This window comes from Microbacterium sp. NPDC086615 (genome assembly GCF_040686055.1).
Classification (GTDB): Bacteria; Actinomycetota; Actinomycetes; order Actinomycetales; family Microbacteriaceae; genus Microbacterium.
Window position 1 is genome coordinate 95679 of record NZ_JBFBJJ010000006.1, and the last position, 56674, is coordinate 152352.

Annotated in this window: 50 protein-coding genes (1 of these 50 running past the window's edge); 19 read left to right on the forward strand and 31 right to left on the reverse strand. The window is 70.6% G+C overall.

The window, feature by feature from the left end; translation table 11 throughout:
* Window positions 1-88 precede the first annotated feature (88 nt).
* On the reverse strand, window positions 89-1135 hold the full coding sequence (locus AB0O24_RS08200) for an NAD(P)-dependent alcohol dehydrogenase (protein ID WP_363374074.1): 1047 nt from the start codon (window positions 1133-1135) through the stop codon (window positions 89-91).
* Between the two features lie 314 nt (window positions 1136-1449).
* Here AB0O24_RS08200 and AB0O24_RS08205 point away from each other — a divergent pair, with 314 nt between their 5' ends.
* Window positions 1450-2031, forward strand: a complete 582-nt coding sequence (locus AB0O24_RS08205) for a hypothetical protein (protein ID WP_363373947.1) — start codon at window positions 1450-1452, stop codon at window positions 2029-2031.
* 423 nt (window positions 2032-2454) lie between these two features.
* On the opposite strand, the gene AB0O24_RS08210 is transcribed toward AB0O24_RS08205, so the two are convergent.
* Complete coding sequence (locus AB0O24_RS08210) at window positions 2455-3438, reverse strand: LacI family DNA-binding transcriptional regulator (RefSeq protein ID WP_363374077.1); 984 nt, start codon at window positions 3436-3438, stop codon at window positions 2455-2457.
* A 172-nt stretch (window positions 3439-3610) separates the two neighbouring features.
* On the opposite strand from AB0O24_RS08210, the gene AB0O24_RS08215 reads away from it, so the two are divergent.
* From AB0O24_RS08215 to AB0O24_RS08240, 6 genes are all read left to right on the forward strand, one after another.
* Window positions 3611-4534: a sugar ABC transporter permease gene (locus AB0O24_RS08215; RefSeq protein ID WP_058595362.1), complete on the forward strand. Its 924-nt coding sequence runs from the start codon at window positions 3611-3613 to the stop codon at window positions 4532-4534.
* A 113-nt stretch (window positions 4535-4647) separates the two neighbouring features.
* The gene (locus AB0O24_RS08220; RefSeq protein WP_058595373.1) at window positions 4648-5457 is read left to right on the forward strand and encodes a carbohydrate ABC transporter permease; all 810 of its coding nucleotides are present in this window, start codon (window positions 4648-4650) and stop codon (window positions 5455-5457) included.
* 82 nt (window positions 5458-5539) lie between these two features.
* Complete coding sequence (locus AB0O24_RS08225) at window positions 5540-6892, forward strand: sugar ABC transporter substrate-binding protein (protein ID WP_363373950.1); 1353 nt, start codon at window positions 5540-5542, stop codon at window positions 6890-6892.
* 78 nt (window positions 6893-6970) lie between these two features.
* Window positions 6971-8488, forward strand: a complete 1518-nt coding sequence (locus AB0O24_RS08230) for an alpha-L-arabinofuranosidase C-terminal domain-containing protein (protein WP_363373953.1) — start codon at window positions 6971-6973, stop codon at window positions 8486-8488.
* 14 nt (window positions 8489-8502) lie between these two features.
* Window positions 8503-10221 (forward strand): beta-galactosidase, encoded by a 1719-nt coding sequence (locus AB0O24_RS08235; protein ID WP_363373956.1) that lies wholly within the window; start codon window positions 8503-8505, stop codon window positions 10219-10221.
* A 304-nt stretch (window positions 10222-10525) separates the two neighbouring features.
* Window positions 10526-12154, forward strand: a complete 1629-nt coding sequence (locus AB0O24_RS08240) for a PAS domain-containing sensor histidine kinase (RefSeq protein WP_307384785.1) — start codon at window positions 10526-10528, stop codon at window positions 12152-12154.
* A 136-nt stretch (window positions 12155-12290) separates the two neighbouring features.
* On the opposite strand, the gene AB0O24_RS08245 is transcribed toward AB0O24_RS08240, so the two are convergent.
* From AB0O24_RS08245 to AB0O24_RS08255, 3 genes are all read right to left on the reverse strand, one after another.
* Entirely contained in the window at window positions 12291-12671 is a 381-nt protein-coding gene (locus tag AB0O24_RS08245; RefSeq protein ID WP_275797396.1) for a PIN domain-containing protein, read from the reverse strand.
* Window positions 12668-12931 carry a hypothetical protein gene (locus AB0O24_RS08250; RefSeq protein WP_275797398.1) on the reverse strand — a complete coding sequence of 88 codons (264 nt, stop codon included), beginning with the start codon at window positions 12929-12931 and terminating at the stop codon, window positions 12668-12670. The genes AB0O24_RS08245 and AB0O24_RS08250 overlap by 4 nt, the downstream gene beginning before the upstream one ends.
* Window positions 12932-13000: 69 nt before the next feature.
* Window positions 13001-13966, reverse strand: a complete 966-nt coding sequence (locus AB0O24_RS08255; protein ID WP_363373960.1) for a LacI family DNA-binding transcriptional regulator — start codon at window positions 13964-13966, stop codon at window positions 13001-13003.
* A 50-nt stretch (window positions 13967-14016) separates the two neighbouring features.
* Here AB0O24_RS08255 and galT point away from each other — a divergent pair, with 50 nt between their 5' ends.
* The 4 genes from galT to AB0O24_RS08275 all read left to right on the forward strand — a co-directional run bounded on the left by galT (window position 14017) and on the right by AB0O24_RS08275 (window position 19416).
* The gene (gene galT / locus AB0O24_RS08260) at window positions 14017-15192 is read left to right on the forward strand and encodes a galactose-1-phosphate uridylyltransferase (protein ID WP_363373963.1); all 1176 of its coding nucleotides are present in this window, start codon (window positions 14017-14019) and stop codon (window positions 15190-15192) included.
* Window positions 15189-16340: a galactokinase gene (galK, locus tag AB0O24_RS08265; RefSeq protein WP_363373965.1), complete on the forward strand. Its 1152-nt coding sequence runs from the start codon at window positions 15189-15191 to the stop codon at window positions 16338-16340. Before galT ends, galK begins: the two co-directional genes overlap by 4 nt.
* Window positions 16341-16987: 647 nt before the next feature.
* Window positions 16988-17941, forward strand: coding sequence for a squalene cyclase (locus AB0O24_RS08270; RefSeq protein WP_363373968.1), 954 nt, complete (start codon window positions 16988-16990; stop codon window positions 17939-17941).
* 23 nt (window positions 17942-17964) lie between these two features.
* A complete protein-coding gene (locus AB0O24_RS08275) occupies window positions 17965-19416 on the forward strand; it encodes a carboxylesterase family protein (RefSeq protein WP_363373971.1) in 1452 nt (483 codons plus the stop codon).
* A 251-nt stretch (window positions 19417-19667) separates the two neighbouring features.
* Here the strand turns inward: AB0O24_RS08275 and AB0O24_RS08280 are convergent, their stop codons facing one another.
* The 10 genes from AB0O24_RS08280 to AB0O24_RS08325 all read right to left on the reverse strand — a co-directional run bounded on the left by AB0O24_RS08280 (window position 19668) and on the right by AB0O24_RS08325 (window position 30585).
* A complete protein-coding gene (locus tag AB0O24_RS08280) occupies window positions 19668-20651 on the reverse strand; it encodes an LLM class F420-dependent oxidoreductase (RefSeq protein ID WP_363373973.1) in 984 nt (327 codons plus the stop codon).
* 103 nt (window positions 20652-20754) lie between these two features.
* Window positions 20755-22242 (reverse strand): aldehyde dehydrogenase family protein, encoded by a 1488-nt coding sequence (locus AB0O24_RS08285; RefSeq protein WP_275801729.1) that lies wholly within the window; start codon window positions 22240-22242, stop codon window positions 20755-20757.
* A 43-nt stretch (window positions 22243-22285) separates the two neighbouring features.
* Entirely contained in the window at window positions 22286-23215 is a 930-nt protein-coding gene (locus AB0O24_RS08290) for a sugar phosphate isomerase/epimerase family protein (protein WP_275801730.1), read from the reverse strand.
* A gap of 1 nt (window position 23216) precedes the next feature.
* Window positions 23217-24002, reverse strand: a complete 786-nt coding sequence (locus AB0O24_RS08295; RefSeq protein ID WP_275801731.1) for an SDR family oxidoreductase — start codon at window positions 24000-24002, stop codon at window positions 23217-23219.
* A gap of 69 nt (window positions 24003-24071) precedes the next feature.
* Window positions 24072-25049 (reverse strand): sugar ABC transporter substrate-binding protein, encoded by a 978-nt coding sequence (locus AB0O24_RS08300; protein ID WP_275801732.1) that lies wholly within the window; start codon window positions 25047-25049, stop codon window positions 24072-24074.
* A gap of 104 nt (window positions 25050-25153) precedes the next feature.
* Window positions 25154-26137 carry an ABC transporter permease gene (locus tag AB0O24_RS08305; RefSeq protein ID WP_275801733.1) on the reverse strand — a complete coding sequence of 328 codons (984 nt, stop codon included), beginning with the start codon at window positions 26135-26137 and terminating at the stop codon, window positions 25154-25156.
* Between the two features lies 1 nt (window position 26138).
* Window positions 26139-27650 carry a sugar ABC transporter ATP-binding protein gene (locus AB0O24_RS08310; RefSeq protein WP_275801734.1) on the reverse strand — a complete coding sequence of 504 codons (1512 nt, stop codon included), beginning with the start codon at window positions 27648-27650 and terminating at the stop codon, window positions 26139-26141.
* Entirely contained in the window at window positions 27647-28714 is a 1068-nt protein-coding gene (locus AB0O24_RS08315) for an alcohol dehydrogenase catalytic domain-containing protein (RefSeq protein ID WP_275801736.1), read from the reverse strand. The genes AB0O24_RS08310 and AB0O24_RS08315 overlap by 4 nt, the downstream gene beginning before the upstream one ends.
* Window positions 28715-28738: 24 nt before the next feature.
* Entirely contained in the window at window positions 28739-29698 is a 960-nt protein-coding gene (locus AB0O24_RS08320; RefSeq protein ID WP_363373979.1) for a transketolase C-terminal domain-containing protein, read from the reverse strand.
* On the reverse strand, window positions 29698-30585 hold the full coding sequence (locus AB0O24_RS08325) for a transketolase (RefSeq protein WP_275801738.1): 888 nt from the start codon (window positions 30583-30585) through the stop codon (window positions 29698-29700). The genes AB0O24_RS08320 and AB0O24_RS08325 overlap by 1 nt, the downstream gene beginning before the upstream one ends.
* 225 nt (window positions 30586-30810) lie before the next feature.
* Here AB0O24_RS08325 and AB0O24_RS08330 point away from each other — a divergent pair, with 225 nt between their 5' ends.
* On the forward strand, window positions 30811-31332 hold the full coding sequence (locus AB0O24_RS08330) for a MarR family winged helix-turn-helix transcriptional regulator (RefSeq protein WP_275801739.1): 522 nt from the start codon (window positions 30811-30813) through the stop codon (window positions 31330-31332).
* Between the two features lie 69 nt (window positions 31333-31401).
* Here the strand turns inward: AB0O24_RS08330 and hxlA are convergent, their stop codons facing one another.
* Window positions 31402-32025 carry a 3-hexulose-6-phosphate synthase gene (gene hxlA, locus AB0O24_RS08335; protein WP_275800031.1) on the reverse strand — a complete coding sequence of 208 codons (624 nt, stop codon included), beginning with the start codon at window positions 32023-32025 and terminating at the stop codon, window positions 31402-31404.
* A 69-nt stretch (window positions 32026-32094) separates the two neighbouring features.
* The gene (gene hxlB / locus AB0O24_RS08340) at window positions 32095-32619 is read right to left on the reverse strand and encodes a 6-phospho-3-hexuloisomerase (RefSeq protein ID WP_363374080.1); all 525 of its coding nucleotides are present in this window, start codon (window positions 32617-32619) and stop codon (window positions 32095-32097) included.
* Between the two features lie 165 nt (window positions 32620-32784).
* On the opposite strand from hxlB, the gene AB0O24_RS08345 reads away from it, so the two are divergent.
* Window positions 32785-33717: a LuxR C-terminal-related transcriptional regulator gene (locus AB0O24_RS08345; RefSeq protein WP_363373983.1), complete on the forward strand. Its 933-nt coding sequence runs from the start codon at window positions 32785-32787 to the stop codon at window positions 33715-33717.
* A gap of 367 nt (window positions 33718-34084) precedes the next feature.
* Here AB0O24_RS08345 and AB0O24_RS08350 read toward each other — a convergent pair whose 3' ends face one another.
* Genes AB0O24_RS08350 through AB0O24_RS08370 form a run of 5 tightly spaced genes read right to left on the reverse strand, consistent with a single transcriptional unit; the run spans window position 34085 to window position 39603 of the window.
* The gene (locus tag AB0O24_RS08350; protein ID WP_307384769.1) at window positions 34085-35302 is read right to left on the reverse strand and encodes a hypothetical protein; all 1218 of its coding nucleotides are present in this window, start codon (window positions 35300-35302) and stop codon (window positions 34085-34087) included.
* Window positions 35299-36597: a hypothetical protein gene (locus AB0O24_RS08355; protein WP_363373987.1), complete on the reverse strand. Its 1299-nt coding sequence runs from the start codon at window positions 36595-36597 to the stop codon at window positions 35299-35301. Before AB0O24_RS08355 ends, AB0O24_RS08350 begins: the two co-directional genes overlap by 4 nt.
* Window positions 36594-37397 (reverse strand): heme ABC transporter ATP-binding protein, encoded by an 804-nt coding sequence (locus tag AB0O24_RS08360; protein ID WP_363373988.1) that lies wholly within the window; start codon window positions 37395-37397, stop codon window positions 36594-36596. The genes AB0O24_RS08355 and AB0O24_RS08360 overlap by 4 nt, the downstream gene beginning before the upstream one ends.
* Window positions 37394-38509, reverse strand: coding sequence for an iron ABC transporter permease (locus tag AB0O24_RS08365; RefSeq protein ID WP_363373992.1), 1116 nt, complete (start codon window positions 38507-38509; stop codon window positions 37394-37396). The genes AB0O24_RS08360 and AB0O24_RS08365 overlap by 4 nt, the downstream gene beginning before the upstream one ends.
* Window positions 38506-39603: an ABC transporter substrate-binding protein gene (locus AB0O24_RS08370; RefSeq protein WP_275800020.1), complete on the reverse strand. Its 1098-nt coding sequence runs from the start codon at window positions 39601-39603 to the stop codon at window positions 38506-38508. Before AB0O24_RS08370 ends, AB0O24_RS08365 begins: the two co-directional genes overlap by 4 nt.
* Window positions 39604-39789: 186 nt before the next feature.
* On the opposite strand from AB0O24_RS08370, the gene AB0O24_RS08375 reads away from it, so the two are divergent.
* Both AB0O24_RS08375 and AB0O24_RS08380 read left to right on the forward strand, forming a co-directional pair.
* Window positions 39790-41571, forward strand: a complete 1782-nt coding sequence (locus AB0O24_RS08375) for a hypothetical protein (protein WP_363373995.1) — start codon at window positions 39790-39792, stop codon at window positions 41569-41571.
* Window positions 41572-41636: 65 nt separating this feature from the next.
* Window positions 41637-42650 (forward strand): DUF916 domain-containing protein, encoded by a 1014-nt coding sequence (locus tag AB0O24_RS08380; protein WP_363373998.1) that lies wholly within the window; start codon window positions 41637-41639, stop codon window positions 42648-42650.
* Between the two features lie 111 nt (window positions 42651-42761).
* On the opposite strand, the gene AB0O24_RS08385 is transcribed toward AB0O24_RS08380, so the two are convergent.
* The 5 genes from AB0O24_RS08385 to AB0O24_RS08405 form a co-directional block, all read right to left on the reverse strand.
* A complete protein-coding gene (locus AB0O24_RS08385; protein ID WP_307384758.1) occupies window positions 42762-43415 on the reverse strand; it encodes a biliverdin-producing heme oxygenase in 654 nt (217 codons plus the stop codon).
* A gap of 44 nt (window positions 43416-43459) precedes the next feature.
* Window positions 43460-43768 (reverse strand): DUF2470 domain-containing protein, encoded by a 309-nt coding sequence (locus AB0O24_RS08390; protein WP_307384757.1) that lies wholly within the window; start codon window positions 43766-43768, stop codon window positions 43460-43462.
* A gap of 385 nt (window positions 43769-44153) precedes the next feature.
* The gene (locus tag AB0O24_RS08395) at window positions 44154-45101 is read right to left on the reverse strand and encodes a site-specific DNA-methyltransferase (RefSeq protein WP_275800072.1); all 948 of its coding nucleotides are present in this window, start codon (window positions 45099-45101) and stop codon (window positions 44154-44156) included.
* Window positions 45098-46147 (reverse strand): biotin/lipoate A/B protein ligase family protein, encoded by a 1050-nt coding sequence (locus AB0O24_RS08400; RefSeq protein WP_275800073.1) that lies wholly within the window; start codon window positions 46145-46147, stop codon window positions 45098-45100. Before AB0O24_RS08400 ends, AB0O24_RS08395 begins: the two co-directional genes overlap by 4 nt.
* 119 nt (window positions 46148-46266) lie before the next feature.
* On the reverse strand, window positions 46267-47202 hold the full coding sequence (locus AB0O24_RS08405; RefSeq protein WP_363374003.1) for a DMT family transporter: 936 nt from the start codon (window positions 47200-47202) through the stop codon (window positions 46267-46269).
* A 71-nt stretch (window positions 47203-47273) separates the two neighbouring features.
* On the opposite strand from AB0O24_RS08405, the gene AB0O24_RS08410 reads away from it, so the two are divergent.
* A complete protein-coding gene (locus tag AB0O24_RS08410) occupies window positions 47274-48182 on the forward strand; it encodes a LysR family transcriptional regulator (RefSeq protein WP_363374006.1) in 909 nt (302 codons plus the stop codon).
* A gap of 290 nt (window positions 48183-48472) precedes the next feature.
* Here the strand turns inward: AB0O24_RS08410 and AB0O24_RS08415 are convergent, their stop codons facing one another.
* From AB0O24_RS08415 to AB0O24_RS08425, 3 genes are all read right to left on the reverse strand, one after another.
* Window positions 48473-49654 (reverse strand): ROK family transcriptional regulator, encoded by a 1182-nt coding sequence (locus AB0O24_RS08415; protein ID WP_307384747.1) that lies wholly within the window; start codon window positions 49652-49654, stop codon window positions 48473-48475.
* Between the two features lie 133 nt (window positions 49655-49787).
* Window positions 49788-50786 carry an ABC transporter permease gene (locus AB0O24_RS08420; RefSeq protein ID WP_363374083.1) on the reverse strand — a complete coding sequence of 333 codons (999 nt, stop codon included), beginning with the start codon at window positions 50784-50786 and terminating at the stop codon, window positions 49788-49790.
* Between the two features lie 50 nt (window positions 50787-50836).
* Window positions 50837-52312 carry a sugar ABC transporter ATP-binding protein gene (locus AB0O24_RS08425; RefSeq protein WP_307387091.1) on the reverse strand — a complete coding sequence of 492 codons (1476 nt, stop codon included), beginning with the start codon at window positions 52310-52312 and terminating at the stop codon, window positions 50837-50839.
* Between the two features lie 310 nt (window positions 52313-52622).
* On the opposite strand from AB0O24_RS08425, the gene AB0O24_RS08430 reads away from it, so the two are divergent.
* The 3 genes from AB0O24_RS08430 to AB0O24_RS08440 all read left to right on the forward strand — a co-directional run bounded on the left by AB0O24_RS08430 (window position 52623) and on the right by AB0O24_RS08440 (window position 55940).
* Entirely contained in the window at window positions 52623-53672 is a 1050-nt protein-coding gene (locus tag AB0O24_RS08430; RefSeq protein WP_275800077.1) for a substrate-binding domain-containing protein, read from the forward strand.
* A gap of 85 nt (window positions 53673-53757) precedes the next feature.
* On the forward strand, window positions 53758-54939 hold the full coding sequence (locus AB0O24_RS08435; RefSeq protein WP_363374087.1) for a Gfo/Idh/MocA family oxidoreductase: 1182 nt from the start codon (window positions 53758-53760) through the stop codon (window positions 54937-54939).
* Window positions 54936-55940: a sugar phosphate isomerase/epimerase gene (locus AB0O24_RS08440; protein WP_307384746.1), complete on the forward strand. Its 1005-nt coding sequence runs from the start codon at window positions 54936-54938 to the stop codon at window positions 55938-55940. The genes AB0O24_RS08435 and AB0O24_RS08440 overlap by 4 nt, the downstream gene beginning before the upstream one ends.
* 296 nt (window positions 55941-56236) lie before the next feature.
* Here AB0O24_RS08440 and AB0O24_RS08445 read toward each other — a convergent pair whose 3' ends face one another.
* Window positions 56237-56674, reverse strand: the 3' portion of a protein-coding gene (locus tag AB0O24_RS08445) for an alpha/beta fold hydrolase (RefSeq protein WP_307384744.1). It continues 411 nt past the right edge of the window; 438 of the gene's 849 nt are visible here — the last part of the coding sequence; its start codon lies beyond the right edge, outside the window; it ends in the stop codon at window positions 56237-56239.

A 56674-nucleotide genomic window follows, 5' to 3' on the forward strand; every position in this document is an offset into this window, starting at 1 on the left:
CACGAACTCCGCACGACGGCACGGGGCCAGGGATGCCGCGGCCCCGGCGCTCGGGAGAACGTCGGGGCCGTGGCATCCGGAGCCGGGATCAGGCGGGGGTGAAGGTCTTCGCGTCGATGACGAAGCGGAAGCGCACGTCGCTCTTCAGCACGCGCTCGTAGGCCTCGTTGATCTGGTCGGCCGAGATGAGCTCGGTCTCGGGCGCGATGCCGTGCTCGGCGCAGAAGTCGAGCATCTCCTGGGTCTCGCGGATGCCGCCGATCGACGAACCGGCGAACGAACGGCGGTTGGTGAACAGCGTGAAGACCTGGATGGGCAGGGGCTCGGGCGGGGCGCCGACGTTCACCATCGTTCCGTTGAGCGCGAGCAGACCCAGGTACTGCTTGAGCTCGAGCGGGGCGCTGACGGTGTTGATGATGAGGTCGAAGCTCTTCTTGAGCTTCTCGAACGTGTCGTCGTCCTTCGTCGCGTAGTAGTGGTCGGCGCCCATCTTGAGGCCGTCGTCCTTCTTGCTGAGCGTCTGCGACAGCACGGTGACCTCGGCGCCCATGGCGTGGGCGATCTTGACGGCCATGTGGCCGAGTCCGCCGAGGCCGACGACCGCGACCTTCTTGCCGGGGCCGGCGTTCCAGTGGTTCAGCGGCGAGTACGTCGTGATTCCGGCGCAGAGCAGCGGAGCGGCCTTCTCGTAGGGGATCGACTCGGGCACACGCAGCACGAAGTGCTCGTCGACCACGATCTTCTCGCTGTAACCGCCCTGCGTGATCGTGCCGTCGACGTCCTTGGCGGCGTAGGTGCCGATGTTGCCCTTCTCGCAGTATTGCTCTTCGCCCGCGAGACAGTTGTCGCACTCGCGACACGAGTTCACCATGCAGCCGACACCGACGCGGTCGCCAACCTTGTGCGAGGTCACCTCGGAGCCGACCTCGGCAACCGTGCCGACGATCTCGTGGCCGACGGTCAGCGGGTAGGGGACGTCGCCCCACTCGCCGCGGATGGTGTGGATGTCGGAGTGGCAGATGCCGGCGTAGGCGATGTCAATGAGGACGTCCTTCGGGCCGACGTCACGACGCTCGATGGTCGTGGGCTCGAGGGGCGAGGTCGCGGACGACGCCGCGTAGGCGTTGACGTGCATGGGTCTCCTCAGGAGGGTCGATGCGGATGCATCCATCCTCCTCCTCACCGCGATTGCCGGCGCGGGCTTGCACGGATGTGCGCGAACTGTCACGCGCATGGCAGCGGCGCGCTCGCGCAGTGTGCCGTCAGGCGGAGTCGGTGGGCGGCGCGCGGGCGGGGACGGGGCCTGGGCGGCGTGTCGGGGACGGAGTCCGCGGGACGGCCCGGGGCCTCGCGACTCGTCCCGGCCCCTTCGACGAGCTCAGGGACCTCGCGAGCGGGCAGGGGTACGGTCTACGGCGCTCTCGGCGCACGGCGCGCTACGGTGAACCCGTGCCCGCCCTCTCGCCGCGTACCCGTCGAGCACCCGTGATCCTCGCGCTCGCCGGGGTGACGTTGTCGATTCTCACGGCGTGCGTTCCGGATGCCACGCCCTCGGGCGATGCGGCTCGGACCACCCCGCCGACCGTGGCGTCCGCCACCCCCACCCCGAGCGTCAGCGCGACCGCCGATGCGCGTCTCACGGCTCCGGCCTCCGCGCGCGTGGCCCCGACGTGCGACAACATCATGGATCCGGCATCCGGGAAGACAGTGCGCGACGTCGTTCTCCCCGAGGGGGCCGTCACACTCCCGGACTACCCCGCGGTCGCACAGGGTCCAAGATGCTCCACCGATGGGTCACCCGCCGGCGACTACTACACGTGGTCGCCGGCGTCGCGGACGGACTGGGACGCTCTCGTCGCTGAGCTCACCACCGACAGCGCCTGGTTCACCGAGGAAGGCCCGCGCGGCACCTACCTGACGTACAAGATCGACGGCCGTTACAACCAGACGTTCCTCTTCACGGGCGACGCCGTCATCCTCGCCCCGTGGAAAGCCGCGACCGACTTCGTCATCGGCCCGCCGCTCGCCTGACGCGACGCCGTCTCGCGGACCACGCGGCTCTGGCGCCGGGGCGAAGCGGCGGTCGAGCTCCTCGCGCGCGCCGGCGAATGGCGGAGATCCCGGGACGGGAGGACACGCGCCGCGGCATCCGTCCTCCCGTCGCCAGAACTCCTCCGCTCGCCACGAGCCACTATGCGATGCTCGGGCCGAGCACCCCACCACCGCGCCGGCGCCGCGCCGCGTGATGGGCGGAGGGTCAGGGACAGAGGGAGGACGAATCCGGCCCACAGGTCCTCCGCCCGCCCCTGGCGCTCCGCCCGTCACACGCCCGCGCCCAGCTCCCAGCGAGCGGAGGAGACTCCGGGACGGGAGGACACGCGCCGCGGCATCCGTCCTCCCGTCGCCAGATCTCCTCCCCTCGCCACGCGACGCCGGCGCGCGGACCGGCGCACCTCAGCGCCGCGGGCCGGAGCTCGCCCGCACCACGAGCGAGGTCGGCACGAGGGTGCGGGCGTGCTCGCCGCCGGTGCCCTCGATGTCGGCGATCAGGGCGCTCATCGCCTCTTCACCGACGCGCTCGAAGCGCTGGCGGACGGTCGTGAGCGGGGGCCAGAAGTTCCCCGACTCGGGCGTGTCGTCGAAGCCGACGACGCTGACGTCCCCGGGCACCGCTCGCCCGGCTTCGTGCAGCGCCCGGATCACCCCGAGCGCCATCTGGTCGTTGGCCGCGAACACCGCCGTGACCGTCGGATCCTGCGCGAGCGTCTCGCCGATCGCGTGTCCCGACTCGGCCGTCCAGTCGCCGATCTGCACCGCGGGCACGTGGCATCCGCGGTCTTCCAGGGCGGTCCGCCACGCCGCGCGGCGGCGCTCGGCGGCGAACGACTCGAGCGGGCCGGACACGTGCCACACCGTCTCGTGGCCGAGGTCGAGCAGGTGCTCGGTGGCCAGGCGCGCGCCCTGGGCCTGGTCGTTGTCGACGACGGCGTAGGGATAGTCGGCGCTCGAGTCGACGACCACGACCGGCAGCCCCGAGGGGATCGAGAGCTCGTTCTCGCCGAGGCGGTGGGTCTCGATGAGGATCACGATCCCGTCGACCGCGTGCTCGCGCAGGCGCAGGAACGCCCCCGACACGTCGGACTGCGACGCGGACTGCACCGTGATGAGGGTGATGGAGTATCCGGATGCCGCGGCCATCGACGCCAGCGCGTCGAGCGTGCGCGTGTTGCCGTACGAGCTCAGCGAGAACATGATCACGCCGATGCTGCGGAAGCGTCCCGAGCGCAGAGCGCGCGCGGCGCTGTTCGGTCGATAGCCGAGCGAGGTCATGGCATCCAGAACCCGTTGCCGGGTCTCGGGATCGACGTTGGTGCGGCCGTTCGCGACGCGCGAGACGGTCTGTCCCGACACGCCGGCGGCCGCCGCGACGTCGGCCATCGACACCTCGCGCCGTCGTGCGCGCGGCGCAACCACGCTCGACGTCGTCGTCGTCTCGGCCACGGTGACCTCCTGGGATGTTGACGTTGACACACTAGCGCGGCGGAGTTATGTTTACGTCAACATCTCGACGACCCGGCCGGGATGCGCACCAACGAAGAGGCTCTGGACGATGACGACCACCGCGGCACCCCCGCCTGCTCTGCGCCCCCCGCGTCGCAAACGCCGTGCACGTATCGACGATCGCGGCTGGCTCTTCGTCGCTCCGTTCGCGCTCGTCTTCGCGCTGGTCTTCCTCGCGCCGCTGGCGTACTCGGTGTACCTCAGCCTCTTCCGCGACCAGCTGATCGGCGGCAACGCGTTCGTCGGCTTCGCCAACTACATCACCGCGTTCGGCGACGAGAAGTTCTGGGACGGCTTCGGGCGCGTCGGCATCTTCCTCGTCGTGCAGGTGCCGATCATGCTGATCCTCGCGCTCGCGGCAGCCCTCGCGATCGACAGCGCTCGCCTGCACGCCGCCGGCTTCTACCGGATCGTGATCTTCCTCCCCTACGCGGTGCCAGCAGTCGTGGCCGTGCTCATGTGGGGCTACATCTACGGCGACCAGTTCGGCCTGACCCGCAACCTCAACGACCTGCTCGGCGGGCAGTTCGTGCAGCCCTTCCTCCCCGAATGGATGCTGCTGTCGATCGGCAACATCGTCACCTGGCAGTTCGTCGGCTACAACATGCTCATCTTCTACTCGTCGCTGAAGACGATCCCGACCGAGCTGTACGAAGCGGCATCCATCGACGGGGCCGGCGCGTGGCGCACGATCTTCTCGATCAAGATCCCCGCCGTCCGCGGAGCCGTCGTGATCGCGACGATCTTCTCGATCATCGGCAGCTTCCAGCTCTTCAACGAGCCGAACATCCTCAAGCCGCTGGCCCCGAACGTGATCTCGACGTTCTTCACGCCGAACATGTACGCGTACAACCTCTCGTTCGCCGGTCAGCAGTACAACTACGCGGCCACGATCGCCATCATCATGGGCGTCATCACCGCCGTCATCGCCTACGTCGTGCAGCTGCGCGGCTCTCGTCAGGAGGCGCGATGACCACCGCGACCGCACCCCGTACCGACACCGTCGCCGTGACCACCTCGCGCGGTCCGCGTCTTGCCCGCCGCTCCCCCACGAGCAGCAAGAAGTCGCTCGTGCTGAGCATCGTCATGGGCCTGTACCTGCTGTACACGCTCGTGCCGTTGTTCTGGCTGCTCATCAACGCGACCAAGACCCAGGCCGATCTGTTCACGACGTTCGGCCTCGGCCCCGGCAACAGCTTCGCCCTCTTCGACAACATCGTCGAGACGCTGACCTACCGCGACGGCATCTTCGTCCGGTGGCTCGGCAACACGCTGCTCTACGTCGTCGTCGGCGCGGGAGGGGCGACGCTGCTCGCGACCCTCGCGGGCTACGGGCTGGCGAAGTACAACTTCCGCGGACGTAAGGCCGTGTTCGCGGTCGTCCTCGGCGCGATCGCGGTGCCGGGCACGGCTCTCGCGGTGCCGACGTTCCTGCTGTTCAGCCAGCTCGGGCTCACGAACACCCCGTGGGCGATCATCATCCCCTCGCTCATCAGCCCCTTCGGCCTGTACCTCATCTGGGTGTACGCGACGGATGCCATTCCCACCGAACTCCTCGAGGCCGCCCGCATGGACGGCGCCGGCGAGTTCCGCACCTTCTTCACCATCTCGATCCGGCTGCTGACCCCCGGCATCGTCACGGTGCTGCTGTTCGCCGTCGTCGCGACGTGGAACAACTACTTCCTGCCGTTGATCATGCTGAGCGACCCGCAGTGGTACCCGCTGACCGTCGGCCTCAACCAGTGGAACGCCCAGGCCACCGGTGTTGCGGCGCAGCCCATCTACAACCTCGTCATCACGGGCTCGGTGCTCTCGATCATCCCGATCGTCGCCGCCTTCCTCGTGCTGCAGCGCTTCTGGCAGTCCGGTCTGAGCGCCGGCAGCGTCAAGCAGTGACCCTCGATCTCCTCCCGAACCCGGAGCGTCCTGCCCCGGAAACACGCAACACCATCCACAACAACGAAGTGAAGGAATCCCGATGACATTCATGGGCAAGGGCACCGCCGTGCGGCGGGCCGTGTTCGCCGTCGCAACGACCGCGCTGACGGTGGGCGCGCTGACTGCCTGCTCCGGCGGCAGCACGGGCGGCGGAAGCAACGGCGGAAGCGCCGACGACATCGAGAAGGCCCTCGAGGCCGGTGGCGAGATCACGTACTGGTCGTGGACGCCCTCGGCCGAGGCGCAGGTCAAGGCGTTCGAGGCGAAGTACCCGAACGTCAAGGTCAACTACGTCAACGCCGGCACCAACAAGGACGAGTACGCGAAGCTCCAGAACGCGATCAAGGCCGGCTCGGGCGCTCCCGACGTCGTGCAGATCGAGTACTACGCCTTCCCGCAGTTCGCCCTGTCGGACTCGCTCGTCGACCTGTCGTCGTACGGCTTCGCCGACCTCAAGGGCGACTACAGCCCCGGCACCTGGGGCTCGGTCGACTTCGACGGAAAGATCTACGGCCTCCCGCAGGACTCGGGCCCCATGGCCCTCTTCTACAACAAGTCGGTGTTCGACCAGTACGGCATCTCGGTGCCGACCACGTGGGACGAGTACCTCGCGGCAGCGCAGAAGCTGCACGCGGCCGACCCGACGAAGTACATCACCGCCGACACCGGCGACGCGGGCTTCACCACCAGCATGATCTGGCAGGCCGGCGGCACGCCCTTCACGACCTCCGGCACCGACGTGACCGTCGACCTGCAGGACGAGGGCTCGAAGAAGTTCGCCGACAACTGGAACCGCCTCATCGAGGGCGGCCTCATCTCCGACACCCCGAGCTGGAGCGACGAGTGGTTCAAGGGCCTCGGTGACGGCTCGATCGCCTCGCTCGTGATCGGCGCGTGGATGCCGGGCGTGCTCGAGTCGTCGGTTCCCGACGGCGCCGGCAAGTGGGCCGTCGCACCCATCCCGACCTACGACGGCAAGGCCGTCACGGCCGAGAACGGCGGCGGTGGCCAGGCGGTCACGAAGCAGAGCAAGAACCCGGCTCTGGCCGCGGGCTTCCTCAAGTGGCTGAACAACGACGAGGAGAGCCTGAAGATCTTCGCCGAGTCCGGCGGCTTCCCGTCCACGACCGCTCAGCTGAGCGACCCCTCCTTCGTCGACAAGGCGTCGGACTACTTCGGTGGCCAGAAGATCAACGAGGTCCTCACGCAGGCCTCGAGCGAGGTGCGCGAGGGCTGGAGCTACCTGCCCTACCAGGTGTACGCGAACAGCATCTTCAACGACACCGTGGGCCAGGCGTACGCCACCAAGGGCGACCTGAACAAGGGCCTCAGCGCCTGGCAGGACCAGCTCGTGCAGTACGGCAACGAGCAGGGCTTCTCGGTCAACAAGTAAGCACGATCATCAGGGGGCGGGTCGCAACGCGCGAGCGAGCGACCCGCCCCTTCCCTTCCTTTCCTCCAGGAGACCCGCATGACCTCCCCCACCCGCATCGCCGTCGACCGGGACGCCCTCGGCGCCGCCGTGCCGCGCCGCCTGTTCGGCACGTTCGTCGAACATATGGGCCGCTGCGTGTACGACGGAATCCACAGCCCCGGACACGAGACGGCGGATGCCGCGGGCTTCCGCGCCGATGTTCTCGAGCTCGTGCGCGAGCTCGGTGCCACCGTCGTGCGCTACCCCGGCGGCAACTTCGTGTCGGGGTACCGCTGGGAGGACGGTGTCGGCCCGCGCGATGAGCGATCGGTGCGCCTGGACGCCGCGTGGCACAGCACCGAGACCAACCAGGTGGGCCTGCACGAGTTCGCCGAGTGGGCGGATGCCGCGGGCCTCGAGGTCATGGAAGCCGTGAACCTCGGCACCCGCGGCGTCGCCGAGGCCGCCGACCTCCTCGAGTACACGAACCACCCCTCCGGCACGGCGCTGAGCGAGCGCCGCCGCGCGAACGGCCGCGACGAGCCGTTCGGCATCCGTCTCTGGTGTCTCGGCAACGAGATGGACGGGCCGTGGCAGATCGGCCACAAGACCGCCGACGAGTACGGGCGCCTCGCCGCCGAGACCGCGCGCATGATGCGCTTCATCGACCCGACCGTCGAGCTCGTCGCCGCGGGCAGCTCGAACCACGAGATGCCGACGTTCGGCGAGTGGGAGCGCACGGTCCTCCGCCACACCGCGGGTCTCATCGACCACATCTCGGTGCACGCGTACTACGAAGAGGATCCCGCCGACCCGGCCAGTTTCCTCGCGAGCGGCGCGGCCCTCGACCGCTACATCGGCGAGGTCGCCGACATCATCGACGAGGTCGGTGCGACGACCCCCGACGGACACCCGATCGGCATCAGCGTCGACGAGTGGAACGTCTGGAACCAGACGCGGTGGAACGAGGTCGACAAGCCCCGCGTGTTCACGGGCGACTGGCCCATCGCCCCGCGCCTGATCGAGGACGACTACACCGTCACCGATGCCGTCGTCGTCGGCTCCCTGCTCATCACGCTCCTGCGCCGCTCCGACCGGGTCTCGATGGCCAACCTCGCGCAGTTGGTGAACGTCATCGCCCCGATCCGCACCGAGCCCGGCGGCGGGGCGGCGTGGCGCCAGAGCACGTTCCACCCCTTCAAGCTCACCGCCGAGGCGGCATCCGGCCGGGTCGCGCCCGTCTCGGTCGACGGCGCCCGGATCGTCACGGCCCGCCACGGCGAGGTCGAGGCGGTCGACGCGATCGCCACCGTCGACGGGGACGTCGCCCACGTCTTCGTCGCCCACCGTTCGCTCGACGCGGCGACCGAGGTGGAGCTGGATCTCGGTGCCGTGGCGTCCGCCGACGCCGTCGTGATCACCGTCCCCGAGGGCGGCGACCGGAACACGACCAACTGCGCCGACGCCGAGCCCGTGGCCCCCACAGCCCTCGCGGTCGAGGTGGTCGACGGCATCCTGCGCTTCACCCTGCCCCCGCTCGCCTGGGCGCGCATCCGCGTGCGGCTGGCCCTCTGATACCGAAAGACATCGTGACCACCTTCACCATCGGCGAGACCGACTTCCTGCTCGACGGGCGACCGCACCAGGTCATCTCGGGCACGCTGCACTACTTCCGCATCCACCCCGAGCACTGGGCCGACCGCATCCGCACGGCCAAGGCGATGGGACTCAACACCATCGAGACCTACGTCGCGTGGAACGTCCACGAGCCGGTGAAGGGCGAATGGGATGCCACCGGGTGGAACGACCTCGGCCGCTTCCTCGACCTGATCGCCGCCGAGGGGCTGCACGCGATCGTGCGTCCGGGACCGTACATCTGCGCCGAGTGGCACAACGGCGGCCTCCCGGTGTGGCTGACCTCGACGCCGGGGATCGGCATCCGTCGCTCGGAGCCGCAGTACCTCGACGCCGTGACCGCGTACCTCGAGCGCGTGTACGAGATCGTCGCGCCGCGGCAGATCGATCGCGGCGGCAACGTCGTGCTCGTGCAGATCGAGAACGAGTACGGCGCCTACGGCTCCGACAAGGACTACCTCCGCGAGCTCGTCCGGGTCACCCGCGACGCCGGGATCACCGTGCCGCTGACCACCGTCGATCAGCCGATGCCGTGGATGCTCGAGAACGGCAGCCTCCCCGAGCTGCATCTCACGGGCTCGTTCGGCTCGCGGTCGGAGGAGCGCCTCGCGACCCTCCGCGAGCACCAGCCCACCGGGCCGCTGATGTGCAGCGAGTTCTGGGACGGGTGGTTCGACTGGTGGGGCAGCATCCACCACACGACCGACCCCGCGGCATCCGCCCACGATCTCGACGTGCTGCTCGCGGCCGGGGCCTCGGTGAACATCTACATGGTGCACGGCGGCACGAACTTCGGCACGACCAACGGCGCGAACGACAAGGGCCGCTTCGACCCGATCGTGACCTCGTACGACTACGACGCACCGATCGACGAGTCGGGCCACCCGACCGCGAAGTTCCACGCGTTCCGCGACGTGATCGCGAAGTACGCCCCGGTGCCCGATCTCGCGCCCGCCGCACGGCCGGAGGCCCCGGCCTTCGAGGTCGCCCTCTCGGGCGAGGGCGACTGGATGCCGGCATCCACGGGTTCCGTCTCGGACGACCCCGCGACGTTCGAGGCGCTCGGACACCTCGGCCCACTGGTCCGGTACGACGTCGACCTGCCGTCGTTCTCGGGTGCCGCAGCCCTCGTGTTCGGCGAGGTGCGCGACCTCGCGTGGGTGCACGTGGACGGGGTGTTCGTCGGACACCTGTCGCGGACGCTGCACGAGCGGGCCCTCGCTATCCCCGCCGGCGCGCAGCTCACGGTCCTCGTCGAGGACCAGGGCCGCGTCAACTACGCCGACCGGCTGGGCGAGGCCAAGGGACTCATCGGCACGGTGACCCTGAACGGTTCACCGCTGACCGGCTGGACCGCGACGCCGGTCGATGTGGCATCCGCCGTCGGCACCGGCGAGGGCGCCGTCGGTCGGGCACTGCTGCGCAGCGCGTTCGACCTGGACGCTCCCGCCGACCTGTTCCTCGACACCACCGGCTGGGGCAAGGGCTTCGCGTTCGTGAACGGCTTCTTCCTGGGCCGGTACTGGAACAACGTGCCGCAGAACACCCTGTACGTCCCCGGCCCCGCCACCCGCTCCGGCGCGAACGAGATCGTGGTGCTCGAGCTCGAACACGCGGTCGAGCCGGTCGCCCGCTTCGTCGCGGCGCCGTCGCTGGGTCAGCTCGAGGAGTGAGCCCTCTGGCGTGAGTTGCCCGAATCTGTCGCTTCGACGCCCGCCCCGGCGACACTTCGCGGCAACTCACGCGGAGAACGGGCGAGGGGTCACGGCGTGAGTTGCCTGAATCTGTCGCCTCAAGGCAGGGCCGGCGACACTTCGCGGCAACTCACGCGCGGGCGGGGCGAGGATGCCCTGGGCGGGGCTCTCGGGGATCCCCTGCGCCCGCGGCACCCCCTGTTCGAACAGCGCAAACCCGTCCGCCGAACGCAAGGGTGAAGTACGGTCGAAAGGCGCGAGTGAGGGGAGGAGGACAGCGACGATGCCGTTGTTCGAGATGGAAGCCAACCCCCGCGGTCGCGTGAGCGTCTTCGCCCGGGCGCAACTCCCGTTCATGCTCGCGATGGTCTTCCTCGTCGGCATCGCCGGTCTCGCCCAGCCCTCGACCCTCACCGTGGGCGTCGTCATCCTCGGGTTCACCCTCAGCGTCCTCGCGACCGTCCTGTCGCTCGCCGTGCCGTGGGAGCGCCTCCCCCGAGCCTGGATGATGCTGATCGCCGCGCTCGACCTGCTCGCCGTCGCCCTGGTGCGCGCCGAACTGCTCCCCACGTTCCCCTCCGTTTCCGTGCTCGCGATCTTTCCCGTGCTGTGGCTCGCCTATGGCTTCCCCTGGTACGGCATCCTCGCCGGGGTGTTCGGGACGGGATTCATCACCTCCTTCCGCTTCATCTACGTCGGAGCCTGGCCCGCGTCTCCCGTCGAGTGGGCGAACGTCGTGATCATGCCGACACTCGTCGTGGGCGTCGCGGTCATCGTGTTCGTCGCCGCGCGTCACCTGCGGCGACGAACCCGGCAATTGGCGCAGGCCTCTCGTGCTCAGGCCGAGGCTCTGCGCGAAGCCCGGGATGCCGAAGCCGTCGCGCTCGGGATCGTCGACACCGTGACGGCAGGAGTGGTGTTCTACGACGCCGACGGGCGACTGGATGTCGCCAACGCCCAGGCGCACCGCTTCGCCGAGCTCGGCGGGTTCCGACTCGATGAGCCGCCGATGGCCGGAGACGCTGTCTTCGACGCCGACCGGACGACCCCCATCCCCCTCGGCGAACAGGTCATCCCCCGAGCATTCGCCGGCGAGGCGGTCAACGACGAGTTCGAGTGGTGGGGACCGGCGGACGCCCCGGTCGCCGTGCTCGCGTCCTCGAGCCGCGTCCGTCGCGCCGACGGCCACGTGTTGGGGACCGTCGTCGTGATCTACGACGTGACTGCGCTCGCCGAGGCGATCGAGGTGCGCGAGCAGTTCCTGCGGACCGTGTCGCACGAGCTGCGTACCCCGCTGACGAGCATCACCGGGTTCCTCGACCTCATCGACGACGAGGTCGACCAGGAGAACACCCGCCTGCGGCGCTACGTCGAGGTGGTCACCCGCCGCACCGCGGATCTTTCACACCGGGTGCGCGATCTCCTCGCCGCGAGCGAGAGCGAGAAGACCCTGCGAATCGAGCGCGCCGACCTCGGCGAGATCGTCGCCACGGCGGTCGCGGAGGTCGACGCGTTCGCCGAGGCCCGCGCATTCGTCATCGAGAGGGCCGCCACCGGGCCGACGTCCGCTCGCGTCGACCCCGGACAGGTCATCGTCGCGATCGTCGAGCTGCTCACGAACGCGGTGAAGTTCGGCATCCCGTCCGCCGCGATCACCGTCTCGTACGGCGTTCGCGACGGCCGCGCGCTGCTGACGGTGACCAACGACGGGCCGGGGCTCGGGCGGACCGAGCAGCGGCGAGCTTTCGACCGCTTCTACCGCGGGGCGCTCGCGCAGTCGAGCGAGATCCAGGGCTTCGGACTCGGGCTCACGACGGTCCGCGCGATCGCCGTCGCGCACGGAGGCACCGTGGGCCTCGACAGCGTCCCCGGGGGACGCACGACGGTGACGTTGGACCTGCCCGCCGGGTAGAGCGGGCGCACGGCCTCACGGACACGGGTTTCCCAGCCGACGTCGCGCGCGATCGACGCCGCGGCTCTGACCCGTGCATGAACGCGATCGACGCACATAAACGCGAGCTGCTCGTGTTTCTGCGCGTGGATGCCGTTTATGTGTGATGGCGAAGCGACAGCTGGTCGGCGACCGCGCCGAGCCGGTCGTCGAACGTCGCGAGCGGAGCGTCGAGGTGCGTTGCGGCGGCGAGAACGCACGTGTCGGGCATCTTCAGCGAGTGGCGAGCGCGCAAGGTCGCCACGAGCGCCGGCTCGTCGGGGCCCATGTCCACAGCCTCGACCCGCAGAGCGCGCAGGGCTCGCCACATCTCCGCCTCTCGGCCGACGCGTGCCGCCCCGACCAGCGTCTCGGCGACCGTGAGCGGGTGCATCAGAAACGGACCAGGGTCGTCGGCCAGCAGCTTCTTGGCGCGATCGTGATGGGCGTCACCGGGAGTGAACAGAGCGATGATGACGCCGGCGTCGAGAACGATCACTCCGGCCAATCCTCGCGGAGTTCCCGCAGGTAACCCTTGGGGTAGATCCCCGCGAACTGGTCGATGACGAGGTCGATGCGGCGACGCTGCGCGGCGGAACGTCGAGACTCCTCGCCGCGGAGGGCGTGCCCACCCGCGACGACGAGATGCGTGATCAGCGCGCTCGGCGACTCATCGGGCCAGCGGGAGCGCGCGATCTGCAGCGCCTCCTCGATCTCGACGGTATGCGTCACCTGGGTGCGGGGGCGGGTGGTCGGCATGGCCCGAGTGTACCACCTGTACATTCGGTGCACCACCGCTCAGCTGAGGGTCACACGAAGAGCGACACCTCAACGCGCAGCGGTACTCTGGCGCACCATCAGTGACGCCGGCACCGTCTCCGCGACCGGATCGCCGCCCTCGATCGCCGCGACCAGGGCGGCGACGGCGCGGCGGCCCAGCGCGTCGAAGTCCTGGCGGACGGTGGTCAGCGGCGGGCGGAACTCCGCGGCATCCGCGATGTCGTCGAAACCCACCACCGAGACATCCTCGGGAACACGGCGGCCCTCGTCGGCGAGAGCGCGCAGAGCACCGAGGGCCATCTGGTCGTTGGCGACGAAGATCGCCGTGGCACCGGCAAGACCCGCGACGGCGGCGTACCCGGATGCCGAGGTCCAATCGCCGCGGACCGGCTCGGGCGCCTTGATTCCGGCGTCAGCGAGAGCCTCGCGCCATCCCCGCTCGCGCTCAGCCGCGGCGAACGAGCCGCGCGGCCCACCGAGGTGGTGCACCGCGTCATGGCCGAGGGCCAACAGGTGCGCGGTCGCAGCCCGCGCGCCGGCGGCGTGGTCGGTCTGCACGATCGAGAAGCGCGCGTCGGCCGGGGAATCGACGACCACGAGGTGCAGGTCGGCGGGTGGCTCGGCGTCGCGGGCGAGCTCGGTCGCCTCGTTCAGCACGACGGCGCCGTCGACGCCCTGCGAGCGCAAGCGGGCGAAAGCCTCGCGGATGCCGCGCTCCCCGACCGTCACCACGGCCAGGGCGTAGTCGCGCTCGGCGGCGGCCTCGGAGATCGCCTGCAGCATGCGCGAGTTGCCGACGGACGCGAGGGTCGACACGACGAGGCCGATGGTCGATGTCTGCCCGGTACGCAGCGCCCGCGCCGCGCGGTGCATGCGGTACCCGAGGTCGGCCATGGCCTTCTCGACACGCGCCCGGGTGGCGGGGTCGACACGGGGACTGCCGTTGGCCACGCGCGACACGGTCTGCGCCGAGACTCCGGCCCGCTCGGCCACGTCGGCCATGGATACGCGCATCACGCCCCCTCCATGTTGACGATAGCACGCCCCAGATGTAGCGTGTTATCGTGAACACGGACAGCCTCACCGCGGTATCTTTGGGCGCCGGCGTCGTCAAGCGGCCCACGCACCTGGCCGACGGACGCGAGCTCATCTACTTCGACGACCCCGACACGACGCTCGGCGCCGAGCGCGCAATCGACGCCCGCACGCTCGACCCCCGTCCGACGACGGCGACCATGCGGCAAGACGTGCTGACGGGCGACTGGATCACCGTGGCATCCAATCGCCAGAACCGCGCGTTCCTTCCCCCCGCGCACCTCGACCCGCTGTCGCCGCAGACGCCGACCAACCCGTCTGAGATCCCCTCGCTGTACGACGTAGCGGTCTTCGAGAACAAGTCGCCGTCGTTCGGCCCCGCGCTCGACAGCGCGGTCGGCGACGCTCCGGCCGCGGTCGACCCCCCGCGCGGAGACGACGACCTCGAGCACCTCGGCCTGGGCCGCACGCGCACCTCGGTCGGACGCTGCGAGGTCGTGTGCTTCAGCCCCGCGCACGAGGGGTCGTTCGGATCGCTCTCGCGCACCCGCGCCCGCACCGTCATCGAGGCGTGGGCCGATCGGACCGCGGCGCTCTCGGCTCTGCCCGGCATCCGTCAGGTCTTCCCGTTCGAGAACCGCGGGGAGCAGATCGGGGTCACCCTGCCCCACCCGCACGGGCAGATCTACGCCTACCCGTACGTGACCCCGCGCACGCACCGCCTGCTCGACACGATCTCGCGCACCTCGAGCGACCTGTTCGCGCGCATCCTCGACTTCGAGTCCGCCGGCGAGCGCGTCGTGCTGCGCGGCGAGCACTGGACCGCGTTCGTGCCGTTCGCGGCCCGCTGGCCCATCGAGGTGCACGTGCTCCCGCACCGCCACGTCGCCGATCTCGCCGAGACGACCGACGCCGAACGCGACGAGCTCGCGCCCTTCTACCTCCGACTGCTGCGCGGCATCGACGCTCTCTACGACACCCCCACCCCCTACATCGCCGCGTGGCACCAGGCGCCGGTCGGACGGGCGAGGGATGCCGTGCGCCTCAACCTGCAGATCACCTCGCCGCGCCGTGCGGCCGACAAGCTGAAGTACCTCGCCGGATCCGAGGCCGCCATGGGCGCCTGGATCGGCGACGTGACCCCCGAGTCGCAGGCCGAGCGCCTGCGCGCCGCCCTCGACACCGTTCCGGAGGTGACGGCATGAGCGCCGTCGACGACGCCCTCGCCCTGCTCGCCGCTCCCGCCGTGGGCGTCTGGTCGGCCCCCGGCCGCGCCAACCTGATCGGCGAGCACACCGACTACAACGAAGGTTTCGTCTTCCCCTTCGCGATCGCCCAGCGCACGGCCGCCGCGGTCGCGCTGCGCGACGACGACGTGATCCGCGTTCGGTCGACGTTCGCCGACGACGCGGTCGAGGTCCCGCTCGCCGAGCTCGACGCCCGCATCGCCGCCGGCGGCCTCGACTGGGCGGGGTACCCGCTGGGCGTGGCGTGGGCGTTGCTTCGGGAGGCCCCGGATGCCGCGCCTCGCGGCGTCGACATCGCCCTGGCGTCGGAGGTGCCGGTGGGGGCGGGCCTGTCGTCGTCCGCCGCGATCGAGGGGGCCGTGGCATCCGCCCTCAACGACGTGTGGAACGCCGGTCTCGACAAGGTCGCCCTCGCCCGCGTGGGACGCATCGCCGAGAACGACGCGGTCGGCGCCCCGACCGGGATCATGGACCAAATGGCGTCGATGCTGGGCGTCGCCGACGCGGCGACGTTCCTCGACTGCCGCACGCTCGAGACCCGCGCGGTGCCCCTCGGGTTCGCCGACGCCGGGCTGTCGATCCTCGTCACCGACACGCTCGTGGAGCACGCGCACTCCTCGGGCGGCTACCGCGAGCGCCGCGCTTCGTGCGAGAAGGGCGCCGAGGCCTTCGGTGTGCCGGCCCTGCGCGACCTCACGGTCGACGACCTCGCGCGCGCCGAAGAGATCCTCGACGATGTGACCTTCCGCCGCGTGCGCCACATCGTCACCGAGAACCAACGCGTGCTCGACACCGTCGCCGCCCTCGACGCCGAGGGTCCGACGGCGATCGGCGACCTGCTCACCGCCTCGCACGCGTCGATGCGCGACGACTTCGAGATCTCGGTGCCCGAGCTCGACCTCGCCGTCGAGACCACGCTGGCCGCGGGCGCCCTCGGTGCCCGCATGACCGGCGGCGGCTTCGGCGGCGCGGCGATCGCGCTGATCCCCACCGGGCTCATCGCGGCGGCGACCGAGGAGGTTCTCGCCGCGTTCGCGGCATCCGGGTTCCGCGCCCCGAACGTGTTCACCGTCACGCCGTCGGAGGGCGCGCGCCGCGACGCGTGACGGGCCGGGGCGCGGCCCGCGCCGGCTCCCCCGTCGGCGGCGGCGCCGTCGCTTCGCTCCGCCTAGCCGGGTCGGCGCGGCGGTGAGCGCCGCGGCGTGGTGCGGGGCGGGGGCGGGGCGCATAAACGCGATCCACTCGCATAAACGCGCTCTCCACGTGTTTCCGTGCGCGAATCGCGTTTATGCGAGACGCGCCGGCTGCTGCTCACGGCAACCGCGCCGCCGCGCGTGACGCCCACCCGGCCGCGCGCCACCGCACAACCAGCCCAGCGCGCCGCCCAACCAGCCCGGCGCGCAGCCCGAACGGCCCGGCGCGCAGCCACGCCGACCGAACCCCGCGCATAAACGCTCTCCACTCGCATAAACGCGCTTTCCACGTGTTTCCGTGCGCGAATCGCGTTTATGCCCACCCCGACAGACGCGCCGGACGCTGCACTCCCAGACAGCGCCGTCGGGCGCGCATCGCGGCCGCGCGCACCCGGAGCCGGACGCCCGGGGGCACGCACCTCGCCCGGTCCCAGCGCCCCACCTCGCCCGATCCCTGCCCCGCACCTCGCCCGATCCCGGCTCCGCACCTCGCCCGACCCCGGGGCACGCATCCCACGCGGGACCTGTACGCACCGCGGCTACGGGCGTAACCTGCCCGGATGACCGACGACGACGTCCTCGCCTGGCTGGCCGACAGCGACCCGGCTTTGCGATGGAAGGTCGAGCGCGACCTGCTCGACGCCCCCGAGGAGCAGTGGCGAGCCACGCGCGCCCGGGTGGCGCACGAGGGGTTCGGGGCGCAGCTCCTCGCCGCGCAGGGCGAGGACGGGCTCTGGGCCGGCGGTGCGCACTTCCCGGCCGGCTTCCAGTGGGGTGATCCCCAGCCGTGGACCGCGACGTCGTGGTCGCTGATGAGCCTCCGCGAATGGGGAGTGGATGCCGAGGCCCTCCGCCCCGACACCGTCGAGCTCATCGACCGCAACATCCGCTGGGAGTACGACGACCTGCCCTTCTGGGGCGGAGAGGTCGACGCGTGCATCAACGCCTTCACCCTCGCGAGCGGAGCGTGGTTGGGGGCGGATGTCAGTGGCATCCGGAACTGGTTCGTCGAGCATCAGCTCGGTGACGGCGGCTGGAACTGCGAGTGGGTGGACGGGGCGACGAAGTCGTCGTTCCACTCCACGCTGAACTCCGTGATCGCGATCCTCGACGACGAGTGGCGCACCGGCGGCACCCCCGAGCTGCACGCGGCCCGGAAAGGCGGGGAGGAGTACCTGCTCGAGCGGAGGCTGCTGTACCGGCTGTCGACCGGAGAGCGGCACGCGTGGGCGCATCACCTGGGCTATCCGTTCCGTTTTCGCTACAGCGCGCTCCGCGCCCTCGACCACTTCCGCGCCGCGTCCGAACGCGACGGCACCGAGCCCGACCCGCGCTTGGCCGAAGCGATCGACCGGGTGCGCGCCTCGCGCGACACCGACGGCACGTGGCATCAGGCCTCCCCGCTCGAGGGGGCGGAATGGTTCGCCGTCGACGTCCCGGCCGGAGAACCGTCGCGCTGGCTGACGTTCTTCGCGCTGCGCGTCCTGCGCTGGTGGCACACCGCTCGCGCGTGAGCCCGACCGGGCAGGATGGGGGAATGGATGCCACCGTGCTCGCCGTCACCTCGAAGGGAACCGTGCGCGGGTTCCGGCGCGGCAGCACGGCGGTGTTCCTCGGCATCCCGTTCGCCCAGGCGCCCGTGGGGCCCCTTCGCTTCGGCGCCCCGGCGCCCGTCGTCCCCTGGGACGGCGAGCGCGACGCGACCGCGTACGGGCCGACGGCACAGCGGGGTGACGCCGGCATCACCCTCATCCCCGAGCCGAGTGTGCCCGGCGATGCCACGCTGAACGTCAACGTCTTCACCCCCGCGGATCGGGATCCAGATGCCACCCTCCCCGTGCTCGTGTGGATACACGGCGGCGGCTACACCTCGGGGTCGCCCGCGAGCCGGTGGTACGACGGTGACGCGTTCGCGCGCGACGGAGTCGTGACGGTCGTGATCTCGTACCGGATCGGCTTCGACGGGTTCGGGCTCATCGACGGCGCGCCCTCGAACCGCGGGCTGAGGGATCAGATCGCCGCCCTCCGGTGGGTGCAGGACGAGATCGGCGCGTTCGGCGGCGACCCGGCGCGCGTCACCGTCGCGGGGCAGTCGGCGGGCGGCGGGTCGGTGCTCGCGCTGATGGCGAGCCCCGCGGCATCCGGGCTCTTCCACGGGGCGATGGCGATCTCACCGGCGATCGGGGCGGTGCCCGCCGACGCCGCTCGACGCTTCGCCGCGCGTGTGGCGGAACTCGCGGGGGTGTCGGCCGACCGTGACGGGTTCGCGGCCGTTCCGGAGGAACGACTGGTCGAGCTGCAGAAGACCGCCGGGAAGCCCCCGCGCGGACGCGTGATCGCCTCGCTGACCGCGCTGCTCGACGACGGGCTGCCGCTCGGACCGGTGATCGATGGAGATCTCCTGCCGCGGCATCCGCTCGACGTGCTCGCCGAGGAGACGGGCGTGCCGCTCGTGATCGGCTCGACCGACGACGAGTTCACGATGCTCACCGCTCGCTACCGCGGCCTGCTGCGGTTCGTGCCCGTGTCGCTCGCGTTGGCCGTGCTGGGTCTCGGGCGGTCGCGTCGCCGTGCGTACCTCGCGCGCACGCGGCGACGGGGCGCCGCGGCGGTTCTCGGCGGATACGCGACGGACCGGGTGATCCGGGCGACCGTGTTGCGGGTCGCTCGGACGCGGGGTGTCGCGCCCACCTGGGTCTACCGCTTCGCGTGGCCGTCGCCCGTGTTCGGCACCGCGTGCCACTGCCTCGACGTGCCGTTCTGGTTCGACCACCTCGATGCGGAGGGGGTCACCGCGATCGCCGGGGATGCGCCTCCGCGAAGCCTCGCCGCGCAGCTGCACGGGGCGGCCGTTGCATTCGCGCGCGACGGCGATCCTGGCTGGCCCGCGTGGGATGCCACGGCACGACGGGCGCGGGTGTTCGACGGCGCGGCATCCGTCCCGTTCGTCGAGACCGACGCGTACGCCGACGTGGCGCCGCTGGTGTGACGTCGGCGCGCGGCACGGTCTGCACGCATCGGGCGGGAGGTCGCGCAGCGTGAGCGCGCGCATCGCGGACGAGGCCGCGCGACGCGGACACGCGCATCCCGGAGCGGGAAGCGCACCGAGATCGGACACACGCATCGGAATCGGACGCCACAGTCGCGGCGTTCCGATTCCGATGCGCTGATCCGATTCCGCGGCGCCGCGCGACGGTGCTCGCGCGAGCCCCGCGCCCCGCGCCCGGCGGAGAGGAAGGATCAGAGCGCCGGAATCACCTCGCGTTCGAACAGCGAGATGCCGGAGGTGTCGTAGGCCGCCTCGGGGAAGTAGTGGATCGCGTAGCCGAGGCCGTGTGCGGCACGTTCGCGCAGGCGCTCGACGATTCGCTCGGGCGTGCCGAAGCCGTCGGAGGCGCGGTAGTCGGCTTCGATGGCATCCGCTCGCTCATCGCCCACGTGCGGACGGAGCCGGGCGACGACGGCGGCAAGACGTTCCTCGGCCTCGGCCTCGGTCGCGGCGACGATCGTGTTGAAGTTGGTGGACTGCGTGATCTCGCTCGCATCGCGGCCGAGTGCCTCGCAGTGACCGCGCAGCACCGCGGTCTTGTGCTCGAACTCCTCGATCGAGCCGCCGAAGTTCGTGTACGACGCGTACTTCGCCGCGATCTTCAGGGTCACCTTCTCGCCGCCGCCCGCGATCCACAGCGGGATGCCGCCCTCCTGGAGCGGCTTCGGCTGCACGATGGCGCCGTCGACCTCGTAGTACTTCCCCGCCAGGGTCGCCTCGCCCGTGGTCCAGGCCTGGTGCATGATCTCGACACCCTCGCGAAGGCGCCCGAGGCGCTCGGCGATCGGCGGGAAGCCGTAGCCGTAGGCGCGCCACTCGTGCTCGTACCACCCGCCTCCGATGCCCATCTCGGCACGACCGCCGGAGATCGCATCGACCGTCGCCGCGACCTTCGCGAGGTAGGCCGGGTTGCGGTAGCCCATGCACGTGCACATCTGGCCCAGACGCACCCGATCGGTCGCGGCGGCGAAGGCCGCCATCAGCGTCCAGGCTTCGTGCGTCGCCTCGGCGCTGGGGACGGGCGTCGTGTGGAAGTGGTCGTAGACCCACAGCGAGGTCCAGGGGCCGTCGTCGGCGCTCTGCGCGAGCGCATTCATGACGCGCCAGTGCTCACTCGGATCGATGCCGACGAGGTCGAAGCGCCAGCCCTGCGGGACGAAGATGCCGAATTCCATGGCCTCACCCTAGGCGTGGCCACCGACATCTCGGGCGGGTCGGCGCGAATCCGCCGCAAAGAGACGAAAAAGGGGGCCGGCCCCACACCGGCCCCCTCCGCCCTCAGAGGGGGTACTGACCCGGCTCGCGCCGGACGGTGATCCACCGCGTCTCGGTGAACGCCTCGATGTTGGCGCTCGCCCCGCCGTGGCGAGAACCCGTGCCCGAGCTTCCGACGCCGCCGAACGGCGCGTTGGCCTCGTCGTTGACCGTCTGGTCGTTGACGTGGACGATCCCCGTGGGAATGCGGCGCGCGAGTTCGAGGCCCGCGAAGGCGTCGGCCGTGACGATGCCGAGCGAGAGCCCGTACTCGGTGTCCGAGGCCAGGGCGACAGCCTCGTCGTCGGTCGCGTACGAGACGACCGAGGCGACGGGGCCGAAGACCTCGTCGCAGTAGGCAGACGCTGTGCGGGGTGTGTTCGCCAGCACCGTCGGCCGGTAGAAGAGCCGGTCGTAGGTGCCGCCCGCGCGCAGTTCGGCCCCCTGTGCCACGGCATCCTGAACGAGGGAGTGCACGCGATCACGCTGCACCTCGTCGATCAGCGGGCCCAGGTGCGCGGGACCGGCGGCGGGATCGCCGACGTGCATCGACTCGGCCTTGGCCGCAAGCTTGTCGACGTACTCGTCGAACAGCGACTCGTGCACGATGTGACGGCCGACGGTCATGCAAATCTGACCCTGGTGCAGGAACGAGCCCCACGTCGCGAGGTTCACCGCCTTGTCGACATCGGCGTCGGCGCGCACAATGAACGCCGAGTTCCCCCCGAGCTCGAGGTGCGCGCGCGTGAGGTGGCGACCGGCCAGCTCGCCGACCGCGCGCCCCGCGCGGGTCGACCCGGTGAACGCGATGACCCGCACCCGGGGGTCGCTGACGAGAGCCTCGCCCACCTCGGCACCACCCGGGACCAGCTGTAGGACGCCCGCCGGCAGCCCGGCCTCTTCGAAGATGCGCACCATCGCCACACCGCCGGTGATGACGGTGCGCGGGTCGGGCTTGAGGATGACGGCGTTGCCGAGAGCCAGGGCGGGTGCCACGGCACGGATGCCGAGGATCAGCGGCACGTTGAACGGCGAGATCACGCCCACCACGCCCACCGGCACCTGCTCGGCGAGCGAGAGACGCGGCTGCTCGCTCGAGAGCACCTGGCCGAGCGGTGCCGACGGCAGGGACGCCGCTTCGTAGCACTCGGCAGCGGTGACGTGCAGCGCGAAGCCGGCCAGGGGCGGGATCGCGCCGACCTCGCGCACGTTCCACCCGCCGATCTCGTCGGCGTACTGCTCCCACAGTTCTCCCGCGCGACGCAAGACCTGGGCCCGCGCCGGGTGCGGCAGGGCGGCCCACTCCTTCTGCGCGCGCTGCGCGCCCTCGGCGGCCCGGGCGACATCGGCGGCATCACCCATGCCGACCTGCGCGAGAGTCTCTCCGGTCGCGGGCTCGATCGAGGGGATCGACCCTCCACCCCCGGGAACCCACTGTCCGTCGAGGAAGATCCTCTCCTCGAAGACGGCGGGGTCGATCAGCGTCTCGGTGGTCACGGTCATCGTTGACATGGTGTTCTCCTTGTTCCTGTTCGTGAGTGTTCCCGGCCGTCGCTCACCGCGCGGCGGCCGGTTCGATGCGTTCCAGTCGGCGGACACGGCGCCCGACGACGCTCGCCGCCCACCCGCGGCGGATGCGGGGCACGACACCTTCGACCACGTCGGCACCGCGATCGAAGGTGCGCCGCCACACGGCGAGCATGTCGGCGACCGCCTCGGGGATGCCGGGACGCGAGAACGACTCGACACCCCAACGCCCCTCGTAGCCCTCGTCGAGAGCGTCCCTCACGACGCCCTCGATGTCGACCGCACCGTCTCCGAAGACGCCGCGACCCGATTGGCCGAGTTCGAGGTAGCGGAGTCTGGGCAACGCGGTGCGGATCGCGCCGCGCATGCTCTCTTCCTCGATCGCCATGTGGAAGGTGTCGAGATGAAGGAACAGATTCTCGCTCCCGCTGCGCGCGACGAAGTCCATGGCATCCGCCGCGGTGTTGACGACGTTGGTCTCGTACCGGTTCAGCACCTCGAGGGTCATGGTGACCCCCTCCGCGGCGGCGCGGTCCGCCACGATGCCGATGTCGCGCGCGATCCGCTCCACGCGTCCCGGGTCGGGGAGGGCACGCGCGTGTCCGAGCAACCCGTAGGGCACGCCGTTCATCTGATCCCCGCCGAGCGCGACGGTGAGGTCGAGCGCCGCGTGAAGCACCTGGATGCCGCGAGCCCGCACGTCCTCGTCGTCGGAGCTGACGTCGGCGGAGGGGTCTTGACCGGCGATCGTGATCGGGGCGAGGTGCGCGCCCTGCAGCAGCCGCCGGACGCGGTCGAGATCAGTGGCATCCGGATCCAGGGGAGGAAGCACCACGCGTCGGAAGCCGGCCTCGGCGATGGTGTCCAGCGCCGCCTCGACCCCGTCGTCGTCCATGGTCGCGACGAAGACGTTCAGGTGGCACGCAGCGTCGAGCTCGAGAGGCAGAACCTGATTCATGTCAGAAATCCGGCAGGTCCAGCCGCTGCTTGAAGACGGAGTACCCGTCATCGACGTGCACCACGGTGCCGTTGATGACGTTGGCCTCGTCGGATGCCAAGAACGCGACCACGTTCGCGATCTCCTCGGGCTCGGTGAGCACACCGCGCAGCTGCTCAGCGGCGAAGGTGTCACGCAGCTCGTCGCTGAACTGGTTGATGATCGGTGTGCGCACCCGCCCCGGGGTGATCGCGACCGCGCGCACGCCGTACTCGGCGAGCTCGTAGGCCGCGGACCGGGTGAAGGAGATGACCGCGGCCTTGGCCGCGCTGTAGGCGAAGGCGACCTCGGCAGCCTGCTCGCCGTAGATGGACGACGTGCTGATGATCACGCCGCCGGTTCCCTGTGCGCGGAACTGACGCCCGGCCGCGAGGATGCCGTGGTAGACGCCGTCCTGGTCGATGCGCACGATCGGGTCGTAGTCCACCGCGGGGTCGTGCTCGAGCAGCCGGCGTCCTCCGGCAATGCCGGCGTTGTTGAAGATGATGTCGAGGCGTCCGAACGTCTCGACCGTGGCCTGCACGGCGGCTTCCACCTCGGCGAGGACCGACACGTCGGCACCGAAGGCGGCCACGGTCTCGGAACCGGCGTCAGCACCGGCGATCTCGTTCGCCGTCGCCTGCGCCCGTTCGAGGTCGCGGTCGACGATCATCACGCGAGCGCCCTCGCGGACGAACTTCTCCACGGTCGCGCGGCCGATCCCGCTCGCGCCGCCCGTGATGAGGGCGGTCTTGTCTTTCAGTCGCATCGTTGCGCCTTTCTCAGCAGAGTGCATGAAGGGGCGAGGACGGGCGGGCGCACCCGCCCGTCCTCGTGGTCACTTGGCGTCGGTCGGGGTGATGGTCGCGGCGTTGGCGCGATCCACCAGTGTCACGTCGACCTCGACGAAGTTCTCGGACGGGCGGGTTCCGTCCTTCGCGTACGCCTGCATCGCGGCGACCACGTCGCCGAGAACCTCGTCGAAAGGCTGTACGACCGTCGCGTAGAACGGCCCGCCCTTCTCGATCTGCTCGACGGCCGCACCGATCGCGTCGACGCCGGTGACGTAGATGTCGTCGCGGCCGGCCTCGTTGATCGCCTGCACAGCGCCCAGCGCGGCGTGGTCGAACCCGACCCACACGCCGTCGAGGCCGTTGGGGTTGGCCTGCAGGTAGTCGGCCACGAACTTCAGCGACTCCTCTTGCGACGAACCGGGCTGCAGGATCTGCTTGATCTCGCCGCCGGCGATGTTTGCGCCCGCAGCCTTGAGCAGGTCCTCCGCCATGTGACTGCGCGTCATGATGCCGATGTGCGGGTCGTGCCCGATGATCATGACGTTCTTGCCCTTGAGACCGCCCATGGCCTCGTCGAGCGCACCCACGGTGTCGTCGGCGATCTGCTGCTGGTTGGTCGTCACATCGATCGCGAAGTCGGCGTTGGGCTCCACACCGCCGTCGACGGAGAAGATCGGGATGTCCGCATCCTTCGCCGCCCGCACGATCGGGCTGATCTGGCGAGGGTCGGGGAATCCGGCGAACACGGCATCCGCTCCCTGGCTGATCGCCGCCGCCACGTCGTTGTTGAGCTGGTCGTACGACTCATTCGTGTACAGGGTGACGTCCCAGCCGAGGCCCTTGGCCTGCTCGACGAAGGCGTCGGTGGTCGACTTGCCCACGGGCGTGCCGTAGCCCTGTGTGAAGGCGATGACCTTGAAGGTGTCGCCTCCGCCTGCGGAGGCGGCACCGCCCGCGCAGCCGACGATACTCACGCCGGCGGCGACGACAATGGCGCCGAAGGCGAGAATCTTCTTGAACATCTCGGTGCTCCCATTCATTGGTGTTCGTGATCACGCGTGTGGTGATCGGGGTGTTCGTCTTTCTTCTGAGCGACGGACCAGGCGTCCGTCACTCTTCGCGACGTCTACGCGTCGCGGGCTTTGAGCGCCGACAGGGTGACGGCGGCGATGATGATGAGGCCGGTCAGCACCTGCTGCACGTAGGTGTTGACGCCGAGGATGTTCAGGCCGTTGCTCAGCACGCCGATGATGCCGACGCCCACGAGGGTCCCGCCGAGGTTCGCCTGGCCGGACTTCAGGATCGTCATGCCGAGGAACACGGCGGCGATGGCCAGCAGCATGTAGTTGTTTGCGCTGGCGGAGCTCGCACTTCCGAGGCGGCTGACCAGCACGATTCCGCCGACCGCGGAGCCCAGCCCCGCGAAGGTGAAAGCGAGCAGGCGGGCGCGACGCACGTTGACACCCGACAGTCGCGCCACCTCGGCGTTGCCGCCGACCGCGTAGAGCCGACGCCCGAAGGTCGTGAAGCGCAGCACCACCCACACCAGCGCCGCGATCAGCAGCGCGAACACCACCGGCATCGGCATCCCGAGCACTCGTCCCTGCCCGATCCAGAAGAACTCCTCGGGCATGCCGTAAAGGGTCGTGCCGTTGGTGACGATGTACGCCAGGCCTCCCACGGTGGTCATGGTCGCCAGCGTCGCGACGAAGGCCGACAGCTTCACGTACGCGACGAGCACGCCGTTGACAGCACCGACCAGGGCACCCGCGGCGAGCGCCACGAGGATGGCGAGGGGAACCGGCGTCCCTCCGATCATCAGAGCCGTGGCGATCGCGCCCGACAGCGTGGCGTTGGTGCCGACCGACAGGTCGAAGTCGCCCACGACCATCACGAGCGTCTGAGCCGCGGCGATGATGGTGAGGATCGCGACCTGCTCGAAGATGTTGCGCACGTTCGTGAAGCTGGGGAACACGTCGGGGCGCACGATCGTGAAGAACACGATGAGCACGATCAGGGCCAGCACGGTGCCGCCCTGCCAGAGGAGCTGGGCGATCGGGGTGCGCTCCTGCGGCGTCATCGCCGTGGACAGCGTCTGGGTTTCGGGCATGTCATGCCACCCTTCCGTAGCAGTAGGACAAGAGGGATTCGTCGTCGGCCGTGGCGGCCGGGACGTCGGCGGTCAGTCGTCCCTCGTGCATGATGAGGATGCGATCGCTGACGCCGATCAGTTCGGGCAGTTCGGAGGAGACCAAGATGACGGTCGTTCCGGTCGAAGCGAGCTGGCGGATCAGGCGGTAGATCTCCGCTTTGGTACCGACGTCGATGCCACGGGTGGGCTCGTCCATCAACAGGACGCGGGGAGCGCGCGCCAGCATCTTGGCCAGCACGACCTTCTGCTGGTTTCCCCCCGAGAGCTGGCCGACGGGCTGTCGGGGCCCGCGCGCTTTGATCTGCAGGTCGCGGAGCGAACGCTGCGCGAGCTCGGTGATCTGGGCGCGTGAGACCCATCCGGCCTTCGAGACGGTCCCGAGGTTGGCCAGGGCGATGTTGTCTTGGATGGGAGCTCCCACCATGACGCCCTGTGTGCGGCGTTCCTCGGGCACGAGGGCGATGCCGGCTGCGAGCGCCGGACCCACCCCCGGCCGTGTGAGCTCGACCCCGTCGAGACGGATCTCGCCGGCGGCGCGCTTCTGCGCACCGGAGAGGATGCGCATCACCTCGCTCCGCCCCGCACCGGCCAGCCCGCCGATGCCGAGCACCTCCCCCGCGTGGGCCTCGAAGCTGATGTCGGACACCCGTCGGCCGGTCAGGCCCGAGACCGCGAGGGTCACGGTGGAGGTGGCGGTGCCCCGGTCGGGGAACAGCTCATCCGCCTTGCGCCCCACCATGGTCGAGATGACCTCGTCGACGGTGATGTCGGCGACATCGCGCGTGGTGATCGTGCGGCCGTTGCGCATGATGGTCAGCCGGTCGCAGAGCTCGAAGACCTCCTCGAGCCGGTGCGACACGTAGACGATCGCGACGCCGTCTTCGCGCAGCGCCCGGAGCACCGTGAACAGGTCGCGGATCTCGATGTCGGTGAGGGATGCCGTGGGCTCGTCGAGGATGAGCACCCGCGCGTCGGTGGCCAGGGCTCGCGCGACCGCGACCATCGTCTGTTGCACGGGCGAGAGGTGCCCGGCGAGCTTCCCGAGCGGGATGCGCTGGTTGAGACGGGCGAGCTGCTCGCCCGCGCGGCGCAGCAGCGCACGGCGGTCGACGAACAGGCCCCTGCGCGGCGTCTCGTCGCCCAGGAGGATGTTCTCGGCGACGCTGATCGTGGGGATGATCGACAGCTCCTGGTAGAGAGCGACGATCCCGGCCCGGTGGGCGGCCCGCACTCCCGCGAACTCCACGGGCTGTCCGCCCCGCTCGATCCGGCCGCCGTCCGCGGTGTACAGCCCCGTGAGCACCTTGATGAGTGTGGACTTTCCTGCTCCGTTTTCGCCGAGCAGCGCGTGGATCTCTCCCGCGCGCACCTGAAGGTTCACCCTTTGCAACGCGTGCACGCCGTCGAACGACTTCACGACGTCGACGCCCTCGAGAGCGTATGCCGTCGCCGTCTGGGCGACACCGGTCATGACAGCTGTCCTTCCAGGTCGGGGTTGCAGCGGATGACGACCTTCGGGTGACGTCCGCTCAGGTGCTCGTCGAACGCGCGCGCGGCATCGTCGATGTCGAACACGGCACGCGTGAGCTCGCCCAGATCGAGGGAGGGCAGCACCTGCAACGCCCGCGGAAAGGCGTAGGGCGAGACGAAGAGACCGGTCAGCGTGAGCTCGCGCAGGTAGAGGTATCGCGTGAGGTTCAGCGGCATGTCGTAGTCGTGGGGGTACTGCGCCCCGTAGATCACCGTGCCGCCCTGCGCGGCGAGGTCGAGCAGGCTTTGCGTGGCACGGGTGGAACCGGATGCGTCGATGACCACGTCGTAGCCACGCTCCTCGGTGAGATCCATCGCCACCGCGTGCTGGTTCTCGTGAATCGGGTCGATCACGTAGTCGGCACCTGATCGCCGCGCCATGGTGCGGCGATCGGCGAGCGGCTCGATCATGGTGAGGGAGGTGGCACCGAAGCGCTTCATCACCTGCAGGCACAGCTGGCCGATGGGTCCGCCGCCGCAGACGACGACGCGGTCGCCGACGCGCATGTTGGTCTTGTCGGCGATGCGCACCGCCACGGAGGTGGGTTCGAGCAGGCAGCCCTCGAGCAAGGAGACGCTGTCGGGCAGTTTGTAGACCTGCGACTCGTGCCAGGTCACGGTCTCGGCCATGCCGGGACGGTTGTACTCCTGGATGAACCGGCAGAACTGCTGCCGCCCTTCCCTGCACGGGGGGCAGGTCCCGCAGAACCGCAGGAAGTTGCCGGCGACACGATCTCCGATGGCGAGCCCGTTGCGGTGCGCCCGTTCGCCGAGGGCCTCGACGACGCCCGACAGCTCGTGTCCGAGTCCGATGGGCACGTCGTCGCCGAAGAATCCCGCGGCGATGTGCGGGTCGGATCCGCAGATCGCGGAGTAGGCGACGCGCACGCGCACGTCTTCCGGGCCGAGTTCGGGTTCGGGGAAGTCCACGACCTCGATCCGACCGCGAGCATCGAGATCGGCATCTTGAAGATGCCCGACCTTCGTGACGGCTATGGTCTTCATCTCTCGTCTCCCATGAGCAGCGGGTCAGACGCGAGCCGCGCGGCGGAGGGCGTCGAGGGTGTGGACGAGTCCGTAGCCGTGCTTGTCGCGGAGCTCCTCGTCGTCGCCGAAGCCGGCGTAGACCTGGGGGATGCCGAGACGCTCGAAGGAGCGCAGGTGCACACCGCGATCCGCGATGACGTCAGAGATCCGCGAAGCCAGTCCGCCGTAGGCCAGGTGGTCCTCCAACACGACGAATCGACCACCCGTCTCGTCGGCGCAGCGCAGCACGAGCGCGTCGTCGAGCGGCTTGAGGGTGAACATGTCGACGACACGAACCGAGATGCCCTCGTCGGCGAGCTGCTCGGCGGCATCCAGCGCCTGAGCAACCGTCGTGCCGTGGGTGAAGACGGTGACGTCGCTCCCGTCGCGGGCGACGATGCCTTTGCCGATGCGGATGTCGTGCTCGCCCTCGGCGTAGAGCACTCGGTCCTTCTTGCCGACCGCGAGACGGACGTACAGTGGCCCCGGCATCGACATCGACTGGCGCAGGATCTCGCCCACCATGAGCGGGTCGCCGACGGAAGTGACGGTCATGTTCGTCAGCGCGCACATCAGCGCCAGGTCTTCGACCGCGTAGTGGGTCGAGCCGCCGTTGCCGACGAGACCGCCGTGCGTGCCGATGATCTTCACCGGCAGGTTGGGGTAGCAGATGTCGCTGCGCACCTGTTCGAGCGCGCGCATGCTGAGGAAGGGGAGCATGCCCGAGACGACGGGGATGTTGCCGTCGTACGCGAGTCCGGCAGCGATTCCGACGCACGCCTGCTCGGCGAGCCCCACGTCGATGAAGCGGTTGGGGAACTTCTCGCGGAACTCCAGGAGGGTGGCACCGATGTCGGGGGTGAGCACCCAGAGGTTCGGGTGGTCGTCGCCGAGCTCGGCCAGGGTCGTGCCGATGACCGAGCGGGCCGAGAACATCTCGCCGAAGGTGAAGGTGACAGGCATCAGTTGAGCTCCGATCCGTTGGAGGACGAACGGTTGGCGGCGAGGGAGGCGAGGGCCCGCTCCAGGTCGGCCGCGCCGAGGGAGCCGGCGTGCCAGGCGAGGTTGCGCTCCATGAAGTCGACGCCCTTGCCCTTGACGGTCTCGCAGATGATGACCGTGGGCACCTCGCTGTCGGCATCCGGGAGCGCGTCGATGGCGGCGACGAGCTCGCTCATGTCGTGCCCGTCGATCTCGACGACGTTCCACCCGAACGCGCGCCATTTGTCGGGGTAGGGCTCGAAGAGCACGCGCTCCTCGGCGAAGCTCGTCATGAGCTGCCGGTTGCGGTCGACGAGGGCGACGAGGTTGCCGAGCTTCTGGCTGCGCCCCGACATGACGGCCTCCCAGACCGACCCTTCGCCAGTCTCTCCGTCACCGAGCAGGCAGAAGACGCGGTGGGCCTCGCCGCGACCGCGCGCGCTCAGCGCCATGCCGACCGCGATGGGCAGTCCGTGCCCGAGCGACCCCGTCGAGCACTCCACCCCGGGCAGCTGCACCTTGCAGGGGTGCATGCCGAACGCGCTGTCGAGCTGACCGTAGGTGCGGACGATGTCGTCGTAGTCGAAGAACCCGCGGATCGCCATCGCGATGTACATGCAGACCGCCGCGTGCCCCTTGCTCAGCACGAATCGGTCTCGGGTCGGGCTCGAGATGTCGGACGGGTCGACGTCCAGGCCGTAGCTGAAGAGGGCGGTGAAGATGTCGGCGGCGGAGAGATCGCCTCCGATGTGCACGGCACCCTCGTACGTTCCGCACAGCTGCAGGAGCTTGGTCCGCAGCTCGAAAGCGGTGTCTTCCAGTTCGCTGACACTCGGGCGTCGGGTGTCTCGGCGTTCGTCGACTGTCATCGCCTGCCTCCTCATTGATCGCATGGCTTACGGCGCTCTTCCTGAGCGGCGCGTGTTCTTCGGGTCGGGATCGAGCTGCTCTGCTCATCCGCGGCATTAGAGAACCACAATCTCGTTTACATGTAAAGCACTAGAGATATAAAACCTTGGTAACGTGCTGAGAGGGGGGCGTAGGGTCTTTCGATACCCCGGCCCTACCGACAATGGAAGGAGGGTGACCGCTCAATGACGAAGCCCGTACCCCCGCAGTTCGACACCCTCGACGTCGTGACGGCACCGCTCGATCGCATCGTCGACCCCGAGAACTTCACGCCTCGACTCGTGTCGATCCTGTCCAACGCGCTCGTGAGCCGGGAGTCGGCCGAGCTGCGCAGCCGCTTTTCGCTCGGCACCAACGAGTGGCGCGTACTGTCGGCCCTGGCGACAAAGCCGGGCGCGACCGCCAAAGACGTGTCCGAGTTCCTCGTGCTCAATCCCGCCCTGATATCTCGCAGTGTCAGCACGCTCGTCGCCCGCAGCCTGATCGTGCTGAGTGACGGCCCGCGCGGCTCACGTCCGATGTACCTCACGGCCGCCGGAGCCGCGCTGCACGACGAGATGCTGCCGGTCTCCCTGCGGGGACAGGAGATCGTGCTGGCAGAGTTCCGACCCGACGAGGTCGAGCTGCTGAACTCTCTGCTGCGCCGGATGCTCCGCCAGGCACCGGCGCTGCAGTCGGTCGACCGGCATGTCGAAGCCGGCACCTGAGGGGTTTCGCTCCTCAAAACCCAAAGCGCCCCTCCTCGAAAGGAGGGGCGCTCAGCTGTTGGCGGTCGATCAGGCGATCGCGGCGCGCAGAGCGGCAGCCGCAGCGCCCACGTCGGGCGCGCCGTAGATCGCGCCGCCGGCCACGGCGACCACGGCACCCGAGTCACGCACCGACGGGATCGTGTCGGCGTTGATGCCGCCGGCGACCGAGAAGGGCACGCCCGAGGCCTTGCCGTCGTCGAGGAGGGTCGAGAAGGTGAAGCCCTCCTCGGCCTGCTCGTCGAGCCCGGCGTGCATCTCGACGAACTCGGCACCGAGGGCGACGACCTCGCGCGCCCGCTGCGGCTTGTCGGCGACGCCGATCAGGTCGACGACCACTCCCTTGCCGTGCGCCTTGGCCGCCTTGACGGCACCGGCGATGGTGCTGTCACCCGCCGAGCCGAGCACCGTGATCAGGTCGGCACCGGCGGTGAAGGCGATGTCCGCCTCGAGCTCTCCGGCATCCATCGTCTTCAGATCGGCGAAGACGATCTTGTCGGGGTGGGCCTGCTTCACGGCGGTGATCGCCGACAGTCCGGCGCTCTTGATGAGCGGCGTGCCGAGCTCGAGGATGTCGACGTGCGGCGCCGCGGCGGCGGCGAGCTCGAGGGCGGCCTCGGTGGTGAGCGTGTCCATGGCGAACTGCAGTTTCATCGTGTCCTTATCGGGGTGAGCAGGGCGGCCGGGTGCCGCCGCTGAGTCGAGAGCTCGAAGGGAGCGAGGTCATTCGAGGTTGGCGTGGCGCGGCCAGAGGTCGTCGGCGCTCGCGCCCGAGCGCTTCCACAGCGTGTGGAAGAGGGCATCGCCGACCAGCACGACGATCTGCTCGAAGAGGCTGCCGGCGTACTGCGCGCTCGCGCTCTCGGAGCGGTCTCGCTTCGCCGCGGCGGGGATCACCACGGCCACCGTGGACAGAGCCGAAAGAGGAGATTCGGATGCCGTGGTGATGACGGCCACGCGCGCGCCGGCCGCGACAGCGATCTCGGCTGCGCGCACGATGCCGCTGGTAGTACCGGATCCGCTCGCGACCAGGAGCAGATCGCCCTCGCCGATCGCCGGAGTGGTGACCTCGCCCGCCACGAACACGGGGAGTCCGAGGTGCATGAGCCTCATCGCCGTCATGCGCAGCGCGAGCCCGGAGCGGCCCGCACCCATCACGAAGACACGTTCGGCCCCCGCCACGAGATCCGCCAGATCGTCGAGGGAAGCGGCATCCGCCGCAGAGGCGTCGCCGATCAGACGGTCCACCCCGGTGGCGATCTCGCTCGCGATGAGGGCGAGGGCTGTGGGAGCGTCGACATCGGGGGTGGCCACTCGACCATGCTCGCCTGACCGTCGCGACCGTGCCGCTCCCCGGTCGCACAGCCCACCTACCCGAAAGGGGAGGTCTGCGGGACGCGTATAGTTCCGTTCATGTCGAGAACGCCCACTCACGACGACGCGCTCCTCGACCGCGCGCCCGATCTCGCGGCATCCGAAACCGAACCCGGAAGCCGCGGGGGCGACGAGGACGCGGCTCAACCGACCGCCGCCCTCCCCTCCCCTGCCACCCGGCAGCTGATCCTGGACCACGCGCGCACCGTGGCGGAACAAGCGGACCGTCACGCGGTCACGCTCGAGTCGATCCTCGCGATCCTTCGCTCGCGCAAACTCGACGACCGCGCTGCCCGTGCGCTCGCGACCGACGTGGCGGCGGGAGCGCTCGTCGGCCTCCGCACCTCAACGGACGAACAGCGCGACAGCATGATCGAGCCGGTGACGGGTGCCTTCGCGCGCTTGCGGAGCGATCTGCGCCCCCTGGTGCGCCACGGCGACCTCGACCTGCAGTTCGTCGAGCCGCCGGCGTCAGGGAGAGCGCTTCCGGGCGAGGTCGCCCACACGGCGAGGGCCATCGTGCGCAGTGCGGTGCTCGCGTTCGTCGACCAGGGAGAGACCTCGCGCGTGCGCATCCAGTGGGACTGCGACGGCCTGAACCTACTGATCGGCATCCGCGATGACGGGCGCGGCGAACTGACCGCGCACGACGACTCGCTGCGCCCGATCGTCGAGCGCGTGGCGGCTCTCGGCGGATCGTTCGCCGTGTCGTCGACGGCGGGGTGGGGCTCCGATCTCTCGGTGCGTCTCCCCCTGGATCCCCCGGCCGCACCGGAGCTCCTCGACGATCGCGTGCCCCTGAGCCCACGCGAGCGCGATGTCCTGCGCCTCGTCGCCTCGGGGGCCCGCAACCGCGCGATCGCCGAGCGGCTCGGCATCACGGAGAACACCGTGAAGTTCCACGTGTCGAATCTGCTGCGCAAGGCCGGGGCCGTCTCCCGCTCCGAGCTCGCCGCGCTCGCCTCCCCCTAGCGGTGGCAAGGTACACGACGCAGGAAGCCCGGTGCCGCGGCACGCCCGATCGACGTGATCCCGCGGTGGGCCGGCCGCGGTGCCGCGGATGTCCTGCGTTGTGCACGCCGGGTGGCGCGGGGCGTCAAACCCGAGCCTCCGGCGTCGCGCCGGCCTCGCGACACCCGGCGGCGCGGGGCCCCAGCCTTCCGCGTCGGCACGCCCGACGCGGGAAGACGGAGAGGTCGCGCCGATAGGTGGTGCGAAACTCCGGTGAAATGGCAGTGGCGGCTGGGCCTGTTCGCGGAATCATGCAGCGGTGACGGGTTCGCCGGTGCGCGTCTCAGGAGTTGTGCACACCAACCCCCCGACCTACCGCCGCGAAACCTCAGGCGACGCGCGCCGGGCGCTGCCACGGGAACGCCCGCATCATGCTCAGCACCGCGATGATCGCCAGCCCGAGCGCGGCGGCGGAGCCGAGCAGGGGCACCACGAGCGGTGAGAGGCTCCGCCGCGACTCGGGGACCAGCCCCGCCGCCTGCGGCTGTGTCGTCAGCGGTGCCGCGACCGGCAGGAACTGCTGCAGCGGTGCGGCGGCGGCGATCGCCCCCGGCGCGCGCCGCAGCGGGTTGCTCGGTGCGCCCGCGGGAGCGGCTCCCGTGCCGGCCGAGGGCGGCACGGCGACCGGCGCTGCCGACGAGTAGCTGACCGTGAGCGGCGACGCCGGCTTCGCGGCATCCCGGACTCCGCCCGTCGTGAGCCAATACCCCTGTTGCCCCGTCACGCGGTGGAAGTCGACGAAGGACTGCGGGAACGATCCCCAGTACGCCTCGTTCGTCCCTGAGCGTGCGACCTGCCCCGCGCCAACGCTCAAGACACCGAGGTACTGCGGCGTGACGGTGAAGCCGCCGGTGCCGGAGAGGTCGGCTGCGCGGATGTCGGCCAGCACGATGGTCTGCGCAGCGATCGGGCTCCACTTCGTCATGTCGTCCATCGAGGTGCCGTAGCCGCTCGCGCTCGCCGTGAGCTGACCGTTGCCCGCCGCGTCGAGGGTGAGCTGCGGGTCCGTCACGCTCCAGTAGGTCATGCCCCCGTAGAACACGACGGTGAACGAGCCCGACCACCGGATGTCGAGCGCTCCGTCGCGGCGCGTGCCCGTGCCACCGTCGATGACGACCTGGTTTCCGGTGGTGCTCGCGGTCGAGGCGACCGACACCGGCGCGCCCGTCGGATCCTGGCACTTGGTGGCCCACGAGGCGGTCGTCCACTGGCCTCCCGCCGTCGGCTTCTCGATGCGCACCCGACCATCCTCGGCACGGTAGAGGCCATCGCTCTCGCCCCAGACCCGGGCGCCTCCCGCGTCGCCGGCGACACCGGCGCTGAGGAAGTTGCAGCCCCCGGCGAAGGCTCCGCCGCCGGACTCGGCGTTCACCCCCCACCGCAGTTGCGCATCGACGATGGTGCCGTCTCCGCCCCCGGGGTCGCCGCCGGGCCCGGGCACCGTGACGATGACATCGTCCGGACCGGCCGCCGCGGCGGGAGCCGCACCGAACCCCAGCAGCAGGGCGGCCGCGAGAGCGGCCCGCAGCACGGTGCGCGCCCTCATCGCGGCGTCCCCGTCGGCAGGAGGTCGGTCGGCGCGTCGGGAGAGGCGACCCTTCCGCCCGCCGACCTCGCATCGTTCACGACGACGGGCGACACCGGAGCGGCAGCGGCAGCCGCGGCTGCGGGAGGTGCAGCAATGGCCGAGGCCGGCGCGGCGGAAGGCGGTGCGACACCGGAAGACGCGGTGCCGGGCGTGGCGAGGGTGCCCGCCGGCACGGCATCCGTCCGTCCCGTCGCGGCAGCCGCGCGCTCCCGCTTCGCGCGACGCCGCGCGCGAGCGCGCACGATCGCGGTCACGATGCTCGTGATGATCAAGGCCACGGCCAGCGCGATGCACGCCAGCAGCAGCACGAGCACCCACGTCGGAGCGGTCGGCGCGTCGGAGACGGATGCCACCGCGGTCCCGCCGCTGACGGCGACCTCGGTCTCGGCCACCGCGCCCGATCCTGCCCCGCGCAGGGTGATGAGGTGCGTTCCGTCGCGGATCTCGCGCGGCACGGGCAGCGCCGCGGCGACCTCGCCCTGCGCCCCGGCGGTGAGCGGGCCCACGGCCGTGAGACCGCCGTCGAGCGAGGCCACGACCTGCTCGCCGGGGGTGAAGCCCTGACCGGTGAAGACGACCGAGGTGCCCGCCGCGACCGACGCCGACTCGACGCCGACGCGCACGGAGCCCGCGGCGGCCGGTGCGCTCGCGGCGGCGGGGGCCTCGGCCGCGGGAGCCGCCGCGAACGACACCGGCGTGAACGTCTCGTTGTTGGCGTTCTTCACCCCGTGCGCGCCGATGGTGATGATGCCGCAGGTGACGCGTCGGCAATCGACCTCAGTGATGTTGCCCTCGCGGTCCTGGCTCTCGTAGACCGCCCCCGGAATCACCATCGACACCGACCACGATCCGTCGGCCCCGAGCGTCCCGTTCGCGGAGCTCTCGGTCTGGCTGCCCGGGAACGCCAGGAAGCGCTGGTACCCGTTGTTGTCGGCGGATTCCGCGTCGGGCACGTACCGGTAGTCCGCACCGACCACTCCCCCGGCGCTCGGGCGCCACGACCCGCCGCTCGGGTCGTCGACCCACCCGAACAGCACGTAGATGCCGCCGAAGCCGTTCGGGATCGACTGGAAGCCCGACCCCGAGACGGTCACGTCGGTGGCGTAATCGGGGTTCGCGGATGCCGTGCCCTCGGGCCCCGTGACCGTCACGGTCCCGGCGGCCCACGCCGGGGCTCCGGCGACGACGACGCCCGCGACGGTCAGGGTCAGCGCGGTCGCGAGAGCGGCGAGACGACGAGTCAGACGGTTCATACGAGTTCTCCGGGGAGGGGGGATGCCAGGGGCGAGGCGTCGGCGACGACGAGCAGCGTTCCGCGGGGCCCGTCGATGACGTCGATCGGATGCCGATACACCCGCGTGAGCAGCTCGGGATCGAGCACGTCGCGCGGCGGCCCGACCGCGACCACCCGCCCGTTCTCGAGCAGGACGATGCGATCGGCGTAGGCGGCGGCGAGCCCCAGATCGTGCAGCACGACGATGGCGGCACCCCCGGCATTCACGCGTTCGCGCGTGCGGGCGAGCGCGCGGTGCTGGTGGCGGATGTCGAGGCTCGCGGTGGGTTCGTCGAGCAGCGCGATCGCGCACTCCTGCGCGTACGAGCGCGCGAACGCCGCGCGGGCGCGTTCCCCGCCGGAGAGCCCGGTGACGGGTCGGTCGGCGAAGGCCTCCACCTCACCGGCGACCAGCGCCTCGGCCACCGCGTCGTCGTCGCGCGCGGCGGCGGGATGCCGGCGCCAGGGCGCCCGCCCCATGCGCACGACGTCGCGCACGACGAACGGGAACGACACCTCGTTGCTCTGGGTCAGCACCGACCGGCGGCGCGCCCGCTCGGCGACGGGCCACGAGTCCAGCACCGCCCCGTCGAGCTCGACGGATCCCGCCGCGGGGGTGCGGTCTCCCGCGAGCACCGACAGCAGCGTCGACTTGCCCGCGCCGTTCGGACCGACGAGCACGACCATCTCTCCCGCGGCGAGGTCGAGGTCGACGTCGTGGAGAACGCACCGACCCCCGACCTCGGCCGAGATCCCACGCGCACGCAGCACGGCCGTCATCCCCATCCCCCTGACCGGCGGCGCGTGCGGCGCAGGAGCCAGAAGAAGAACGGTCCGCCGATGAGGGCGGTGAGCATGCCGATCGGCAGCTCCGACCCGGGTACGGCGGTGCGCGCGACGAGGTCGGCGGCGAGCAGCAGCACTGCGCCGCCCAGGGCGCTCGCGGGAAGCAGCAGGCGGTGGCCGGGGCCGAGGACCATGCGCATGAGGTGGGGCACCACGAGCCCCACGAAGCCGATGATCCCGCAGAAGGCGACCGCGGCGCACGTGAGCAGGGCGATCACGACGATCGCGATCACGCGCAGCCGCTCCACGCGCACGCCGAGGTGCTCGGCCTGCCGCTCGCCGAGTGCGAGGAGGTCGAGGCTTCCCGCGAAGAACAGGCATGCGACGATGCCGACGACGGCGAGTGGCGCGACGACGGCGAGGTCGTCCCAGCGCGTGCCATTGAGCGAGCCGAGCTGCCAGAACACGATCTGCTCGCGCTGCTGCGTCGCGCCGAGGTAGGTGAACAGCGCGATCGCGGCACCGCCGATCGCGTTGACCGCGATCCCGGTGAGCACGAGGGTGACGACCTCGGTGCGTCCGTCGGCACGCGCCGAGGCGTAGACGATGACGGTAGCGGCGAGTCCCCCCGCGAAAGCGAGCGCCGGCAGGGTGAGCGGCCCGAGGAACGTGAGCCCGAAGACGATGGATGCCGAGGCCCCCACCGCCGCTCCCGACGAGATGCCGATGACCCCGGGCTCGGCCAGCGGGTTTCGGAACACGCCCTGCATGACGACCCCGGCCGTGGCGAGCGTCGCCCCCACCAGCACGGCCATGAGCAGTCGTGGCATCCGGATCAGCCACAGGGTGGCCTCGCCGTTGACGTGCTCCATGGCCGCGCCCGGCGCGACCGACAGCACGCCGAGACCGATCCCGCGCACCGCCTCGTTCCAGGCGCGCGCGAAGGCGCCGACGACCTGATCGGGTGGGATCGAGAGCTGCCCGCTCCCGGCCGACACGACGACGAGCACCACGAGGGCGACGGACAGCGAGCCGAAGACCGCCGGGACACGCACACCGACCCGGGGTCTCGGTGCGGCGACGGGAGCGACCGCGACCGCCGTCATCCCGCCGCCTCGGGCGCATAGACGGCGACGGCGAGCGCGTCGAGCACGTCGGCGGCGGCGGGCCCGAAGCTCAGCACCGTCGTGTCGGACATGTCGACGATGCGCCGGTGGCGACCGGCATCCGTCTGGGCGACCGCGGGCAGGTGCTCGGTGAGCCCGTCCACGCCGCCGACCGACTCGAGGCCCTTCGTCATCATGATGAGCAGGTCGGGGTTCGCGTCGACGAGGGCCTCGTCGGTGATCGGGCGCATCCCTTTCCAGCCGATCTCACCGGCGACGTCGACGCCCCCGAGGGCCTCGATCAGACTGTCCGCCCCGGACTCCTCGCCGAACAGGTAGTAGACGCCCGACTGTCCCCGGACGTAGAGGAACATCATCCGGAGCTTCTGCGCGGGGTCGCTCGGCGCGACGGCGGCGATCTGCGCGATCTTCGCGTCGACGGCGGCAGTGCTGCGCGCGGCGAGCGCCGCCGCCCGCTCGGGTACGCCCAGAGCCGCTCCGACCTGCTCGATGAGCGACCCGACCGACTCGAGCGACCGGTGCGAGTCGACCACGACGACCGGGATGCCGGCATCCCGCATCTGCAGGATGGTGTCCCACGGGCCGAGACTCGTGTCGGTCAGGATCACCGTGGGGGCCGCATCGAGGATCGCCTCGGCGTTGAGGTCATGGCCGTTCTCGGTGACGACCGGAAGGTGCGCCGCCTCGGGGAAACCCGTCGAGATGTCGCGCGCGACCACCTGGTCGCCGAGCCCCAGCTCGAAGACGATCCGCGAGAGCGAGCCGTAGATGTCGAGCGTCAGGATGCGGGAGGTGTCGGTCACCGTGACGGTCGTGCCCTGCGAGTCGGTGACCGTCGCGGGCAGCACCTGCGCACCGTCGGTGACCGGCACGATCGGCGCGGCGGCCGCGACAGCGGTCGACGGCCCCTCCCACGACAGGGGATCGGCGAGCGGCGTGACCTCGGCCAGCGGCGGCGTGGCCGCCGGGCCACCACCGTGAGCTGTTCCGGCGGCGTCGCACGCGGTGAGCCCTGCGGCGACGGCCACGAAGAGCGCGAGCGCGGCGACGCCCCGAGTCGTTCGACGGATCATGAACGTACCTCCAAGTAAGGTGAGCCTACCCTTAACATTGCCTGGATGCCGACTTCATGCTTAGGTAAGCCTAACCTGCCCTTCAGCACCCACCGGGTGCACCCGCGGCCTGCCGTCGGGACCCGTCGGAGGGCGGAGAAGGGAACGAACGTGGATTCCTCCACGCACAGACGCCGGTTCGCCCGCGTGACCACCGCGAGCCTCGCCGCCGCGGCGATCGCCCTCGGCGGGGCTCTCGTCGCCGCCCCCGCGCACGCCGCCGAGACCACCGTCGACGGCGCCGTCTTCCGCTGGGGCATCAACGCCGAATCGAACGCGGCCGCCTTCGCCCCCGGCACGGTCAACCTGCTGTCGGCGGGGATCGTCACGGCGACCTCGTCGGCCGACCGCGTCACCGCGTCGAACTGGAAGCAGAGCGACGGCAACACGCGAATCCTCAAGAAGCAGGCCGACGGCAGCTATGCCACGGCGACCTTCGCGGGCCTGCGCACGGATGCCAATGGCACCACCATCACTTCGGGCAACGGCCTGAACTCGGGACACATCGCCGAGATCACCGGCGGCTCCGGCACGGTCGACGTGGATGCCAACACCGCGACGATCCAGTGGACCGGGTCGTTCACCTCCGCGTACTACTCGGGCATGACCCGCTCGTGGATCACCGACCCGAAGCTCACCGTCGCTCCCGACGGCACCGGAACGGTCACCGCAACCCTCGGCGGCTACGGCACCTCGATGGACGACCCCGACAAGTTCGAGACCCTCACCCCGGAGCCGAACGTGGTCATCGCGACCCTCACCGGCGTCGACGTGACCCCCACCGGATTCACCGTGACCCCCGACTACCTCGGTCGCACGATCACCGTCCCCGAGGGCTCGGTCGCCCAGGTGACCACCGGCGCGAACGCCGGAGCCTTCCCGCAGTCGTTCGTCGACTTCCAGGTGAAGACCGGTCAGGGCTCGTACTGGTACTCCTCGGGCGGGTCGGCCGACGCGCGCAAGCCCGCGAGCGCGCTTTCGGTCGCCTACACGGCCGCGCCCGTGGCATCCGCTCCCACCGTCACCGTCTCGAAGACCAGCGGTCTCGCCCAGGGTGAGACGGTCACCGTCTCGGGCAGTGGCTTCCTGCCGTCGGGCACCGCCACCAACGGCACGCGACCGCCGCTGGCCGGGACCTTCAGCGGAACGTACGTCGTGTTCGGCAAGTTCGCCGACGCCTGGAAGCCCTCGGCCGGGGCCGCCTCGTCGGCCCGTTCGGTGATCGCGCAGAAGTGGGCGGTCCCGGCCGCCAGCATGGCGACCATCGGCGGCGCGAACAGCGGCGCGATCGAGCTGAAGGCCGACGGCACGTTCTCGGTCGATCTCGCCCTCAGCACGACCGAGGCGCAGAACCTCGCCGCAGGGAACTTCGGCATCTACACCTACGCCGGCAGCGGCACCGTGTACGCCCCCTTCGAGACGTTCACCCCGATCGCCTTCGCCTCGTCGACCGACGTGATCGTCGAGGTCCCGGACTGGGTCGACAACCCCACCGGCTCGTTCGGATGGGCGTTCGAGGGTACCTCGCCGGCCAGCCTCGGCACCGCCGTCCAGGACGGCGCGAACTTCACGGCATCCGGATCGCTCACGAACATCGTCGTGACCGACACGCGCGCCGGGGGCACCGCGCCGTACACGTGGAGCATCTCGGGCCAGGTCGGAAACTTCGCGTCGAGCACGGGCGGCTCGTTCTCGAGCGACCTGCTCGGCTGGAAGCCCAAGCTCGTCACGGCCGGGCAGACCGTCACCGCCGGCGCCGAGGTCGCGTCGACCCGCCTCGGCGGCACGGGGCTCGGAGCGTCGCGCGTGCTCGCGTCGTCGACCGCGGCCGCGAACGCCACTGTCGGAGCCGACCTGTCGCTCGTGATCCCCGGCACGACCCCGGCCGGCGACTACACCGCGAAGCTCACCATCACCGCCCTGCAGTAATCCACCCGACGGGGACTCCGACGCGCGTCGGGGTCCCCGTCGCACGTCCCGCAGAAAGCCCGCCCGTGTTCCGACGCCCTCTCCCCTTCGCCCTCATCGGCTCCCTTCTCCTCGCGATCGCCGCTCCCGCAGCCGCGACGGCCGCCGACGGCGGTGTCGCCTGGACCGTGCAGACGGCCGACAACGCGCAGGGCACGGGCCGCGCGAACTTCACGTACGACGTGGTCGAACCCGGGACCGTCATCTCCGACGCGATGACCGTGGTCAACACCGGCACCGAGCCCCTCCCCCTCACCGCCTATGCCGCCGACGCCTTCACGGCATCCACCGGCGAGATCGACGTCCTCGTCGACGGGCAGCCGTCGCAGGGCGCCGGGACGTGGGTGTCGGTCGCCATGACATCGCTCTCGCTGGCGCCGGGCGAGTCCGCCGAGGTGCCCTTCACCGTCACGGTCCCCTCCGACGCCCGCCCCGGCGACCATGCCGCGGGCATCGTGACCTCTCTCACGAGCACCGACTCGTCATCGACACTGTCCGTCGACCGGCGCCTGGGCACGCGCATCAACCTCCGGGTCGCGGGCGAGCTGTCACCGGCCGTGGCCGTGTCCGGCATGTCCGCCCGGTACGAGGCATCCTGGAACCCGTTCGACTCTGGGCGCCTCGTCGTGGAGTACGCGCTCGCGAACACCGGCAACACACGGCTGACGGGGGCCGAGACGGTCGCCACCGCGGGCCTGTTCGGCGCGCGTACCGCACCGACCCAGCTGACCGAGGTGCTTCCGGGGTCGACCGTGGAGGTCGCGCGCGAGGTGCCGACGTTCTCGCTCGGGTGGCTCGCCGGCTCGATCGAGCTCACGCCCGAGGCAGTCGGCCTGGGTGCCGCGCCGCTCGCGCCGGTGACGGCCGAGTTCTCGGTCGCGGCGATGCCGTGGAGTCTGTATGCGCTCCTGGCGGTGATCCTTGCCGCGGTGCTCGCCGCAGTGCTGCTCGTGCGGCGTCGGCTGCGCGCGGGTGCTGCGGATGCCGCAGCGACGGCGGGCGGCGCGGCGGCGGCGGGTGACGCGGTGGCGGCGTCGTAGGCCGCGACTGAGCCCGCGGCATCCGGTCGCTGCGTGGGCGACGGTCGCGGCGGCAGCGGCGGCTCCAGCCGATGGGGCCCGCCGCGGGGCGCCCGTGAGAGCGTCGAAGACTCAGGCCGACTGAGCCGCCTTCGCGCGCGCGAGGTCGACGAACAGCTCGGTGTTGAACCGGTAGGCCACGAGCACCTCCTCGATGACGCGCTCCTTCTCGTCGTCGTCCCAGGGAGCGGCATCCAACTGCTCGCGGTACACGTTCTTGAACGCGTCGGGGTCGGCGATGTCGCCGAACAGGTAGAACCCGATGCCGTTCGTGTCGAAGCCGAAATGCCGCTGCATGAGCCGGCCGATGAACTGCCCGCCCGAGAGGTCGCCGAGGTAACGGGTGTAGTGGTGGGCGACGAAGCCACCCGGCCAGGTCGCCGCGACGCGCCGGATCCGCGAGACATAGGCCTGCGTCGTCGGCAGCGGGGTGATGCGCTCTCGCCAGTCGGCGCCGATGAGGAACTCCAGGTCGGCCTCGAGCGCGGGAAGGCGCGTGAGCTTGTCGCTGAGGAACACGGATGCCACGGGGTCGATGCGCATGCGCTCGGTGGCCTCTTCGAGCGCCTCGTAGATGAACCAGTGCTGCGCGACGAGCGCGACATAGTCGTCGCGCGTGCCCGACCCTTTCATGAGGTTCGTCATGAAGTCGGCGCCCTCGCTCGAGGAGTGGGCGGTGCGCGAGCGCTCGCGCAGGGCGACGGAGAACGGGATGACAGCACTCATGGCGCCATCATACCGAGAAGGTTAGGCGAGCCTAACCTTTGTCTTCAGTGGGGTCGCGGTTCGATTCCGAGCCGCCGGCACGCCTCGTCGTACAGCGCGACGATCTCGCGGCGTACTTCGCGCCGTTCGGCGATCGACCCGCCCGGCCACGGCACGCGCACCTCGGTCACAGCGCCACCCTCATCGGTGACGACCCACTCGCCGCCGTCGCCGTCGAACCCGGTCATCCGCGCCGAACTGACGGTCGCCACCGAACCGAACGCCCGGGCGATGAGCACGTTGTCGTCTCGGTGGTCGTCGTTCATATGGGCGAGCACGGCTCGCTGGATCTCGGGATCGAACACGTACGTCATTAGGTAAGCCTAACTTCGCGGACCGCCCGCCCGTCCGCCGTTCGCTTCCGGTCCGGCATCCGATCGACGTTCCACACCGGGACCGATCATCCGCGACCCGTCACGCGGAGTCGCCGGGCGACACGCCGCTCGACCCGCGCCCTGAGCGGCGCGTCCTCCCCCGACTCCGCACAACGGCACAACCCCGCCGGGCACGTCCCCGACCCGTCACGCGGAGTCAGCGGGCGACACGCCGCCACAGCGGCACCGCCCACGGCGTGTCGCCGCCCGACTCCGCACGACGGCACGCCCCGCGACGCGGCGCCGACCCCGCACGACGGCACGCCCCGCGGCGCAGCGCCGACCCCGCACGACGACCCGCGCCGGTGGCGACCGGCCCGTCCGCTCAGTCCGCGAACGGCTCCAGACGCTTGTGCATCACGGCCACGGCGTCGGCGTTGTCATCGATCAGCACGGAGTGCCGGCCGAGCGGCGCGGCGACGGCGCCCAGCGTGCCGCTGCCGGCGAACATGTCGAGCACGCGGTCGCCGGGGCGGCTCGAAGCCTGCACCATGCGGCGCAGCACGCCCTCGGGCTTCTGCGTCGGGTAGCCGGTCTTCTCGCGGCCCGTGGTCGGCACGATCGTGTGCCACCAGACGTCGGTGGGCATCTTGCCGCGCGCGGCCTTCTCGGCCGTCACGAGGCCCGGGGCCATGTACGGCTCGCGGTCCACGGCATCCGAATCGAAGAAGTACTTCGCCGGATCCTTCACGTACACGAGGATCGTCTCGTGCTTCGTGGGCCAGCGGCGCTTGGTCTTCGCGCCGTAGTCGTAGGCCCAGATCAGCTCGTTGATGAAGTGGTCGCGCCCGAACAGCGCGTCGCACATGACCTTGGCGTAGTGCACCTCGCGGTAGTCGAGGTGGAGGTAGAGCGTGCCGTCGTCGGCGAGCAGACGCCACGCCTCGATGAGCCGCGGTTCGAGGAAGCCCCAGTAGTCATCGAACCGGTCGTCGTAGGTGCGCAGGTCGCCGCGCAGCCGCGCGTACTCGCGCCCGTGGAAGCCGCGCTGCACCACCGGCGGCGGGGGCGGTTCCTCTTCGGGGAAGTCGAGCATGTTGGGATCGGATGCCACGGCCTCGGGCTCCTCGGCATCCGGGGTCTCTTCGACCGGAGGCGTCCACGTCGCCGACTCGACCGCCTTGGAGCGCGTGCGCCCCGTGTTGAACGGCGGATCGAGGTAGACGAGCGCGAACGAACCGTCGGCGTAGACCGGGGTGACGGTGAGGTTGTCGGCGTGGTGAATCTCGACGCGGCCGGGTTCGGGGGCGTCGGGGAGGACCTCGGTGCTCACGGGACGCGCTGCAGCCACGCGTCGGTGGCGAACTTCGTCTCGACCAGCGCCTCGGCCTCGGCGTACTCCTCGTCGGTGATGTGCCCTTCGGTGGCGCCGTACAGGGTCGTGAACGTCCGGATGAAGCGGTCGATGACCTGGTCGCGCGGGAGGCCGGTCTGGCTGCGCAGCGGGTCGACGCGCTTGGCGGCCGAGACGGTGCCCTTGTCGCTGAGCTTCTCGCGGCCGATGCGGAGGACCTCGGTGAGCACCTGACCGTCCATGTCGTAGCTGAGGGTCGCGTGGTGCAGCACCCCGCCGTTGGCGAGGCGCTTCTGCGCGGCGCCGCCGATCTTGCCGTGGGGCCCGGCGATGTCGTTGAGCGGCTGATACACCGCATCGATGCCGAGAGAGCGCAACGCCTGGAGCACCCAGTCGTCGAGGAAGGCGTACGAGTCGGCGAAGGTCATGCCGGCGACGAGGGATGCCGGGACGTACAGCGAGTAGGTCACGATCGAGTTCGCGGCCATGAGCATCGCTCCCCCGCCGGAGATGCGGCGGACGACGTCGAAGCCGTGCTTCGCGGCCCCCTCGGGGTCGACCTCGTTGCGCAGCGACTGGAACGAGCCGATGACGACGGCGTTCTCGTTCCACTCCCACAGGCGCAGCGTGGGCTTGCGCAGCCCCGCGCCGACCCGGGTGGTGAGCACCTCGTCGAGGGCGAGGTTCATGCGCGGGGAGACGGGACCGTCGTGCACGACCTCCCACTCGAAATCGGCCCAACCGGGGGCGGTCACCAGCGCGCGGCGGATCGCGGTCGCGACCGACTCGGGCGTGAACCCGAGCAGCTGTGCTCCCTCGGGCAGCGCCGCGCGGATCGCCGCGGCGATCGTGGGGACGTCGGACTCGATCGGCAGACCATTGACGGCGGCGTCGATGTCGTCGAGGGCGTCGTCGGGCTCGAGGAAGAAGTCGCCCGCGAGGTGGAAGCCGTGGATGCGACCCTCGCGCTCTTCGAGGTCGACGACGACCAGCTTTCCCCCGGGGACCTTGTACTCGCCGTGCATACGTCCAGCCTACGGCGGGGCGCGGCGGCCGCGGCGGGTCTGGAGGCGCCTGGGTTGCCGCCGTCCGCCGCCGAGACTGCGTCGAGCTGACATCTCCCCTGCAGCGTGCAGTGGAGATGTCAGCTGCGTGCAGTCTCGGCGGCCATCTCGACCGGAGCGGGAGCGGTCGCGGCGCGGTGCCGCCGCTCGATAGCCTGACCCGCGTACGACGCCGCGATGATGAGCGCTCCGCCGGCGAAGCCGGGCAGACCGAGGACCTCGCCGCCGATCACCACCGCCACGGCGAGCGCCCACACGGGCTCGGTGCCCATGAGGATGCTGGCGCGGGTCGCCGACGTCCGCCGCACGGCCCACAGCTGCACGACGAACGCGAAGACCGAGCACATGAGGCCGAGGAACAGCACGTCGAACCATCCGGATGCCGTGAGCCGGCCGACCGCGCGGGGAAGGTCGACGCCGGCCACCGCTGACGACGCCAACGCGCACACGACGAGTTGCACGCACACCACCGCCAGGGTGCTGTCGTCGCGACCGCGCGTCAGCCGCGCGCTCGCGGTGACGTGGAACGCGCGCACCACCGCGGCCGCGATCACCAGGGCGTCACCCGCCGTGGGGAGGCGGAACCCCGCACCCGACACCAGCAGCGCGACGCCCACGACGGCGGCGACCGCGGCGACGAAGTACGACCGCGGCAGCCACGAACGTGCGGCCACGCTGTCCAGGAGCGGGGTGAAGATCAGCGCGAGGCTGATCAGCAGCCCGGCATTGGTCGCCGAGGTGAGGTGCACGCCCCAGGTTTCGAGGCCGATCACCGCGGCTTGCGAGCACCCGAGGAGCGCCGCGATCGCGAGGCCGCGGCCGCGTGGCATCCGTTCCCTCCGTACGAGGCAGATGACCCCGAGCGCGGTCGCGGCGACGAGGAAGCGCAGCGCGACGGCGGGGGCGACGCCCACCTCGTCGGTGAGTTCTTTGGCGGCGAGGAAGCTCGCGCCCCACACCGCCGCGACGGCGATGAGCAGGACGTCGACGACGATCTCGGGAGGGCGGCGGGTCACACATCCACCGTCGTGGCCGGAAGCCGGAAGAACAATGGCCGGTTGCTTCATCGTCCCGTAAGTTTCAACTTATGGATGCCGCCCACCTCCGCCTGCTCCGCGAGCTCGGCGACCGCGGCAGCGTGGCGGCCGTCGCCGCGGCCCTGCACATCTCGGCTTCGGCGGTGTCGCAGCAGCTCGCGCACCTGCAGGCGCGCGTTCCCGTCCCGCTGACCGTCCGGCGCGGGCGCGTGCTGACGCTGACCGCGGCGGGCGAGGCGCTTGCGGCGGCGGGTACGCGCGTCGACGAGGCGTTGACCGCGGCGCGGGAAGCCGTCGGGGCGTTCCTCGACAGCAACGACCGGCCCGTGCGGGTATCGGCCTTCCACAGTGCGGGACTGGCGCTGTTCGGTGCGCTGTTGCGCGAGCTCGACGGCATCCCTCCCCTGCACCTGTCCGACGCCGATGTCGCCCACAGCGACTTCCCCGGGCTCACCGCCGACCACGACCTCGTGATCGCGCACCGCCTGTCGCACGATGCGCCCTGGCCCGCCGATCGCGTGGTCGCGACGCCGCTGCTGACGGAGCCGCTCGACATCGCCCTGCCCGCGGCGCACCCGCTCGCCGCGCGCGAATTCCTCATCGCCGACGACCTCGCCGACGAGCGCTGGGTGTCGGTGCATCCGGGGTTCCCGCTGGCAGGGCTGCTAGATCACCTCGCGGCGCATCTCGGTCGCCCACTCGACATCGCGCACCGCATCAACGAGTTCTCGGTCACCGCCGAGGTCGTTCGGGCGGGCGCGGCGATCGCGGTGCTGCCGCGCACGACGGGTCTGCCGCTGGCCGTGGACGGACTCGTGCTGCGTCCGCTCGCGGATGTGGCGCTGGTGCGGCACGTCGACGCGCTCGCGCGGCCCGATGCCCTGGCGTACGCGGCCGTGCGTCGGGTGCTGCGCGCCCTGCGCGCGGTGGCCGGACGCGCGACGGAGGCCGCCGGCTGACGCGAGTGCGGGCCCACGCTGGCTCGGGCCGACGCGCACTGGGGCTCGGCCTGCACGAGGCGGCCCGAGCCCGGGCCCCCTCACGGTGACTTGCGGCATATGCACGCGGGGCGCGTGCTCGCGCGAACATTCGGCGCGAGTCACGGGATGCGGCACGGCGACCGGTCCCTTCGACAGGCTCAGGGACCTCCACCGCGCGCGAGGTGGCTGAGCTTGTCGAAGGCACCGGGCCCTTCGACAGACTCAGGGACCTGACGCGGCAGGTGGCTGAGCCCGTCGGCACCTCGCGTTCAGGCGGGGAGGAAGCCCGTCGTCAGCGACTCCGGGGACAGCACGTGCTCGACCGCGAGCATGCTCGCACCGATCACGCCCGCCTTCTCCGCGGCGACGGAGGGGACGATCGACAGGTGCTCTGTCGCGAGCGGCGTGGAGCGGGTGTAGACGACCTCTCGGACGCCGGCGATGAGGTGCTCGCCGACGCGGGCCATCGACCCGCCGATCGCGATGACGGAGGGGTTGATGAAGCTCACGCACGTCGTCAGCACGTCGCCGATGTCGCGGCCCGCCTGGCGCACGGCCTGGATCGCATCGACGTTCCCGCGCTTGACGAGGTCGACGACGTCGTCGCCGCTCTGGGCATCGATCCCCTCCTCGCGGAGCACACGGGCGATCGCGGGACCGGATGCCAGGGCTTCGAGGCATCCCCGGTTTCCGCAGCGGCAGGCCACCGTCGACGCCCGGGCCAACTGCACATGACCGATGTCGCCGGCGGTGCCCTGCGCTCCGCGCTGGAGCTGGCCGCCGGCGATGAGGCCGGCGCCGATGCCGGTCGCGACCTTGACGAAGAGGAAGTGACCGACCCCCGGCCACGCGACACTGCGCTCGCCGAGCGCCATGACGTTGACGTCGTTGTCGACCAGGACCGGCACGGGGAGGTGCGCCGCGATCCATCCGGGGATGTCGAACCGATCCCAGCCCGGCATGATCGGCGGGTTGACCGGGAGACCGGTGGAGTGCTCGACGGGGCCGGGCACGCCGATGCCCATCGCCGCGACGTCCCGCGGCGAGCGCCCCGCGCCGGCGAGCAGCTCGTGCGCTCCGTCCACGACCCAGCTCAGCACCGGTTCCGGGCCGAGTGCGATGTCGAGCGCCCCGCTCTTCTCGAGCAGGATGGTGCCGGAGAGGTCGGAGATCGCGACGGTCGCGTGCGAGGCTCCGATGTCGACCGCGACGACCACCTTCGCCGCGGGGTTGATCGCGAACTGCGACGGTGGGCGTCCCCCGGTCGACACCGCGTCGGCGACCGGGGTGATGAGGCCCATCCGCATGAGCTCGTCGACACGGACGGCCACGGTCGAGCGCGCGAGCCCGGTGGACTTCGCCAGCTCCGCCCGCGTGCGCGGCACGCCGTCGCGCAGCAGCTGGAACAGCTGGCTGACGCCGCTCGCGACCTGCGGGGACTCGGTGGTCATCCTCTTCACGCCCTCAGTACATCACCGGTGGATGGGTCCGGCGGTCACGCCGGGAGCGAAGCATCTCGCACGCCACGCGCACACGCCCCGGAACGCCGGCGACGATCGCGGCGCGCACCCGCGAGCCCCGGCGTCATCGTCGCCCGGGTTGGCGGGAGAAACGCTGCTGGAGCAGCACCGCGACGACGATGATCACGCCCTTGGCCACGGCCTGGACGGAGGACGACAGGTTGTTCTGGACGAAGACGTTGGTCAGCGTCGCGAAGATCAGAACGCCGAACACCGTGCCGGTGATCGTTCCGCGTCCTCCCACGAGCAGCGTTCCGCCGACGACCACCGCGGCGATCACGTCGAGCTCGAGCAGCTGACCGTTCGTGGAGCTGCCGGCCGTCGTGCGGCCGAGGAACATGACGCCCGCGATTCCGGATGCCAGCCCCACCAGCACGTACAGCCACATGACGTGCCGCCGGACGTCGATACCCGCGAGACGCGCGGCCTCGCGGTTGCCGCCGATCGCGACGGTCCGACGACCGAAGGTGGTGCGATTCAGCAGTACCCAGCAGAGCACGGCGACGATCAGGAAGATCCAGATGAGCATGTTCACGCCGAGGATGTTCGCGTTCATGAAGGTGATGAAGCCGCGGTCCTGGACGACGAGGGTGCGCCGCTCCGCGAGAATCTCGGCGAGGCCCCGTGCACCGACGAGCATCGCGAGCGTGGCCATGAACGCCACCACATTGCCGTAGGCGATCACCACGCCGTTGATGAGACCGGCGACGGCACCGACCGCGAGGGCGAGGAGCACGAAGACGATCCAGTGCATCGAGTCCGCGAGGTCCTGCACCACCGCGAGCGTGCCCACGACGGAGGCGAGACCGGTGACCGAGCCGACCGACAGGTCGATGCCACCCGCGATGATCACGAGGGTCATCGCGACCGCGATGACACCCACGATCGAGGCCTGACGAAGGATGACGAACACGTTGTCGAGGGTGAGGAAGGTCCCGGGTGCGGTGATCGCCCCCACGATGAACATCACCAGCAACGCGATGACGAGGCCGATGTTGCGTCCGGCGGAGCCGGCGAAGAACGCCCGCAGCGGGGACGTCGCGGAGGGGGAGGCCGGCGGGATGCCGGCCTCGGCGGGAGCCGTGCGGGCACGGGTCGGGGTGGTCGGCTCGCTCACGCGGCTGTTCCTTTCATGACGAGGTCGAGCACGCCGTGCTCGTCGATCTGGTGCGCGGGAAGGGTACGCAGGATGCGGCCGTCGGCGACGACGAGGACGGTATCGGCGAGGCCCAGAACTTCCTCGATCTCGCTCGAGACGACGACCACCGCGTTGCCCGCGGCGGCGAGGTCGCGGATGAGGGCATAGATCTCGGCGCGAGCGCCGACGTCGACGCCGCGCGTGGGCTCGTCGAGCAGCAGCACGGTCGTGCCGTGCACGAGCCAGCGCGCGAGGAGGATCTTCTGCTGATTGCCGCCCGACAGGGTGCGCGCGGGACGATCCGGGTCGGCGGGCCGCAGCTCGAAGGCGTCGATCTGCTCGCGGGCCACGCGGCGCGCGGCCCGGTCGTCGAGGAAGCCGCCCTTGGCGAAGCGCGCCATCGAGGCGAGTGCGATGTTGACGAAGATCGGCTCGTCGAGCACGAGCCCCTGGCTCTTGCGCTCCTCGGGGGAGAGGCCGATGCCGGCGCGCACGGCCGCGTGCACCGACCCGCGCGGCAGCGCCCGGTCGCGAACGCGCACCGTCCCCTCGCTCGCCCTGCGCGCGCCGTACACCGTCTCGAGGATCTCCGAGCGTCCTGAGCCGACGAGACCCGCGAGCCCGACGACCTCCCCGGCGCGAACGGTGAACGACACGTCGGCGAAGACACCCGCGAGCCCGAGCCCCTGCACGTCGAGGACGACCGGGGCGTCGGGCTCGACCGGCATCCGGTCCGGGAACACGTTCGCGATATCGCGGCCCGTCATGAGGCGGATGAGCTCCGCGGTCGGCGTGTCGGCCACCGGGAGGCCGACCGCGGTCGTGCGGCCGTCCTTCAGGACCGTGATGCGGTCGCCGATCTCGCGGATCTCCTCGAGACGGTGCGTGATGTAGACCACCGCGATGCCCGCCGCCGTGAGCTCGCGAACCACCGCGAACAGGTTCTTCACCTCTTCGGTGTCGAGCACCGCCGAGGGCTCGTCCATGATGATGAGCTTGATGTCGTGCGACAGGGCGCGCGCCATGCTGACGATCTGCTTGTTCGCCGCGCTCAGCGTGCCGACTTCGGTGTGCGGGGGCAGGTTCGCGTGCCCGAGGCGACGCAGCAGCTCGGTCGTCCGCCGGGCGGCTTCGCCGCGCTGCGTGAAGCCTCCGCGCGCGAGCTCGTGCCCGAGGAAGATGTTCTCCGCGATCGTCAGTCCGTCGACGACGTCCAGCTCCTGGTACATCGTCGCGATCCCGAGCTCGATGGCCGCGTCGGGGTCGGAGATCTCGACGGGCTCCCCGCGCCAGACGATCTCTCCGGCGTCAGGACGGTGCACACCCGCCAGCGTCTTGATCAACGTCGACTTGCCGGCGCCGTTCTGCCCGAGCACGCAGTGCACCTCGCCCGCGCGGACCTCGAGATCGACGCCGCGCAGGGCCTGGACGCCGGAGAAGGCCTTCGTCACTCCCCGTACGTCGAGTAATGACGGTTCATGGTCATCTTTGATCACGGGGCGAACCTAACATGCGCAATTTTCGACCGCGAGGGTTCGCGGACTCCCGGCCAGCCCTCCGGTCTGCCCACCCCCGGAACCACGGGCATCCGCAGAAAATCCCAGTAGGGAAGCCAGTAGTGCACTTCTGTCGATAATCACGCAAAAGCTGATGTGGATGATGACCCTTCTGTTAGCGTGAGCCGCGTCAACGCCGACCCTCCTCGCAGGAATGCCCCGGGCCGCGCCGACACCCGCTGCATCACATTCAAGGAGGAAGAACATGCACGCACGCACAGCCTCTCGCTCGCGCCTCGTCCTGACGGGCGTGGCCGCCCTGACCGCCCTCGGCCTGCTGACCGGTTGCACCGGCTCGAGCAGCGAGAGCGAGAACGTCGTCGATCAGGGCACCACGACCGAGGAGAACGCCGCAACCGGCGACACCGTCACCATCGGCTTCTCCGGTCCCGCCGCCGACCACGGCTGGCTCGGCGCCATCAACTCCGGCGCGCTCGCGGCCGCCGAGAGCTTCCCCGACGTCGACCTCCAGGTCGCGGAGGGAACGAACGACGTCAACGCGCAGATCGCCGCAGTCGAGACCTTCATCAACAACAAGGTGGATGCCATCGTGCTCCTGCCCAGCGACGGGGCGGCGCTCACCGAGGTCGCCACGCGCGCCATGGAGGCCGGCATCCCGGTCATCAACGTCGACCGCGAGTTCTCGAGCCCCTTCGCCGCCCGCACGACCGTGCTCGGCGACAATTACGGCATGGGCGTGAGCGCCGGCACCTACATCTGCGAGCAGCTGAGCGGACAGAGCGACGCGATCGTCGCCGAGATCGCCGGCATCGACTCGCTCCCGCTCACGCAGGACCGCTCGGCGGGGTTCAAGGACGCGCTGTCGGACTGCGGTCTCGAGGTCGGCCCGCGCGTCGCCGCCGACTTCACGGTCCAGGGCGGCGAGGCATCCACCTCCCAGCTGCTGTCGGCCAACCCGAAGATCGACGCCATCTGGAACCACGACGACGACCAGGGCATCGGCGTACTCGCCGCGATCACGGCCGCGGGACGCGACGAGTTCTTCATGGTCGGCGGCGCGGGAAGCAAGAACGCCATGGAAGCGATCCAGGCGGGAGACACCCCGCTGCAGGCGACCGTGATCTACCCCTCGACCCAGGCCGCGGACGGCATCGCCCTGGCGCGCCTGATCGCCCAGAAGAAGACCGCGGGCGACCTCATCACCCCGAGCGTTCCGAACCGTATCGTTCTCGATGCACCGGTCGTGACGAAGGACAACGTCGACTCGTACATCGACCTGGCGTTCGAGTCCTGAGCTCCCGGGGGCGTCCACCGCGGTGGGCGCCCTCTCCCTCCCCCGACAGAAAGGCGATCCCGTGACCGCCCCTCTTCGCATCGCCATGATCGGTGCCGGCTTCATGGGCGCCGCCCACTCCCAGGGCTGGCGCGTCGCGCCCCGCTTCTTCGATCTCCCCCTCGCCCCCGAGATGAGTGTGCTCGTCGGTCGCGACGCCGACCGCACCCGCACCGCGGCCGAGACCTGGGGCTGGGTCGAGCCCTCCACCGACTGGCGCGAAGCCATCGCCCGCGACGACATCGACGTCGTCGACATCGTCACCCCCGGCGACTCGCACGCTGAGATCGCCCTCGCCGCGATCGCGGCCGGCAAGCACGTCCTCTGCGAGAAGCCCCTCGCCAATACCGTCGACGAAGCCGAGCGCATGACCGCGGCGGCGGAGGAGGCCCGAGGCCGTGGCATCCGGTCGATGGTCGGATTCACGTACCGCCGTGTTCCGGCGGCAACCTTCGCCCGCGACCTGGTCCGGTCCGGCCGCCTCGGCGAGATCCGTCAGGTACGGGCCGAGTACCTGCAGGACTGGCTGAGCGATGCCGAAGCCCCGCTCACCTGGCGTCTGGACAAGGACCGCGCCGGCTCCGGCTCGCTCGGCGACATCGGCGCCCACGCGGTCGATCTCACCGAGTTCATCACCGGGCAGCGCCTCTCACGGGTGGCGGGCGTGCTCGAGACGATCGTCGCCGAGCGGCCCGTGCTGGCCTCCTCGTCCGGCCTGTCGGGGTCGGCCGGCACCGAGCGCGGACCTGTCACGGTCGACGACGTCGCCCTCTTCACCGGGCGGCTCACCTCGGGCGCGCTCGCCTCGTTCGAAGCCACCCGTTTCCGCACAGGCCGCAAGAACGCTCTCCGTATCGAGGTCTCGGGTTCGCTCGGGGCCCTCTCGTTCGACCTCGAACGCCTCAACGAGCTCGAGGTCTACGACGCCACCGCACCCGAGACCGAGCGGGGGTTCCGTCGCATCCTCGTCACCGAGCCCGGCCACCCCTACGCCGGCGCCTGGTGGCCGACCGGACACATGCTCGGCTACGAGCACGGCTTCTCGCACCAGGCGAAGGACTTCGTGGAGGCGATCGCCGAAGGCTCCGATCCGCGGCCGTCGTTCGCGGACGGCCTGCACGTGCAGCGCGTGCTCGACGCCGTCGCCCGCAGCTCCGACGCCGACAGCGTGTGGGTCGACGTCGACACCCAGACCGGGACATCCCGCGACGAAAGGACCTCGCAATGACGCGACCGATCACGCTGTTCACCGGCCAGTGGGCCGACCTCCCGTTCGAGGAGGTCGCCCGTCTCGCCGGGGAGTGGGGCTACGACGGCCTCGAGATCGCCTGCTGGGGCGACCACCTCGACCCGTGGCGCTGGGACGACGACGCCTACGTGCGGGGCAGGCTCGACATCCTCGAGCGCAACGGCCTCACGGTGCGGGCCATCGCCAACCACCTGAAGGGTCAGGCCGTCTGCGACGACCCCATCGACCAGCGCCACCGCGACATCGTGTCGGACCGGGTCTGGGGAGACGGCGACCCCGAGGGCGTCCGGCAGCGAGCCGCCGAGGAGATGAAGAACACCGCGCGCCTGGCGGCGAAGCTCGGTGTGAAGATCGTGACGGGGTTCACGGGATCGAGCATCTGGAAGTACGTCGCGATGTTCCCGCCCGCCACCGAGGAGATGGTGGATGCCGGCTACCAAGACTTCGCCGACCGCTGGAACCCCATCCTCGACGTCTTCGACGAGGTCGGCGTGCGCTTCGCTCACGAGGTGCACCCCTCGGAGATCGCCTACGACTATTGGACGGCGACGCGCGCGCTGGAGGCGATCGGACACCGCGAGGCCTTCGGGCTGAACTGGGACCCCTCGCACATGGTGTGGCAGGACATCGATCCGGTCGGGTTCCTGTGGGACTTCCGCGATCGCATCATCCACGTGCACTGCAAGGACACGAAGAAGCGTCTCACGAACGGCCGTAACGGTCGCCTGGCCTCGCACCTCCCGTGGGCCGATCCGCGGCGCGGGTGGGACTTCATCTCGACCGGTCACGGCGATGTGCCGTGGGAGGACGCTTTCCGGATGCTGAACGCGATCGGCTACGACGGCCCCCTGTCGGTCGAGTGGGAGGACGCGGGCATGGACCGTCTCGTCGGAGCGCCGGAGGCACTCGCCTTCGTGCGGAAGCTGTCGACCTACGAGCCGTCGGGGGCGGCGTTCGACGCGGCGTTCAGCCGCCACTGACCCGGAGGCACAGGGAAGCGGGGGCGAGGGGCCGGATGCGGGGGCGTCCGGCCCCTCTTCCTGCGCCTCCTCCCCCTCCCCTGACGGGGGCGGAGGGGGATGACTCACGGCATATGCACGCGGAAAGCGCGATCGCGCCAGCATTCGGCGCAAGTCATCGCATATGAGACACCCCACGCACGCGGAACCCGGACAAGTCGACACGGGGAGGCACGCGGGTGGGGCGGGTGGGGCGAGGCGAAGCAGGCGGCCGGAGCGAGGCTGCACCCCACCACCACGGAGGGCCCCGCGGCGGGTCAGGCGCGAGCGGGGAGGCGGGCGTCGAGCCAGGCGAGGAGGTCGGCGCGCACCTCGGCCTGCTGCACCTCGGCGAAGATCTCGTGCCGGGCGCCGGGATACACGAGCGTCGTGACGTCGGTCAGGCCGGAACGCGAGCGATACGCGTCGGCCAGCAGGTGGACGCTGCGCGGGCCGCCGACCGTGTCGTCACGTCCGACCATCAGCAGCACGGGGACATCGCGCTCGAGGTTGCGGCGCGGGCGGCCGAAGAGCTTCGCGGCCTCGACAGGGCCGAACAGCTTCGCCAGCGGCACCGAGGTAGTCAGCGGATCGTCCACGAAGTCGCGACCGACCTGCTCGTCGCTCGAGAGCCATTGCATGCCCGAACCGCCGAGCTTCTTCCACGGGGCGTTCAGGTCACCGGGGTTCAGAGCCCCGGGCCACCGCAGGGCCGA

What these genes read in the sequence shown, in the direction of transcription:
- AB0O24_RS08440 (WP_307384746.1), top strand. Translation starts at nt 54,936, where the DNA reads ATGACGCGACCGATCACGCTGTTCACCGGCCAGTGGGCCGACCTCCCG.
- AB0O24_RS08305 (WP_275801733.1), bottom strand. Translation starts at nt 26,137, where the DNA reads ATGCCCGAAACCCAGACGCTGTCCACGGCGATGACGCCGCAGGAGCGC.
- AB0O24_RS08255 (WP_363373960.1), bottom strand. Translation starts at nt 13,966, where the DNA reads ATGCGCGTATCCATGGCCGACGTGGCCGAGCGGGCCGGAGTCTCGGCG.
- galK (WP_363373965.1), top strand. Translation starts at nt 15,189, where the DNA reads ATGAGCGCCGTCGACGACGCCCTCGCCCTGCTCGCCGCTCCCGCCGTG.
- AB0O24_RS08280 (WP_363373973.1), bottom strand. Translation starts at nt 20,651, where the DNA reads ATGGAATTCGGCATCTTCGTCCCGCAGGGCTGGCGCTTCGACCTCGTC.
- AB0O24_RS08345 (WP_363373983.1), top strand. Translation starts at nt 32,785, where the DNA reads ATGTCGAGAACGCCCACTCACGACGACGCGCTCCTCGACCGCGCGCCC.
- AB0O24_RS08410 (WP_363374006.1), top strand. Translation starts at nt 47,274, where the DNA reads ATGGATGCCGCCCACCTCCGCCTGCTCCGCGAGCTCGGCGACCGCGGC.
- AB0O24_RS08290 (WP_275801730.1), bottom strand. Translation starts at nt 23,215, where the DNA reads ATGAATCAGGTTCTGCCTCTCGAGCTCGACGCTGCGTGCCACCTGAAC.
- AB0O24_RS08200 (WP_363374074.1), bottom strand. Translation starts at nt 1,135, where the DNA reads ATGCACGTCAACGCCTACGCGGCGTCGTCCGCGACCTCGCCCCTCGAG.
- AB0O24_RS08435 (WP_363374087.1), top strand. Translation starts at nt 53,758, where the DNA reads ATGATCGGTGCCGGCTTCATGGGCGCCGCCCACTCCCAGGGCTGGCGC.
- AB0O24_RS08285 (WP_275801729.1), bottom strand. Translation starts at nt 22,242, where the DNA reads ATGTCAACGATGACCGTGACCACCGAGACGCTGATCGACCCCGCCGTC.
- AB0O24_RS08370 (WP_275800020.1), bottom strand. Translation starts at nt 39,603, where the DNA reads ATGATCCGTCGAACGACTCGGGGCGTCGCCGCGCTCGCGCTCTTCGTG.
- AB0O24_RS08300 (WP_275801732.1), bottom strand. Translation starts at nt 25,049, where the DNA reads ATGTTCAAGAAGATTCTCGCCTTCGGCGCCATTGTCGTCGCCGCCGGC.
- AB0O24_RS08415 (WP_307384747.1), bottom strand. Translation starts at nt 49,654, where the DNA reads ATGACCACCGAGTCCCCGCAGGTCGCGAGCGGCGTCAGCCAGCTGTTC.
- AB0O24_RS08365 (WP_363373992.1), bottom strand. Translation starts at nt 38,509, where the DNA reads ATGACGGCGGTCGCGGTCGCTCCCGTCGCCGCACCGAGACCCCGGGTC.
- AB0O24_RS08295 (WP_275801731.1), bottom strand. Translation starts at nt 24,002, where the DNA reads ATGCGACTGAAAGACAAGACCGCCCTCATCACGGGCGGCGCGAGCGGG.
- AB0O24_RS08350 (WP_307384769.1), bottom strand. Translation starts at nt 35,302, where the DNA reads ATGAGGGCGCGCACCGTGCTGCGGGCCGCTCTCGCGGCCGCCCTGCTG.
- AB0O24_RS08275 (WP_363373971.1), top strand. Translation starts at nt 17,965, where the DNA reads ATGGATGCCACCGTGCTCGCCGTCACCTCGAAGGGAACCGTGCGCGGG.
- AB0O24_RS08225 (WP_363373950.1), top strand. Translation starts at nt 5,540, where the DNA reads ATGACATTCATGGGCAAGGGCACCGCCGTGCGGCGGGCCGTGTTCGCC.
- AB0O24_RS08320 (WP_363373979.1), bottom strand. Translation starts at nt 29,698, where the DNA reads ATGCCTGTCACCTTCACCTTCGGCGAGATGTTCTCGGCCCGCTCGGTC.
- AB0O24_RS08325 (WP_275801738.1), bottom strand. Translation starts at nt 30,585, where the DNA reads ATGACAGTCGACGAACGCCGAGACACCCGACGCCCGAGTGTCAGCGAA.
- AB0O24_RS08210 (WP_363374077.1), bottom strand. Translation starts at nt 3,438, where the DNA reads ATGGCCGACGTCGCGGCGGCCGCCGGCGTGTCGGGACAGACCGTCTCG.
- AB0O24_RS08220 (WP_058595373.1), top strand. Translation starts at nt 4,648, where the DNA reads ATGGGCCTGTACCTGCTGTACACGCTCGTGCCGTTGTTCTGGCTGCTC.
- AB0O24_RS08250 (WP_275797398.1), bottom strand. Translation starts at nt 12,931, where the DNA reads ATGCCGACCACCCGCCCCCGCACCCAGGTGACGCATACCGTCGAGATC.
- AB0O24_RS08385 (WP_307384758.1), bottom strand. Translation starts at nt 43,415, where the DNA reads ATGAGTGCTGTCATCCCGTTCTCCGTCGCCCTGCGCGAGCGCTCGCGC.
- AB0O24_RS08355 (WP_363373987.1), bottom strand. Translation starts at nt 36,597, where the DNA reads ATGAACCGTCTGACTCGTCGTCTCGCCGCTCTCGCGACCGCGCTGACC.
- hxlA (WP_275800031.1), bottom strand. Translation starts at nt 32,025, where the DNA reads ATGAAACTGCAGTTCGCCATGGACACGCTCACCACCGAGGCCGCCCTC.
- AB0O24_RS08230 (WP_363373953.1), top strand. Translation starts at nt 6,971, where the DNA reads ATGACCTCCCCCACCCGCATCGCCGTCGACCGGGACGCCCTCGGCGCC.
- AB0O24_RS08390 (WP_307384757.1), bottom strand. Translation starts at nt 43,768, where the DNA reads ATGACGTACGTGTTCGATCCCGAGATCCAGCGAGCCGTGCTCGCCCAT.
- AB0O24_RS08240 (WP_307384785.1), top strand. Translation starts at nt 10,526, where the DNA reads ATGCCGTTGTTCGAGATGGAAGCCAACCCCCGCGGTCGCGTGAGCGTC.
- AB0O24_RS08315 (WP_275801736.1), bottom strand. Translation starts at nt 28,714, where the DNA reads ATGAAGACCATAGCCGTCACGAAGGTCGGGCATCTTCAAGATGCCGAT.
- AB0O24_RS08430 (WP_275800077.1), top strand. Translation starts at nt 52,623, where the DNA reads ATGCACGCACGCACAGCCTCTCGCTCGCGCCTCGTCCTGACGGGCGTG.
- AB0O24_RS08270 (WP_363373968.1), top strand. Translation starts at nt 16,988, where the DNA reads ATGACCGACGACGACGTCCTCGCCTGGCTGGCCGACAGCGACCCGGCT.
- AB0O24_RS08330 (WP_275801739.1), top strand. Translation starts at nt 30,811, where the DNA reads ATGACGAAGCCCGTACCCCCGCAGTTCGACACCCTCGACGTCGTGACG.
- AB0O24_RS08360 (WP_363373988.1), bottom strand. Translation starts at nt 37,397, where the DNA reads ATGACGGCCGTGCTGCGTGCGCGTGGGATCTCGGCCGAGGTCGGGGGT.
- AB0O24_RS08310 (WP_275801734.1), bottom strand. Translation starts at nt 27,650, where the DNA reads ATGACCGGTGTCGCCCAGACGGCGACGGCATACGCTCTCGAGGGCGTC.
- AB0O24_RS08400 (WP_275800073.1), bottom strand. Translation starts at nt 46,147, where the DNA reads ATGCACGGCGAGTACAAGGTCCCCGGGGGAAAGCTGGTCGTCGTCGAC.
- AB0O24_RS08215 (WP_058595362.1), top strand. Translation starts at nt 3,611, where the DNA reads ATGACGACCACCGCGGCACCCCCGCCTGCTCTGCGCCCCCCGCGTCGC.